General features: G+C 64.4%; 49 protein-coding genes. 25 read left to right on the top strand and 24 right to left on the bottom strand.

Annotated elements, in window-relative coordinates:
* Positions 1–82 precede the first annotated feature (82 nt).
* From CK230_RS30310 to CK230_RS30290, 5 genes are all read right to left on the bottom strand, one after another.
* Positions 83–937, bottom strand: a complete 855-nt coding sequence (locus tag CK230_RS30310) for a patatin-like phospholipase family protein (protein ID WP_095820454.1) — start codon at positions 935–937, stop codon at positions 83–85.
* Positions 934–2457, bottom strand: a complete 1524-nt coding sequence (locus CK230_RS30305; RefSeq protein ID WP_245430108.1) for a pitrilysin family protein — start codon at positions 2455–2457, stop codon at positions 934–936. The genes CK230_RS30310 and CK230_RS30305 overlap by 4 nt, the downstream gene beginning before the upstream one ends.
* A 2-nt stretch (positions 2458–2459) precedes the next feature.
* Positions 2460–3821 carry a pitrilysin family protein gene (locus tag CK230_RS30300; RefSeq protein ID WP_095820452.1) on the bottom strand — a complete coding sequence of 454 codons (1362 nt, stop codon included), beginning with the start codon at positions 3819–3821 and terminating at the stop codon, positions 2460–2462.
* Between the two features lie 94 nt (positions 3822–3915).
* The gene (gene rsmD / locus CK230_RS30295; RefSeq protein ID WP_095820451.1) at positions 3916–4470 is read right to left on the bottom strand and encodes a 16S rRNA (guanine(966)-N(2))-methyltransferase RsmD; all 555 of its coding nucleotides are present in this window, start codon (positions 4468–4470) and stop codon (positions 3916–3918) included.
* The gene (locus CK230_RS30290; RefSeq protein WP_095820450.1) at positions 4451–6439 is read right to left on the bottom strand and encodes a pseudouridine synthase; all 1989 of its coding nucleotides are present in this window, start codon (positions 6437–6439) and stop codon (positions 4451–4453) included. Before CK230_RS30290 ends, rsmD begins: the two co-directional genes overlap by 20 nt.
* A gap of 180 nt (positions 6440–6619) precedes the next feature.
* Here CK230_RS30290 and CK230_RS30285 point away from each other — a divergent pair, with 180 nt between their 5' ends.
* On the top strand, positions 6620–7078 hold the full coding sequence (locus CK230_RS30285) for a nucleoside deaminase (RefSeq protein ID WP_095820449.1): 459 nt from the start codon (positions 6620–6622) through the stop codon (positions 7076–7078).
* 81 nt (positions 7079–7159) lie between these two features.
* On the opposite strand, the gene CK230_RS30280 is transcribed toward CK230_RS30285, so the two are convergent.
* The 6 genes from CK230_RS30280 to CK230_RS30255 all read right to left on the bottom strand — a co-directional run bounded on the left by CK230_RS30280 (position 7160) and on the right by CK230_RS30255 (position 15370).
* Entirely contained in the window at positions 7160–7834 is a 675-nt protein-coding gene (locus CK230_RS30280) for a hypothetical protein (protein ID WP_095820448.1), read from the bottom strand.
* Between the two features lie 249 nt (positions 7835–8083).
* Positions 8084–11062, bottom strand: a complete 2979-nt coding sequence (gene ileS / locus CK230_RS30275) for an isoleucine--tRNA ligase (RefSeq protein WP_095820447.1) — start codon at positions 11060–11062, stop codon at positions 8084–8086.
* A 249-nt stretch (positions 11063–11311) separates the two neighbouring features.
* Positions 11312–12109, bottom strand: coding sequence for a MipA/OmpV family protein (locus tag CK230_RS30270; protein ID WP_095820446.1), 798 nt, complete (start codon positions 12107–12109; stop codon positions 11312–11314).
* Between the two features lie 132 nt (positions 12110–12241).
* On the bottom strand, positions 12242–12445 hold the full coding sequence (locus CK230_RS30265) for a hypothetical protein (protein ID WP_095820445.1): 204 nt from the start codon (positions 12443–12445) through the stop codon (positions 12242–12244).
* A 23-nt stretch (positions 12446–12468) separates the two neighbouring features.
* The gene (locus tag CK230_RS30260; RefSeq protein ID WP_095820444.1) at positions 12469–14013 is read right to left on the bottom strand and encodes an acid phosphatase; all 1545 of its coding nucleotides are present in this window, start codon (positions 14011–14013) and stop codon (positions 12469–12471) included.
* Positions 14014–14176: 163 nt separating this feature from the next.
* Entirely contained in the window at positions 14177–15370 is a 1194-nt protein-coding gene (locus CK230_RS30255) for a glycosyltransferase family 4 protein (protein ID WP_141246153.1), read from the bottom strand.
* 192 nt (positions 15371–15562) lie between these two features.
* Between CK230_RS30255 and CK230_RS30250 the strand changes: the two genes are divergently transcribed.
* The 4 genes from CK230_RS30250 (at position 15563) to CK230_RS30235 (ending at position 19793) form a co-directional block, all read left to right on the top strand.
* Positions 15563–16450, top strand: coding sequence for a hypothetical protein (locus CK230_RS30250; RefSeq protein ID WP_210201504.1), 888 nt, complete (start codon positions 15563–15565; stop codon positions 16448–16450).
* Between the two features lie 127 nt (positions 16451–16577).
* Entirely contained in the window at positions 16578–17543 is a 966-nt protein-coding gene (locus tag CK230_RS33890) for a glycosyltransferase (RefSeq protein WP_245430107.1), read from the top strand.
* Positions 17543–18994 carry a glycosyltransferase family 1 protein gene (locus tag CK230_RS34135; RefSeq protein WP_348629178.1) on the top strand — a complete coding sequence of 484 codons (1452 nt, stop codon included), beginning with the start codon at positions 17543–17545 and terminating at the stop codon, positions 18992–18994. Before CK230_RS33890 ends, CK230_RS34135 begins: the two co-directional genes overlap by 1 nt.
* A 244-nt stretch (positions 18995–19238) precedes the next feature.
* Positions 19239–19793: an HdeD family acid-resistance protein gene (locus tag CK230_RS30235; protein WP_095820440.1), complete on the top strand. Its 555-nt coding sequence runs from the start codon at positions 19239–19241 to the stop codon at positions 19791–19793.
* 18 nt (positions 19794–19811) lie between these two features.
* Here the strand turns inward: CK230_RS30235 and CK230_RS30230 are convergent, their stop codons facing one another.
* Both CK230_RS30230 and CK230_RS30225 read right to left on the bottom strand, forming a co-directional pair.
* Positions 19812–20795 carry a bifunctional riboflavin kinase/FAD synthetase gene (locus CK230_RS30230; RefSeq protein ID WP_095820439.1) on the bottom strand — a complete coding sequence of 328 codons (984 nt, stop codon included), beginning with the start codon at positions 20793–20795 and terminating at the stop codon, positions 19812–19814.
* A 32-nt stretch (positions 20796–20827) separates the two neighbouring features.
* Complete coding sequence (locus CK230_RS30225; protein ID WP_095820438.1) at positions 20828–21676, bottom strand: TIGR01459 family HAD-type hydrolase; 849 nt, start codon at positions 21674–21676, stop codon at positions 20828–20830.
* A 282-nt stretch (positions 21677–21958) separates the two neighbouring features.
* Between CK230_RS30225 and CK230_RS30220 the strand changes: the two genes are divergently transcribed.
* Positions 21959–23929 carry a pilus assembly protein TadG-related protein gene (locus CK230_RS30220; protein WP_095820437.1) on the top strand — a complete coding sequence of 657 codons (1971 nt, stop codon included), beginning with the start codon at positions 21959–21961 and terminating at the stop codon, positions 23927–23929.
* Positions 23930–23957: 28 nt separating this feature from the next.
* Entirely contained in the window at positions 23958–25931 is a 1974-nt protein-coding gene (locus CK230_RS30215; protein ID WP_095820436.1) for a pilus assembly protein, read from the top strand.
* 56 nt (positions 25932–25987) lie between these two features.
* Here CK230_RS30215 and CK230_RS30210 read toward each other — a convergent pair whose 3' ends face one another.
* Complete coding sequence (locus CK230_RS30210; protein ID WP_095820435.1) at positions 25988–26776, bottom strand: SDR family oxidoreductase; 789 nt, start codon at positions 26774–26776, stop codon at positions 25988–25990.
* A gap of 188 nt (positions 26777–26964) precedes the next feature.
* On the opposite strand from CK230_RS30210, the gene CK230_RS30205 reads away from it, so the two are divergent.
* Complete coding sequence (locus CK230_RS30205; RefSeq protein ID WP_095820434.1) at positions 26965–27597, top strand: LysE family translocator; 633 nt, start codon at positions 26965–26967, stop codon at positions 27595–27597.
* 27 nt (positions 27598–27624) lie between these two features.
* Here the strand turns inward: CK230_RS30205 and CK230_RS30200 are convergent, their stop codons facing one another.
* Positions 27625–28449, bottom strand: a complete 825-nt coding sequence (locus CK230_RS30200) for a DUF2189 domain-containing protein (RefSeq protein WP_095820433.1) — start codon at positions 28447–28449, stop codon at positions 27625–27627.
* Between the two features lie 168 nt (positions 28450–28617).
* Here CK230_RS30200 and CK230_RS30195 point away from each other — a divergent pair, with 168 nt between their 5' ends.
* Both CK230_RS30195 and CK230_RS30190 read left to right on the top strand, forming a co-directional pair.
* On the top strand, positions 28618–29118 hold the full coding sequence (locus CK230_RS30195; RefSeq protein WP_095820471.1) for a CAP domain-containing protein: 501 nt from the start codon (positions 28618–28620) through the stop codon (positions 29116–29118).
* Positions 29119–29255: 137 nt separating this feature from the next.
* Complete coding sequence (locus CK230_RS30190) at positions 29256–29684, top strand: hypothetical protein (protein WP_095820432.1); 429 nt, start codon at positions 29256–29258, stop codon at positions 29682–29684.
* Positions 29685–29850: 166 nt separating this feature from the next.
* Here the strand turns inward: CK230_RS30190 and CK230_RS30185 are convergent, their stop codons facing one another.
* The 3 genes from CK230_RS30185 to CK230_RS30175 all read right to left on the bottom strand — a co-directional run bounded on the left by CK230_RS30185 (position 29851) and on the right by CK230_RS30175 (position 33614).
* The gene (locus tag CK230_RS30185) at positions 29851–31383 is read right to left on the bottom strand and encodes a DHA2 family efflux MFS transporter permease subunit (protein WP_095820431.1); all 1533 of its coding nucleotides are present in this window, start codon (positions 31381–31383) and stop codon (positions 29851–29853) included.
* Between the two features lie 555 nt (positions 31384–31938).
* On the bottom strand, positions 31939–33138 hold the full coding sequence (locus tag CK230_RS30180) for an HlyD family secretion protein (RefSeq protein ID WP_095820430.1): 1200 nt from the start codon (positions 33136–33138) through the stop codon (positions 31939–31941).
* On the bottom strand, positions 33135–33614 hold the full coding sequence (locus CK230_RS30175; RefSeq protein ID WP_095820429.1) for a MarR family transcriptional regulator: 480 nt from the start codon (positions 33612–33614) through the stop codon (positions 33135–33137). Before CK230_RS30175 ends, CK230_RS30180 begins: the two co-directional genes overlap by 4 nt.
* A 257-nt stretch (positions 33615–33871) precedes the next feature.
* On the opposite strand from CK230_RS30175, the gene CK230_RS30170 reads away from it, so the two are divergent.
* The 11 genes from CK230_RS30170 (at position 33872) to CK230_RS30120 (ending at position 46665) form a co-directional block, all read left to right on the top strand.
* Entirely contained in the window at positions 33872–34480 is a 609-nt protein-coding gene (locus tag CK230_RS30170) for a CDP-alcohol phosphatidyltransferase family protein (RefSeq protein WP_095820428.1), read from the top strand.
* 36 nt (positions 34481–34516) lie between these two features.
* Positions 34517–36301 carry a bifunctional alpha/beta hydrolase/class I SAM-dependent methyltransferase gene (locus tag CK230_RS30165; protein WP_245430106.1) on the top strand — a complete coding sequence of 595 codons (1785 nt, stop codon included), beginning with the start codon at positions 34517–34519 and terminating at the stop codon, positions 36299–36301.
* Between the two features lie 13 nt (positions 36302–36314).
* The gene (locus tag CK230_RS30160; protein WP_095820426.1) at positions 36315–37646 is read left to right on the top strand and encodes a phosphatase PAP2/dual specificity phosphatase family protein; all 1332 of its coding nucleotides are present in this window, start codon (positions 36315–36317) and stop codon (positions 37644–37646) included.
* Positions 37643–38086, top strand: coding sequence for a hypothetical protein (locus CK230_RS30155; RefSeq protein ID WP_095820425.1), 444 nt, complete (start codon positions 37643–37645; stop codon positions 38084–38086). Before CK230_RS30160 ends, CK230_RS30155 begins: the two co-directional genes overlap by 4 nt.
* Entirely contained in the window at positions 38083–38742 is a 660-nt protein-coding gene (locus CK230_RS30150; protein ID WP_095820424.1) for a lysophospholipid acyltransferase family protein, read from the top strand. The genes CK230_RS30155 and CK230_RS30150 overlap by 4 nt, the downstream gene beginning before the upstream one ends.
* Entirely contained in the window at positions 38742–39677 is a 936-nt protein-coding gene (locus CK230_RS30145) for a phosphatidate cytidylyltransferase (RefSeq protein ID WP_095820423.1), read from the top strand. The genes CK230_RS30150 and CK230_RS30145 overlap by 1 nt, the downstream gene beginning before the upstream one ends.
* Positions 39678–39892: 215 nt before the next feature.
* On the top strand, positions 39893–41032 hold the full coding sequence (locus CK230_RS30140; RefSeq protein WP_095820422.1) for an efflux RND transporter periplasmic adaptor subunit: 1140 nt from the start codon (positions 39893–39895) through the stop codon (positions 41030–41032).
* Positions 41029–42603, top strand: a complete 1575-nt coding sequence (locus tag CK230_RS30135) for an FAD-dependent monooxygenase (protein WP_210201503.1) — start codon at positions 41029–41031, stop codon at positions 42601–42603. The genes CK230_RS30140 and CK230_RS30135 overlap by 4 nt, the downstream gene beginning before the upstream one ends.
* A gap of 111 nt (positions 42604–42714) precedes the next feature.
* Positions 42715–45819 (top strand): efflux RND transporter permease subunit, encoded by a 3105-nt coding sequence (locus CK230_RS30130; protein ID WP_095820421.1) that lies wholly within the window; start codon positions 42715–42717, stop codon positions 45817–45819.
* Between the two features lie 73 nt (positions 45820–45892).
* Positions 45893–46306: a hypothetical protein gene (locus tag CK230_RS30125; RefSeq protein ID WP_095820420.1), complete on the top strand. Its 414-nt coding sequence runs from the start codon at positions 45893–45895 to the stop codon at positions 46304–46306.
* A gap of 29 nt (positions 46307–46335) precedes the next feature.
* The gene (locus tag CK230_RS30120; RefSeq protein ID WP_245430105.1) at positions 46336–46665 is read left to right on the top strand and encodes a hypothetical protein; all 330 of its coding nucleotides are present in this window, start codon (positions 46336–46338) and stop codon (positions 46663–46665) included.
* Positions 46666–46729: 64 nt separating this feature from the next.
* On the opposite strand, the gene CK230_RS30115 is transcribed toward CK230_RS30120, so the two are convergent.
* On the bottom strand, positions 46730–48229 hold the full coding sequence (locus CK230_RS30115) for a winged helix-turn-helix domain-containing protein (protein WP_095820418.1): 1500 nt from the start codon (positions 48227–48229) through the stop codon (positions 46730–46732).
* 148 nt (positions 48230–48377) lie between these two features.
* On the opposite strand from CK230_RS30115, the gene CK230_RS30110 reads away from it, so the two are divergent.
* Positions 48378–49211, top strand: a complete 834-nt coding sequence (locus CK230_RS30110; RefSeq protein ID WP_095820417.1) for an AraC family transcriptional regulator — start codon at positions 48378–48380, stop codon at positions 49209–49211.
* Between the two features lie 154 nt (positions 49212–49365).
* On the opposite strand, the gene CK230_RS30105 is transcribed toward CK230_RS30110, so the two are convergent.
* The 4 genes from CK230_RS30105 to CK230_RS30090 form a co-directional block, all read right to left on the bottom strand.
* The gene (locus CK230_RS30105; protein WP_095820416.1) at positions 49366–50301 is read right to left on the bottom strand and encodes a bifunctional helix-turn-helix transcriptional regulator/GNAT family N-acetyltransferase; all 936 of its coding nucleotides are present in this window, start codon (positions 50299–50301) and stop codon (positions 49366–49368) included.
* A 283-nt stretch (positions 50302–50584) separates the two neighbouring features.
* Positions 50585–51721: an alanine racemase gene (locus CK230_RS30100; RefSeq protein ID WP_095820415.1), complete on the bottom strand. Its 1137-nt coding sequence runs from the start codon at positions 51719–51721 to the stop codon at positions 50585–50587.
* Positions 51718–53019 (bottom strand): D-arabinono-1,4-lactone oxidase, encoded by a 1302-nt coding sequence (locus tag CK230_RS30095; protein ID WP_095820414.1) that lies wholly within the window; start codon positions 53017–53019, stop codon positions 51718–51720. The genes CK230_RS30100 and CK230_RS30095 overlap by 4 nt, the downstream gene beginning before the upstream one ends.
* A gap of 11 nt (positions 53020–53030) precedes the next feature.
* On the bottom strand, positions 53031–54215 hold the full coding sequence (locus CK230_RS30090) for an MFS transporter (protein ID WP_095820413.1): 1185 nt from the start codon (positions 54213–54215) through the stop codon (positions 53031–53033).
* Positions 54216–54336: 121 nt separating this feature from the next.
* On the opposite strand from CK230_RS30090, the gene CK230_RS30085 reads away from it, so the two are divergent.
* Positions 54337–54963 carry a TetR/AcrR family transcriptional regulator gene (locus tag CK230_RS30085; RefSeq protein WP_176480285.1) on the top strand — a complete coding sequence of 209 codons (627 nt, stop codon included), beginning with the start codon at positions 54337–54339 and terminating at the stop codon, positions 54961–54963.
* Between the two features lie 122 nt (positions 54964–55085).
* On the opposite strand, the gene CK230_RS30080 is transcribed toward CK230_RS30085, so the two are convergent.
* Entirely contained in the window at positions 55086–55937 is an 852-nt protein-coding gene (locus tag CK230_RS30080; protein ID WP_095820412.1) for a hypothetical protein, read from the bottom strand.
* A gap of 66 nt (positions 55938–56003) precedes the next feature.
* Between CK230_RS30080 and CK230_RS30075 the strand changes: the two genes are divergently transcribed.
* Both CK230_RS30075 and CK230_RS30070 read left to right on the top strand, forming a co-directional pair.
* Positions 56004–56804, top strand: coding sequence for a methyltransferase type 11 (locus tag CK230_RS30075; RefSeq protein ID WP_095820411.1), 801 nt, complete (start codon positions 56004–56006; stop codon positions 56802–56804).
* Between the two features lie 229 nt (positions 56805–57033).
* The coding region (locus tag CK230_RS30070) for a co-chaperone GroES (RefSeq protein WP_095820468.1) at positions 57034–57290 on the top strand (257 nt) is incomplete at its 3' end.

Raw genomic sequence — 57290 nt, 5'->3', positions numbered from 1 at the left:
GTGAGCGCGGCGATCGAGCACGAGGAGCTACCAACAACGGAGGTTGGCTACGGGCAGCGTGAATCGGACGGAGCTGATTCGCTCAGATAGCCTTCTCGCCCTGTCTGCCGCCATGCGCCTTCAAGGCCTTCTCAACGGCGCGCTTCAATTCGTCCTTGATCTCCGCCGTCTCGGCCATCAGTGCGTCGATCTTCAGGAAATCGAGCACGCGATACTTCGAGACTTTCGGGCGGATCAGGATGTGGGGCTGAGACTGCTGCAGCTTGTTGGCGATGATCGACTGCATCATCAATTGCGAGGCGCCATACATCAGGTCGACCGTGGTCGGGTGCTTGCGCTCGGCATCGCTCGGCGCGCCGACCACGTCGATGGCGATTATGATGTCGGCATCCTTTTCGAGGAGATCGAAGGGGACGGGATTGTAGATGCCGCCGTCGATCAGCAGGCAGCCATTGCGCACCACCGGGCGGAACACCGCGGGGATGGCTGCCGAGGCCGCGAGCGCCGAATGCAGTTCACCCTCCGCGAACACCGCAAGCTTGTGGCCGAAATAGTCGGTCGCCGTCACCTTGAGCGGGATCTTCAGCGCGTCGAACGTCTGCGGGATCGCCTCGGGCAGAAAGGCCTTCAGGATGCGCTCGATGTTGAACTGGCCGACGCGGATGCCGCCCTGCATGGCCTCCGCGATCGTGCCCGGCCGCGAGCGCCACATGCGCGCCGCCATTTCGGCGCGGCTGCCGAGGATCGATCGGGCGTAGCCGTGGATCTCGGCGCCCGTCATGCCCGACGCCATGCCGGCTCCCATGATGGAGCCGATCGACGAGCCGGCGATCGCCACCGGCTTGATACCAAGCTCGTCGAGAGCCTCGATGATATGGATATGCGCGAGACCGCGCGCGCCGCCGCCGCCGAAAGCCACCCCGAAGGTTGGGCTCATCCCTTGCCGCCTCCCGCCACCTGCGCCAGTGGCGGGCCGATGACCATCACGGCGGGATCGGCCGACAGAAGCTTCTTCGCCGCCGCCTTGACGTCGGCCAGCGTCACCGCGTCGATGAGGGCTGCGCGGCGCTTGATATAGTCGATGCCGAGATTGTCGACCTGCAGCTCCACCAGCGTCGCGGCGATGGAGCTGGAGGAATCCAGATTGTTGATGGCGTAAGCGCCGATCATGTATTTCTTGATCGCCGCAAGCTCTTCCTCGGTGGGGCCGTTCTCGGCCATGTCCTTCACCACCTGGCGCACGATCGAAAGCGTTTCGGCGGCGCGGTCGGAGCGCGTCGCCGTCGTCACCAGCAGTGCGTGGGAGTGCTGGTTGTCGACGAGATCGGAGCTGACGCCATAGGCAAGGCCGCGCTTCTCACGCACCTCCGAAAAGAGGCGGGAGGTGAACGTCGAACCGCCCAGGATCTCGTTCATCAGGACCGTGGCAAAGAAATCGGGATCGCTGCGTTTCACGCCCGGCCAGGCGAGTTGCAGCGAAGTCTGCGGCAAGTCGTAATTCACCTCGAGCTGCTGCCCCAGCTTTGGCGCGACATCGGCCACCGGAGCCAGCGTCTGCTTTTCAGGAAGATCGCCGAAGACGTCGTCCAGCTTGTTGCTCAGTGTCGCGGCGTCGATGTCGCCGACCACCGCCACATGCAGGCCGTCGCGGGCGAAATTGGCCTTGTGGAACGCCCTGATGTCATCATCGGTGATGGTGGTCAGGCTCTCCTTCGTCCCCTGGTCGGAGCGCGAATAGGGATGCTCGCCATAAATGGCGCGCAGCCAACGCTGCTGCGCCACCGTGTTCGGATCGCGCTCATTGGCGAGGATGCCGGAGAGCACCTGGGCGCGGATACGGTCGATCGGCGCCTGGTCGAAACGCGGCCGGTTGACGGCAAGCTTCAGCAGGTCGAAAGCCTCGCTCTTTTCTTCCGACAACATGCGCATCGAGCCGTAGGTGCCGTCGCGCGCAGCCTGGAAGCTCATCTCGGCGCCGGCATCGTCGAGCTTCTGCTGGAAGGCGTCGCTGTCGAGGTCGCCGGCGCCTTCGTCGAACAAGCCGGTCATCAGATTGACCAGGCCCTCCTTGCCGGCCGGATCCTGGGCGCTGCCGCCATCGAAGACGAAGCGGATGGCGATCAGCGGGATCGAATGGTCCTCCACCAGCCAGGCGGTGATGCCCTTCTTCGACTTCACCTCCTGGATGTTCATCTCCGCGCGGGCGGCGAGCGCCGGCAGGAGCAGGAAGAACAGGGCAAAGCAAAGGGTGGCGACGGCGCGATAGAGCTTGCCTTCTCCCCTTGTGGGAGAAGGTGGATCGGCGCGCAGCGCCGAGACGGTTGAGGGGTGTTGGACGGATCGCCGTTCTTGCCAAGCTGGAACACCCCTCATCCGTCCGAGCTTCGCTCGGCCACCTTCTCCCACAAGGGGAGAAGGGAAGAATGTGCCGCGCATGCGCATCAGGCCAAAGCTCATCATCAATTCCCCGCCTGTTGCTGCGGCAAGAGATAGCCGGTGGTCGAATGATCGAGCACCAGGTACCGGGCAGCCACCGCCTTGACCTCATCGGCGGTGACCTTGCGGATACGGTCTGGCCATTCCTGAACGTCCTTGACGTTGCCGCCGGTGGCAAGCGTGGAGCCATACATGTTGGCCATGTCGTCCTGCTTGTCGCGAGCAAAGATCATGGAGCGCACATAGCGGGTCTTGGCCCGTTCCAGCTCATCGTCGCTCACGCCGTCCTTGACGATGCGGGTGATCTCGGCGTCGATCGCCACCTCGACATCGGCAAGCTTGGCGTCGCCGCGCGGCGCGCCATAGACGGTGAAGTTGGTGGCATCAAGCATCGTGCCCTGGAAATAGGCGGCCGCGTCGGAGGCGATCCCCTGCTTGACGACGAGTTCCTGGTACAGCCGGCTGCGGTTGCCGCCGCCGAGTATCTCGGCCAGCAGATCCAGCGCCTCCGCCTCGCCGGGCTTGGCCGTATGATAGGACGGCACGACCCATTGCGTCGAAAAGCTCGGCACCGAGACGCGCGCGTCGGTCAGCGTCACGGTGCGTTTGGTGTTCTGCTCCGGCTCGACCGGGCGGATGCGGGGCCGCAGATCCGGACCGCGGGCGACCTTGCCGTAGGTGCGCTCGGCCATCGCCTTGACGGCATCCGGCTCGACATCGCCCGCCACCACCAGCACCGCGTTGTTCGGCCGGTAGTAATTGTCGTAGAAGGCTTTCGCGTCCGGACGGTTCAGCTGCTCCATTTCCTGCATCCAGCCGATCACGGGAATGCGGTAGGGCTGGTTTTGCCAGAGCGTCGCATCGACCTCCTCATCCAGAACCGCCTGCGGATTGCTGTCGATGCGAGAGCGGCGCTCCTCCAGGATGACGTCGCGCTCGGTCTTGATGACGTCGTCGGTCAAGATCAGGTTGCGCATGCGATCGGCCTCGAAGCCCATCATCTGTTCGAGCGCCGAAGGCGGCACCGTCTCGTGGAAGGCGGTGTAGTCGTAAGAGGTGAAGGCGTTGTTCGAGCCGCCGATCTCGGACACGGCACGGTCGAACTCGCCGGCGGCGTGATTGGTCGTGGCCTTGAACATCAGATGCTCGAAGAAATGCGCGATGCCGGATTTGCCAGCGGGCTCGTCGGCGCTGCCGATCTTGTACCAGACCATGTGGGTGACGATCGGCGCGCGATGATCCGGGATGACGACCACTTCCATGCCGTTGTCGAGCAGGAAATCCTTGACGTCACCATCGTCGGCCGCGCGGGCCGGAGCCGACGCCGCCATCGCCAGCGTGCCGACAAGGAGCGCCGCGCGCAGCGCAATCCGCGTTGGTGTCATCAAGTTCTCCGGTCCCAGTTACGCGACGATAGGCAAGGTTCGCTGGCGAGGCAAAGTGAATTGTTCGGCATTTTCGAGGCGCGGCTGGAACAACCTAGCTGGCCTCGATGAACCGGATGACCGTTTCGCCGTAATTGCGCTCGTCCATCACCGAAAAACCGGCGCCCGGCTCGAACGGCGCCGACGCCGCCTCCTCCACGACGCAGAGCGCGCCGGGCAGAAGCCAGCCGCCGTCCTTGGCGGAGCGCAGAGCCCGTTCGCCAAGGCCTTTACCGTAGGGCGGATCGGCGAAGACCAGGCCGAAGGGCGAGATCGTGCCGGCTTCGCCGAGATGCGTGGCGTCGCGGCGGAAAATCTTGGTGCGACCGGTCAGGCCATAGGCTTCGACATTCTCGCGGATCAGGCCGCGTCCCTCGGTCGATTCCTCGATGAAGACGCAGTAGGAGGCGCCGCGCGACAAAGCCTCCAGCCCGAGCGCGCCCGTGCCGGCGAAGAGGTCGAGCACGCGGCCGCCCTCCAGCTTGTCGGCGTAGCGATGCGCCAGGACGTTGAACACCGCCTCGCGGGTGCGGTCGGTGGTGGGGCGGATGGCATTGCTTTTCGGCGTCGCCAGCGGACGTCCGCGGAACTCACCGCCGACGATCCGCATCGCCGCCCCTCTTCGGACCACGCGGCCTGTTGCCGCCATCGCCTTCGGGGCGCTCGCCGCGGGGCTTGCCGAACGGCTTTGCGCCCGGCTTGCCCTTGCCGCCCGGTTTGAACGACGCCTTGCGCGCCTTCGCCTCGGCGGCCCTCGCGGCGTCGGCTTCCGCCCTGCCCTTGCCGATGGGCCGGGCGCCCGGCGCCATCCAGACATTGGCCTTGCGCTGGCCCGGCGGCTCGATCGGCCGCTGCTCGCGCTCGGATTTCTTGCCGCGTGGCTTGTCGCCAAACCCGCCACGCGGCTTGTCGCCGAAGCCGCCGCGATCGGACTTCGCGCCGCGCTCGCCAAACGCCCTGTCCGGCTTGGTCGAAAGCTTGCTCAACGCCTCGTCGCGGCTGCCTTCGCGGCGCTTGCGCGCCTTGATCAGTCCACCCTCGCCGATCGGCCGGCGATCGCCGTCGCGCGTGAATTTCGGCCGGTCGGCCTCTGCGCGGCTCGGACCGCTTGCGCGCACCGGCTTGTTGGAGAAAGGCTTCTGGATTTCGGCATCGAAATTGGCGCCGGCTTCCTCGATCAACCGCTCGCCGAGCTGCTCGCGCAGCACCCGACCCTTGATCTCCAGCACGTGTCCCTCGGGCAGATCTTCCAGCTGGAAGGGGCCGTAGGAGATGCGGATCAGCCGCGTGACATCGAGGCCAAGCGCGCCAAGGATGTTCTTCACCTCACGGTTCTTGCCTTCGCGCAGGCCCAGCGTCAGCCATGCATTGGTGCCCTGCTCGCGATCGAGCGAAGCTTCGATCGACCCGTAGAAGACGCCGTCGACGGCGATGCCCTCACGCAAGCCGGCGAGCGCGCTCTCCTCGACCTTGCCATGGACGCGCGCGCGGTAGCGCCGCAGCCAGCCGGTGGCCGGCAGTTCGAGCACGCGCGACAGCCCGCCGTCATTGGTGAGCAGCAGCAGGCCTTCGGTGTTGATGTCGAGCCGGCCGATCGTCATCAGCCTGGGCAGGTCGGCCGGCAGCACGTCGAAGACGGTCTTGCGGCCTTCCGGATCTCGGTTGGTGGTGACGACTCCCGCCGGCTTGTGGAACAGGAACAGGCGCGTGCGCTCGATCGGCGGGATCTCGGTGCCGTCGAGATGGATGACGTCGTTGGCGCTAACGTTGAAGGCCGGCGAGTCCAGCACCTTGCCGTTGACCTTGACGCGGCCGGCCGCGATCAGTTCCTCGGCGTCGCGGCGCGAGGCGATGCCGGCACGCGCCAGCCGCTTGGCGATACGCTCGCCGGCCTCCGGCACGGCTTCCGAAGGACGCGGGCGCGGCTTGAAGCCGCCCTCGGACTTTCCCGCGCCGCGCGGACGATCGCTGAAATCACGCTTCGGCCGGTCGGCAAAGTCGCGTCCGGGGCGATCGCTGAACTCGCGCTTGGGGCGCTCGAAACGGCGTTCGCCACGCTCGCCCTCGGCGGCCATCGGCCTGTCACCGCGTGGCGTATAGGGCTTGCGGCCCTCGCGTTTGTCGAAGGGCTTGCCGTCGCGCGGCGGGCCTTTGCGGAACGGCCGGTCGCCGCGCTCCGCGCCTTCACCCGTGTCACGCGGCCCCATTTCGCGCGGCTTGTAGCTGCGTGTAAAATCGCGGGCCGGGCGCTCGCCTTCGGCGGCCGTCGGCCGGTCACCGCGTGGCGCAAAGGGCTTGCGGCCTTCGCGCTTCTCGAAGGGCTTGCCGTCACGCGGCGGACCTTTGCGAAACGGCCGGTCGCCGCGCTCCGCACCTTCACCCGTGTCACGCGGCCCCGTTTCACGCGGCTTGTAGCTGCGTTTAAAATCGCGGGCCGGGCGCTCGCCTTCGGCGGCCATCGGCCGCTCACGCTTTGCGAACGGCTTCTTGGCGCCGTAGGCCGGCTTGCCGTCTCGCCGGCCCGCCGGTTTCGAGCCGCCCTTGCGCGGCCCGCGTGGAGATTTCTTGTCGTCGTCCATTACTTTGCTCGTCTTTGCCTGCTACAGCGCCGCGCGCCCTTGCGGACGCCCAACGCAGGCAGTGTCATCTTGATTTTGCGCATCCGGCGGCGCGGCAAAAACCGATTCCGGTTTTCAGGGTCTCGCGCTAGATAACAGGATCATTCTCGGGTGGCGAGGAATAATCGGAATGGAAACCGCTTGAAACGACCGGATTTCATGGCCTTGGCGCTTGAAGAGGCCGAAGCGGCGGCCGGCCGCGGCGAAGTGCCGGTCGGCGCGGTGATTGTCAGCGGCAACACGGTGATCGCGAAAGCCGGCAACCGTACCCGCGAGCTTGCCGATCCGACGGCGCATGCTGAGATGCTGGCGATCCGCGAGGCCTGCCGGAAGCTCGCCAGCGAGCGTCTCACCGGCTACGATCTCTATGTGACGCTTGAGCCCTGCGCCATGTGTGCCGGCGCGATCTCCTTCGCCAGGCTGCGGCGGCTCTATTTCGGCGCCGCCGACGAGAAAGGCGGCGCGGTGATCAACGGCGTGCGCTTTTTCGCTTCGCCCACCTGCCATCACACGCCGGACATCTATCCGGGAATGGGCGAGAGCGACGCTGCCCTCATCCTCAAGGATTTTTTTCGCGAAAGACGGAATGATAGTGAGTAGTGAGTAGTGAGTAGTCAGTAGGGACTGGTAATGAGTGGTCAGTAGTGACCGGATCACCACTGACTACTGACTACTGACCATTCACAGCCCCAGCCAGTCGAACCAGCCGCCCTTCTTGCCTTCCGCCTGTGCCTTGAGGCGGCGCTCCTTCTTGTACTCGTCCTCGCCGAGTTCGTTCTGCGGCGCGGCATCGGAGGGCTGGCGATAGGCAAGCGGCGGCTCGCTCAGATATTTGCGAGTGGTCGGGTCGCCCTGCTTCTGCTCGGCAAGCCGGCGCTGGATCTCGGCGGTGCGCGTAGCGCTGGAATCATCGGGCGACCAGCGTGGCGGGTGACTGGAGGCCGAGTCGGCCATCGCCTTCTTCACCGACGCGGGATCGGTCTGCACATCCTCGACGGCTTCCGGCTGGTAATTCGGATCATTCTGATGCGCGGTGGCGTCGGCGCGGATGCGGGCGCGCCGCGCCTCGGGCGATTCGGGCCACTCGGTGCTCGCCGTCTGGATGCTCTCCTGCGGCGGCGGCAGGGTTTCCTTCTGCCCGGGGGCGGGCTTCACCAAATCGGGACGCGGCTTGTAGTCGATCGGATTGCGGTGCTTCGGCGTGATCGAGACCGCGCCGGAAACATCGTCGAAGAGCTGCGCGGCAGCCGTCTTGTCGGTTCCGTAGGTCGGCGAGCCCACGCAGCCCGACAAGGCGATGGCCGATACCACAAGCGGCGCCAGCAGCGCGGCGCGCGCGAACGTTCTGTCGGTCATGCCAAAAAGTCCCACTCTAAAACTGCCTTTCGGTCGCCACCGGCCAAGGGCACGGTCCCCTTCTTCCTCGCACTTGCGATGGAAATCCGGCGACAATTTGTCTGCCGGAGTGTCGCGTGTTTACCTCAACCACTTGTTAAGGGCAACGCACGGGCGGATATGGTCCGCCCGGCGTGGTACTTTTGCACTTATTTGACTTGGTGCATGTCGTTAGCCCAAAACCGCTTCACACTTTTGGGCGACATGCGACTAGAGCCGCCCAAGCGCCTTCAGCTCATGCAGCACGGCCGCGTCGCGGGCCGAGACATCCGGAAATTCCGAATCCTGCCCGACATCGGCGGTGTAGCGCCATGAGCGCGCGCATTTGACCAAGCCGCGATCCTCGGCTTTCTCCACCACCACCGCCACGCCCTTGACGTCGTCGAGCGTAAAGGCACCTTCCGGCGCCTTGCCATGCTTGATGACGAGGTCGCTGGTGATCGCCATCTCGGCCATGTCGACATCGGCGATGGCCGCTTCCAGCGCGGCGTCATCCAGCGTCACCACCGGAACCGCCTCGAGCGAAGAGCCGATCAGCTTCTCGGCGCGCGCGATCTCCAGCGCACCGGTGACGACACGGCGCACCTGCCTCACCTTGCGCCATTTCTCGGCCAGCGCCTCGTTGCGCCAGTTCTGCGGGATCGCCGGGAACTGGTCGAGATGCACCGAGACGGCTTCGGGATGGCGGTCGAGCCAGGCCTCCTCGGTGGTGAAGGGCAGCATCGGCGCCAGCCACTTCACCAGGCATTCGAAGAGGTGGCGCACCACCTGCACGGCCGCCCTGCGGCGCAGGCTCGACGGCCCGTCGCAGTAAAGCGCGTCCTTGCGGATGTCGAAGTAGAAGGCCGAGAGTTCGACCACCATGAAGTCCAGCAGCGCGCGGGTGATGCGCTTGAACTCGAAGGCGTCGTAACCCTGGCGCACCACCTCGTCCAGCTCAGACAGCCGGTGCAGCATCAGTCGCTCCAACTCCGGCATGGCCTCAACCGGCACATCCTGGCCGTCGTCATGGGCAAGCGTGCCCAGCATCCAGCGGATGGTGTTCCTCAGCTTGCGATAGGCGTCGATATTGGTCTGCAGCACGTTCTTGCCGAGCCGCTGGTCTTCCCAATAATCGGTCGTCACCACCCAGAGCCGCAGGATATCGGCGCCGGACTGCTTGATGACGTCCTGCGGCACCACTGTGTTGCCGAGCGACTTCGACATCTTGCGGCCTTCCTCATCCATGGTGAAGCCATGAGTGATGACCGCTTCGTAAGGCGCCCTGCCCCTCGTGCCGCAGCTTTCGAGCAGCGAGGAATGGAACCAGCCGCGATGCTGGTCGGAGCCCTCGAGATAGACGTCGGCCGGCCATTTGAGGTCAGGACGGTCCTCGAGCGTGAAGACATGGGTCGAGCCGGAATCGAACCAGACGTCCAGGATGTCCATCACCTGGTGCCACTTCGAGGCATCGTGATTACCGAGGAAACGCTCCTTGGCGCCGTCGGCGAACCAGGCGTCAGCGCCTTCCTTCTCGAAAGCATCCATGATGCGCTGGTTGACGGCCTCGTCCTTCAGCACATTGCCGTCCTCATCGGCGAAGACGGCAATCGGCACGCCCCAGGCGCGCTGGCGCGAAAGCACCCAGTCCGGGCGCTCCTCGATCATGGCGCGGATGCGGTTCTGGCCGGCAGCCGGCACGAAGCGGGTGTCGTCGATCGCCTTCAGCGCGCGGCTGCGCAGCGTCGTGCCGTCGCCGAGGTCCTTGTCCATATAGACGAACCATTGCGGCGTGTTGCGGAAGATGATCGGCTTCTTCGAGCGCCAGGAATGCGGGTAGCTGTGCTTCAGCCGGCCGCGCGCGAACAGCGCGTTGCGCTTGATGAGCTCGTCGATCACCGCCTGGTTGGCGTTGCCCTTCTTGCCATTGTCGTCGATGACGCGCGCGGCTCCACCTTCGCGATCCGGGCCGAAGCCCGGCGCGTCCCGGGTGAAGAAGCCGGCATCGTCGACCGGGAACGGGATTGCGGTGTCGACGCCGCGCTCGCGCAACTCCGAGGCCGCGTCCGTCCAGGCGTCGAAGTCCTCGCGGCCATGGCTGGGCGCCGTGTGGACGAAGCCGGTACCGGCATCGTCGGTGACATGCTCGCCGGCGATCATCGGCACGGGATATTCGTAACCGCCGCCAAGGCCCTTGAGGGGATGCGAAAGCGTAAGCTTCCCAAGCTGTTCGGCCGAGACGCTATGAAGTCGGTTCAAGATGACTTTCGCCTTGACCGCGCTTTCCTCGGCGAGCGCGTCGGCGAAGATCAGCTTCTCGCCAGGCTGCGGGCCGAAAGCGTTCTCGGCCGCCGTCACCTCATAGAGGCCATAGGCGACACGCGCCGAATAACTGACGGCGCGGTTGCCTGGAAGCGTCCATGGCGTGGTTGTCCAGATCACGACATGCGCCTCGACCAGATCGAGCGCGGCCTCATCCAGCGCCGGCGCGGCATCGGCGACCGGTTGGGCGAGGCTCGCGACCGGGAACTTCACCCAGATCGTGTCGCTCTCATAGTCCTGGTATTCGACCTCGGCCTCGGCGAGCGCGGTGCGCTCGACCACGCTCCACATCACCGGCTTCGAACCGCGGTAGAGCTGCCCCGACATCGCGAATTTTAGCAGCTCGCCGGCGATGCGCGACTCCGCGTGGTAGGCCATGGTCGTGTAGGGATTGTCGAAATCGCCGATGACGCCCAAGCGCTGGAACTCGCCACCCTGCACCTTTATCCAATGCGCGGCGAAATCGCGGCATTCCCTGCGGAACTCGTTGACCGGCACCTCGTCCTTGTTCTTGCCCTTGGCGCGATACTGCTCCTCGATCTTCCATTCGATCGGCAGGCCGTGACAGTCCCAGCCCGGCACGTAGTTGGCGTCGTAGCCGCGCATCTGGAAAGAGCGGTTGATGACGTCCTTGAGGATCTTGTTCAGCGCATGGCCGATATGGATGTTGCCATTGGCGTAGGGCGGACCGTCATGCAGCACGAATTTCTCGCGGCCGGCGGCCTCCTCGCGAAGCTTTCTGTAAAGGTCCATGTCCTGCCAGCGCTTCACAAGGGCGGGCTCCTTCTCGGGGAGGCCGGCGCGCATCGGGAAATCCGTCTGCGGCAAATAAAGCGTCTTGGAGTAGTCGATCGTCTCGGACGTATCGGTCGTAGGAGTATCGGTCATCGATCTGCCATCTCAAATTGCCCGGCGGCACAAAGCTCGGGCGATATGCGTTGATTTCTGAAGAAGGCGCGAGGGGGGCGCGCGAAAACTCCCGGCGGCTCCAGCGGCGCTCAGGCCGCCCGGAACACCGGGCCCGTAATTCGTATCGCGATCGCGAAAAGGCGCGAAAAGCTCGTCATGGCGTGGCTTTTAGCGGATGGCGCGGCAGGAATAAAGCATGGATTTCGAGGGCTCGCGCCGGTTTTGTACCTACATCGTGAAATTGAAGCGGTAGGTGGTCGACACGCCGAACATCCACTGGTTGCGGTCGCCGCGTTCCTTGACCAGGCTGGAATCGGCAGCCGGCCCCATCAGGCGCGAATATTCGGTGAAGACGCTGGCCGTCATCGGCTCGGTCACTTTCCAGGTGATCGCGCCGCCGAGGCCCGTCGACTTCACACCGCCGCCCGGATGGTATTCGCTGAGCCCCGAGGCGGCTGCCTCGGTGGCGTTGACGCCGTAATAGGCATCGAAATAGTTGGACGAGGCGAAGGTCACGCGCGGGCCGCCGGAGATGCGCACACTGGGCGTGATGTCGTAGAACGCGTCGGCCGCGATGTCGGCAACGAAGCCGTTGTGTGAGCGGATGCCATGCCGCAACTCGGCGCGGGCGCGCAGCCAATCCAACGGATAGAACTCAAAGAAGCCGCCAACTTCGCCGCCGAAGCGCACCGGGTCGAGACCCTGGAGTTCGTCCTTGCTGGTGCGATGGAACAGGAACTTGCCGGTCAGGCCGGCGCGCACGGAACCGTCGTCGATCAACGCCAGCGAGATGTTGTCGTTGCGCGAGGTGAACCGCGCTTCGGGACCGACCTTGCCCAGCGAGATGATCGGCTGGGCGCTCAACATGTATTTCTTGCCGCCCTCGAAATTCGGCGCGACCAGGCCTGTGGCGCCGAGCGTCAGGTACCAGTCGCCGGATATCCAACTGCCCTCGCCCGCCTGGGCGACAGAGGCAGTGAACAGGCCCGCGGCGACGGCCAGCGGAATCGTCCCGACAATACGCATCGTCACCCCTTACGCGAAACGCGCCGGCAACACCACCTGCCGGCGCCCAAGCCATGCCGTGCGTTCGGTAAAATTTGACTTAAAATCGGTAACATCGAACGGCAGCATGCGAAGATGAGAACGCCCGCCGGATCAGGCGTTGCGCGGAGGGTCCAGCAGCCTGGCCACGGCCTTGGTGCCTTTTCCGCCAATGCGCGCAGAGCCGTCGTCGCCCACTTCCACCGTGGCACCATTGGCGAAACTGAGTGACCAACCGTCGTCCGTGGCATTACGCCGGCGGTCGGTGAGCTCGATGCCGCCGGCGGTGACCAGCGCGACAATCTTGTCAGCGTCCATCTTCGTCCTCCGCTTACGCGCCCTCAATTCAGGTCGAGCCCGCCGGTAAGGTCACCGAGCGGCGGCTCGCCATGCGCGGCAACGGCTCGGTCGCGGACCACGATGCCGTGCAGCACCGGAAGTTCGAAACGCTCGGTGATGAGGCGCAGGATCGACGTCGTGTCATAGGGTGTGTGATCGACATAGCCGTGTTTGGCGAAAGGCGAAACGATGATCGCGGGGATGCGCGTGCCGGGTCCCCAGCGGTCGCCCTTGGGCGGCGCGACATGATCCCAGATGCCGCCATTCTCGTCATAGGTGACGACGACCAGCATATGCGGCCATTGCGGGCTTTTCTCCAGATGCGCCACGACATCGGCGATGTGTCGATCGCCGGCCTGGATGTCGGCATAGCCGGAATGCTCGTTGAGATTGCCCTGCGGCTTATAGAAGGAAACCTGCGGCAGCACGCCGTCGTCGATCGCCTGGATGAAGCTCACGCCACTCAGCCCGGCGTCGCGAAGATGTTCACGCCTGGCTTCGGTGCCCGGAGCGTAGTTGGCGTAGTAATTGAACGGCTGGTGATGGTACTGGAAATTCGGCGTTGGCGTATGGTTGCCGTGGTCAAGCGTGTATTGCCAGGCGCCAGAATACCAGGCCCAGGTGACGTGCTTTAGGCTGAGCATGTCGCCAATGGTCGGCTCGCTCTGCGGCGGCAATGTCGTGGGCTTGGCCGGATCCGCAAGCAGTGGGTCGCCACCGGCCGCCGGATCGTTGCCGCTCGGCTGGTAGGGTGGCTGCATGGTGTTTACGGCATAGAAATCCGGCGTCAGATTGCCGTCGGAGACGAACTTCGGGATGCCGTCGCGCGCCGATTTCGGCGAATTGTCCGCGATCTTCAGTGCCGTGCCGCTGTCGTCCGTCATCGAGATCGACGGCTTGGCCGGGTTCTTGTCGGCATCGGCGTAATAAGGCGCGCAGGCGCAGATCAGCCATTGGTGGTTGAAGAACGAGCCGCCGAAGCCGCCCATGAAGAAATGGTCGGCCAGCACGTATTTCTGCGCGACCGCCCACATGTCGCCCTTGGAGGTGTCCCAGTTGCTCATCGGCATGGCGCCTGAATCGCCCCAGGCGACGAACATGTCGTTCTTGCCGCCGTTGATCTGCATCTGGTTCTGGTAGTAGCGATGCCACAGATCGTGCGTGGTAACGCTGAGCGGGACGTTGAAACCCTTCGCGTCATTGACGGTGAACGGGCCGTTCGGAAGGTGCTCCGTCATCGCCTGCGTCACCGGCGGAGTGACGCCCTTGGCGGTCAGTCCGTCCCAGACCGGCGGCAGCTCCGACAGCACCGAACCGTCACGGTCACGCTGCTGCAGGCTTTCCTGGCTCGCTTTGTCGATGCCGTCCGCGCCGGGAAAATGGCCATAGAGATTGTCGAAGGCGCGGTTCTCCGCGAAGATGACGACCACCGTTTCTATCTTGGCCAAGCCGTCCGGCGGATCGCCGGGTTGGGCTGCGGAAGCCGAAGCGGCAGCACACAGAGCGAGAGCCGAGGAAAACAGGGCAAGCGAAGAGGAGCGCTTCATCACCGTACCTCACCAGTCGTGCAAAACGGGATGACACCAGCTTCGGCGAATCTTTGCAATAGCGGCGACTCCGGACGGCATTGGGACTACTATCCCTGACGACAGCATGTGCGAGGCACAGCGGCATCGCCCTTGGCGATTTGGGATCGCTTGTGTCGCCGCGCTACGCGGCGCGCCGATTGCGCCGCGACGCCTCGATCAGGTCGCAGGCCGCCTCCAGCCCGCCGGTAAGCGGGTTTGACGCGCCGTAGGCAAGGGCCGCCTCGTGCCATTGTGCCCGCACCACCGGGTCGCCTGCCTTCAGGACCGCCTGTCGCCAGATTTCGGGATCATCGTGATTGGCCACAACCAGTCCCGCCCCGCTGGCTTGGACATATTTTGCATATCCGCAAGCGGCCGACGCAATGACCGGCAGGCCATTTGCGAGCGCCTCGAGGATCACCGTGCCGGTATTTTCCAGGCGCGCCGGGTGCAGCATGAAATCGCTCGCAACCACAACCGCAGGGATGTCCTCCTGTATGCCCAAGAGGGTGACCCGGTTCGACATGCCGGACTTGGCAATCAGGCTGCGAAGCCGGATTTCCTCCTCGCTGTTTTTGCGAAGACCGGCCACCAGCCAGTGAATGTCCGGGAACGGCTGCAGGGCCTTCACCGCCCGGTCGAGACCCTTCACTTTCATTCTGTTGGCGATGCTCAAGGCGATGACGGCCTGGCGGGGAAGCCCGAAACGATCGCGGATTTCATTGCGGTCGCCAGCCAGCAACTCCGGCCGGCGGCGTTTCGGATCGAGCGTCGGTCCGACAACATGGATGCGCGATTCCTCGGTTCGCCAGAAGTCGCGGTAAAGTGCTGCCTGGTGTTCGCTGAGCGCAATGATCTGCACGGCGCTGCCGGGAGCAAAGATCATCGATTCGAGCTTTTGCTGGCGGATGAAGCGGGGCGAAAACGGCCGCCACCATCCGAGCTTCGAGACAAAATAGGGCGGGTCGCCGGCATAGTAGATGTCCAGGCCCGCCATCTTGTTGAAACCGACCACGCAGTCGAAATCCCGCCTGGCCGTCAGCAGGGTCTTTCCCAGCGCATATTCGGTGCCCGGATTGGAGATGACCCGGGCAGGCTGGACCTTTATCGTCGCCGAGCTGTCGACATGACCGACCTGGCGTGTCGTCAGGATCGTCACGCTATGGCCCAGCCTGATCAAGCGGTCGCTAATATTGAGACAATCCCTTTGCAGACCCCCATTCATGAACAGGGTAGAGATTGCGCAGCAAATTCTCATTGTATGTTCCGGAGAGCGCCATTTACCCAGGTCCGATCGGCGGAGAGCTGCGGGCGCGCCGTAGACTTCTTCCTTCAAACAAACAAAGCAGGGCGCTTAGTGTCAGTCGTGTTGAAAAGACGAATATGCTGTATATAGCGGGTTATCAAGAGACTTGGATGCTGTTGCGTTCGAGCTTTTCCAAAAAAAAAATCAACCGGATCCGATTATGAAGATTCCATGGATTAATTGTGGCTGCCAAGCCGGTTTCGCTTGAGAGTCGCCATACCCGTGCCAAAGGCCCTGCGTGAATACAACTGGCGGCAATGGCTGAGGCTGCAGCCGCTGACACATGCGGTCAAGACGGCCCGTTACCGGAAGATCGACCGGAGGTTCCTGAGCCTGCCGGCCAAGGCTGGCGACATCGCGGGGATTCGCTATGCCGCCCGGGGTCGCCATGTGCTGCTCACCACCGCCTTCGGCGATGCCCAATGCCTCGACCTGCAGGTGCGGCTGGTCAGGAGACTTGTCCGGAGCGACCTCCACATCGTGGCCGACAACAGCATCAGCGAAGCTGCAGCGGAAGAGAACAGGCAGGTATGCGTGGCCCGAGGCGTTCCCTATGTCAGGCTGCCGGCCAATCCATGGACCATCAAAAACCCGAGCCGGTCCCACGGCGCGGCGCTCAACTGGATGTGGCACAATGTTCTGAAACCCGCGGCACCGGCCGCGTTCGGATTTCTGGACCAGGATCTTTTCCCGACCCAGCCATGCGACCCGTTCGAGCCTCTCCAAGATGTGGCGTTCTACGGAGATCTCCGCCGAGCGGGCGCGCGTTGGTATTTGTGGGCGGGCTATTGTTTCTTCCGTTTCGACGCCGTCGCCCGCAAGCCTCTCGATTTCGGGCTCGACTGGTTCGCCGGTCTCGATACCGGCGGGGCCAACTGGGAGGTGCTTTATCGGGATGTGGACCCGAACGCGTTGCCGCAACGGCCGATAACGGCATTCGCGGCCTTGCCCGGGAATGACCTCAAGCAGGCCTATTGCGAATGGCGGGGAAGCTGGCTCCATGAAGTCGGCCTCGACGGCGACCTCTCGTTGAAGGCGAAAAAGCGCGAGGCGGTTTTACGCTTGCTGGAGCCCGCCCTTCAGGCCCTGCCCGGATCGGCGCGACAATGAGATTGGCAGTCGACACGGTGACCGAACTTTGCGATGGAACCTTGAATCCAGACCGCAAACATCCCGTACTCGAGCTGGCCGATTCAACGGTCGTTCGGTCAGGCCCGATTATCGCAAGGACGTTCTGTTGCCGACAGTAAGTGTGATCATTCCGGTGAGAGACGGCGCGCGCTACATCGGCGAAGCCTTGCAAAGCATTCTGGACCAGGATCTGGCTGATATCGAAGTCATCGTCATCGACGATGGCTCCTCGGATGACAGCGCCGCGATCGCGACTTCGCTCGTCGAGGGCGATGGCCGCGTCAAGGTTATCGCCAATCGCGGCAAAGGCATCGTCGACGCGCTCAATATGGGAATTGCGCTGGCGCAGGCCCCTCTTGTGGCGCGCATGGATGGCGACGACATCTCGCTGCCCGACAGGTTGCGCCTGCAGGCGGCGCGTTTCGACGCGGATGCCGATCTGCAGCTGCTCGGCACGGCGGGATTGCAGATCGACGGGGACGGAAAACCGTTGAGGCCAATGGAGGTTCCCATCGGCAACGAGCCGTTGCGGTCCGCGCTTGCCAGATACAATCCCATGCTTCATCCGACGGTCATGTTCCGGACCGAGGCCGTCCGGCGCGTGGGAGGCTACCGTCGCGCATTCACCTATGCGGAGGATTACGATCTGTGGCTGCGGCTTTCCGAGACCGGAAAGCTGGCCAATATGGATGCGCGGCTGGTCAAATTGCGCTCGCATCCAGGGCAGGTGTCGCGCGTCAAGGAGGATCAGCAAAAGGCGGCCGCGGCGCTGGCCAGGCAGTCGGCGCTGTTGCGCCGCTCCCGCGTCGAGCCGTTCGACACAAGCGGCCAACCCACAGAGGCCATCGGAGCCTTTCTGGCATGGCGCGCCGCCACGGGGGCCGGTGTATCGAGCCAGGAAAGACGCGACATCGAATTGCTGTTGCGAACGGCGGGCATACCCTTGGCCACGACCTGCAAGCTGCTGCTCCTCGCGGCTCTCGGCGCCCCCTCGTTCAGGACGCTCGCGCTCGGGCCTCGACTGGCCTGGCGCAGGATGATCGCGCGCCCTGCCAAGATGCGGCCCAGCTGATGCGGCCCCGGCAGATGCGGCTTGTCGTCGATCTCACCAGCATGGCGCGCTGGCTCGGCCCTCCGGTCGGCCTGGTCCGCGTGCAGCGGCATTACAGCGCCGCGGCGGCCGCGTTCACGGCCTCCGAGGTGGCGTTCACGGTGTTCGACCCGATCGACCGGGTCCTCAGGCAGGTTTCGCCGCGGATTGCCGCAGAAATCATCGCCGGCGACATCTCATGCGACATGACTTTCCATCCGGACCCGGCGCGCATCAAGATGCGGTTTTACGACCGCTGGCCGAACTGGGCGCGGCGGTCGCTGATGGCTATCATAAAAGCGCGCCGGATCCTGATAACGGAGATCGGCGCGTTCGCCCGGCACAATCCCGGCAGCGGTTTTCTTCCTTTCCTCGAGCGGATCGAAAACCGCCTGATGAAGGCGAACGAGCGACGGCTGACCGCTCGTGAGGACGGTTCAAAGGTGCGGATCGTGCCGCTGCGGACGGTGGCCGGCGACAAACACGACCTCACACCCGGCGACCATCTGCTGTTGATGAACAACGACTGGTCGCACACCGATATCGAGCTCATTTCGCGCGACGCCCGCTCGGCCGGCGCAAAGCTGATCGTGCTGCTGAACGACATCATCCCGATCCAGTTTCCCGAATGGTACAAACCGCATGACGTCACGAGATTCACGGATTACGTGAATCTGGCGATCGGGCTGGCGGACCGCTTCATCCTGACGTCGAAGCGTGTCACCGCCGATATGGAGGAGCACGCCGCCGGGCTCGGCCTTCGCCTGCCGGAACTGAAACTGGTCCCGCTCGGCTGCGACAGCGCGCGCAAATCGAAGGCGGACGGCCCCCTGCCGGACGGACTTGAGACAGGTCGCTACATCCTGTTCGTTTCCACCATCGAACCGCGCAAGAACCATTCGTTGCTCATGGACGTCTGGCGGCGCCTCGTTCAGGACGGAACGGTCGCGCATGGCGGCATGAAGCTGGTTTTCGTTGGCCGCAGCGGCTGGATGGTCGATGCGGTCCTGGCGAAGCTTCACAGCCATCCCGACTACGGCCAGAGCCTTGTCCATCTCGACAACGTCGATGACGGAACGTTGTCCCTGCTCTACCAAAACAGTGCGTTCTGCGTGTACCCGTCGCTCTATGAGGGATATGGACTGCCGCCCGTCGAGGCGCTGGCCTACGGAAAGGCGCTGATCGCCTCGACAGGCGGAGCCATCCCCGAGGTGGTGGGTCCGTTCGGACTCTGCCTTGATCCACTCGATGTCGAAGGATGGGAAAAGGCCATGCGGGAATGGATCACCTCGCCCGAGGTCCGGACTTCCTATGAGGCGAAGGCCAGCGAATTCACGGCGCGAAGCTGGGAGCAGGCTGGCCGGGAGACACTGGAGGCGACGCTTGCGCCGTTCCCGGATGAAGTCACGCCGGCGCGAGAACGAGCGCCTTAGAGCGTTTCACCGTTTCACGGAAACGGCGAACCGCTCTATCTCCTTGTTTTCACGCAATTCCCGGCGGAAGGCTACGGCGAACGCGCCGAACCTAACTGCTCACACTTTTCCTGGAATTGCTCCAAGGCTGGGGCACAGCCCGGCCGCCCGTGGGTTCCGCTCGTGTTGCTGGACGGACAATGCCATTCAGTCTAGCTTCCTTTCACCGCAGGACCGGTGGTGAATTTTCGAGGGAGATGAAACCATGACTTTGCCAAGCGACGCTCTCAGAGACGCAATCGGCCAGACGCGGGACAAATGGGGATGGTTCGTGGCGCTCGGCGTGCTGCTGCTGATCTTCGGCGGCATCGCCTTCGGCAATCTGTTCATCGCCACCGTCGCCTCGGTCTATGTCGTCGGCTGGCTGATGCTGATGGCTGGCATCATCGAGATCATCCACGCCTTCGGGGTCAAGACCTGGGGACGGTTCTTCTACTGGCTGCTGAGCGGCCTGCTCTACGCCGTCGCCGGCTTTTTCGCCTTCGACAACCCGCTGCTCGCCTCGGCGGTGCTGACGCTGCTGCTGGCCATCGCGCTCATCGCCTCGGGACTTTTGCGGTCCTGGGTGGCCTTCAACCACCGACCGGAGCAAGGCTGGGGATGGCTGCTCGCGGCAGGCATCATCACCATTCTGCTCGGCCTGATGATCGCCATGGGCTGGCCGGTGAACAGCCTTTGGGTGCTTGGCATCTTCCTGGCGATAGACCTGGTCTTCCAGGGCTGGAGCTTCATCGCCATCGGGCTGGCGCTGAAGCGGTAGAAGCACCCGACGAGATAGCTAGAAAGCGATTTCGCTATCCAATTGCGAGAGCGGGCGCACGCCCGCCAGCAGCGCCCTCGCCTCGGCCTCGTCCTTCTTCATCTGCGCCACCAGCGCGTCGAGGCCGTCGAATTTGAGCTCCGGGCGCAGGAAGCCGAAGAACGACACCTCGCAGGTCTCGCCATAGAGATCGCCGGAAAAGTCGAAGACATAGGTTTCGAGCAGCGGCGCGCCATTATCGTCGACGGTCGGGCGGCGGCCGAAGCTGGCGACACCGTCGTGAAGCGTGCCGTCGGCACGGCGAAAGCGGACGGCGTAGATCCCTTCCCTCAGGGCGGCTTCGGGCGAAAGCCGCATATTGGCGGTCGGGAAACCGAGCGTGCGGCCAAGCTGCTGGCCGCCGATCACTTCGGCCTCGACGGTGAAACGGTAGCCGAGCAGGCCGGCGGCCTCCTCCACCTTGCCTTCGGCGAGCAGTCCGCGGATGCGGCTCGACGAGACCACTTCGGCGCCTTCATCGCGGAAGGCATCGACAAGCGTCACGCCGAAGCCATGCCGTTCTCCCGCCGCCATCAGGAAAGCCGGGCCGCCCTGGCGATCCTTGCCGAAATGAAAGTCGAAGCCGGTAACGGCATGGTGGATGCCGAGATTCTTCTCCAGCACATCGGTCACGAAAGCCTCGGCGGAGAGCGAGGCGAAATCACGCGTGAACGGCTGCTCGACCAAGGCGGCAAAGCCAAGTCCGGCGAGCAGCCGTGCCTTCATCGGCGGCGGCGTCAGCACGAAGAGCGGCACCTCCGGGCGGAACACCTTGCGCGGATGCGGCTCGAAGGTGAGCACCAAGGCGGGCACGCCATTGCGGCGGGCCTCAGCCAGCGCGCGCTCCAGGACGGCCTGGTGGCCGCGGTGGACGCCGTCGAAATTGCCGATCGCCACGACGCCGCCGCGCAAATGCGCAGGCAGCGGCGTGGCCGTGGAAAGACGTTCGAAGGTTTGCGTCATGTAGAGGCGCCCGTCATGGCCAGACTATCAACCTATTGCAGGCGCGGAATGACGGCGACCGGCCGGTAGCCGTGCTTTTCGAGAAAGGCCGCCAGCCTTGCGGGATCGTCGCCATGCTCACGCGCATGGATACCGCCCGAGACATAGAGCACGTCAAAGCCGTTGTCGGCCGCGCCCTTGACATCGGTCATCATGCCGTCGCCGATGGCGAGAACTTCGCTTCGTTCGACGACGCGGCCGAGCAATCCGGCGAGTTCCTTCATGGCGACATGGTAGATCGGCGCGAAAGGCTTGCCGGCAATCAGCGTACGGCCGCCCAATTGCGCGTAATCCCGCGCGAGCGCGCCGGCGCACCAGATGGTCCGCTCGCCGCGCTCCACCAGGATATCCGGATTGGCGCAAATGAAAGGCAGGTTGCGGGCGCGCAGCCGCTGCAGCAATTCGGCATAGTCGGCGGGCTTCTCGACCTCGTCGTCATAGAGACCGGTGCAGACGACACCCGAGGCCTCGAATTCCTCGACAAGATCGACATCGAGCCCGTCATAGAGCGTGAAATCGCGCTCCGGCCCGATATGGAAGATCCGCCTTGGGCCGTCGGCGATCAAGTCGCGCGTCACGTCGCCGGAGGTAACGACCCGGTCACAGGCGTCGGCGGGAACACCGATGACCTTCATCTGGGCAACGACGTCGGCGCTGCGGCGTGGCGAATTGGTGATCAGCACGACAGGCACGTTGGCCGCGCGTGCCCGGGCAAGCGCAGCGGCGGCCGCCGGAAAATGCCATTCGCCATTGTGCACGACGCCCCATACGTCGCACAGTATGGCCGCGTAGCGCCCCGCAAGATCGTCGAGCGAGGTGATGATGTCAGGCGAATCCGCCATGCCGTGTCCCTGATTTTGATTCCTGGCAGCGGCAACAGACTGTCGGCCACGGACGGTCCCGCATAACCGAAGCGTTTGATCCTGTCACGAGCTTTCCCGATCACCACATGCCGGGCCTCGATCTCGCTCGCCCGGACGCACAGGGTTAACGCGCGGTCAAAAAGGCGGTGTGTTCTTGATAGTTTCGCGCAAGCTGAAATTTATCGATTTATGACCATGGTACGACGGCAACTGCGACCATGGTCGTATATCGGCATGGATCCTTGGCGGGGGTAAAATGCAATGATCCGCGATTTTTTTCGCGACAGGCGGGGTAACTACGCCTTGATGACGGTTATCACGATGATACCGCTGATGGGCGCCGTGGCGATCGCCGTCGACTACACCGAGTTGATCAGGCAGAAGCAGGAAACGCTGAACGCGCTCGACGCGGCGGGTATCGCCACAGCGCAGCAGATCGTCGCCGGCGCCAGCGACGACCAGGTAAGGGCCTTCGCCAAACAATTCTTCGAAGCAAATCTCTCGCATGTCGCCGCGGCAAACACGGCCCTGACAGTTACCTTGCCAAACAACAATAGCGGCGGCGGCACGCTGATCCTCCAGGCCTCGCTCAAATACAAGCCCTATTTCCTGCCAGTGGCCATCATGCTGCTCAACGGCGGCACCGCCGGAGAAACCAATGTAAGCGTGAGTGCCAGATCGGAAGTCCGACTCAAGAACACGTTGGAAGTGGCGCTGGTGCTCGACAATTCCGGCTCGATGGGCCTCAACGGTTCGGGCACCGGCCAGAAACGCATCGACCTCCTCAAGCAGGCGGCGAAACAGCTGGTCGACACGCTCGCGCTGCAAGCCCAACAAATGAAACAGATCTCAAAGCCGGTGCAGTTCTCGCTGGTCCCGTTCTCGGCCTCCGTCAACGTCGGCCCAACGCACGACCAGGATCCGTGGATGGATCTGAACGGCGTCTCGCCGATCCACCACGAGGATTTCGACTGGTCGACAATGAGTTCGGCCAACGACCCCAACAAGTACGCGCAGAAGGTCGGCAGCATATGGTACAAGCGCGGCGACGGCTGGGGAGACACCAAGGATCAGCCGCTCACCCGCTTCAGCCTCTATTCCGACATGACCGTCGAGTCCGACCGCGAAACGGTGCAGCCTCCGAAGCAGTATGTCTGCGACGTCACCAAGAAAGACGGCACCTGCAGCAAAGGCCACTGGGTCACGCCGTCCCCAACCTATGTCTACACCACCAGCCGCTATGCAAGCTGGCAGGGTTGCGTGGAGGCCAGGCCGTACCCCTACAATGACGACGACACCACGCCGAACAGCGCCAATCCGGCCACGCTGTTCGTGCCGATGTTCGCCCCCGACGAGGCCGGCACGCTTTGGCGCGATTTTGATCGCGACGGCATCAATGACGTCAGCAGCGTCGGCTACGGCTACGGGAACAACTGGTGGGCGGACTGGCCCTATTCGCCCAGCCCGACGGCGTCGCAGCGCCAGTCCGACATGCGCAAATACTTCCTGGTCAAGCCATATGGTTCGGCGTCCGCGAGCTACGGTGACGGTCCCAATGCGGCTTGCACGACCAGTCCGATCACGCCGCTCAAGGATGTCAGCGTGGCGGCTGAGAAACAGGAACTGGATGACGCCATCGACGAAATGGCGCCGACCGGCAACACCAACGTGCCGGAAGGCCTTGCCTGGGGCTGGCGAACCGTGTCCAGCAACGCGCCGTTCACTGAGGGCCGGCCGAACAGCGAGAAAGGAAACGACAAGGTGGTCATCGTCCTGACCGACGGCGCCAATACGTACAGCGCCGTCGGCGACTCCGGCTACGCCAACAACCGGTCCACCTACGCCGCTTACGGATATACCGGGCTGACCTACCCGGGCTCAGGCAGCGTCACTCGGATGTTCATGAACACGAGCAGCGCCGTGCCGAAGACCACCTACACCGACAGCAACTATACCGCCGCGCTCGACGAGAACATGCAGACGCTTTGCACCAATGCGAAAGCTGCCGGGGTCATCGTGATGACCGTCTCGCTCGACCTGGTCGATACCAAGACCGACGAAAAGAAGGCCATGGCCGCCCTCAAGGCCTGCGCATCCGACTCACGTTTCCGCAGGGATCCAACCGACCCGAGCAAGCCTGCGAAGCTGTTCTGGAACTCGACCGGCGCCACGCTTTCGGACGACTTCAAGGCCATCGGCAGTGAATTATCGAACCTGCGCATCGTCAGTTGAGCACAACAACCGGGGGCCGCTCGAGCAAATGCGCAGATTCTGGCATCAATTCTGCCGTGACCGCCGCGGCAACTATGCCCTCGTGACGGCAGTCGCCATGGTCCCGCTGATGGGGGCCTTGGCGGTGGGCGTCGACTTCACCGAGCTCAATCGCGAGAAGCAGATGGTGCTCAACGCGCTCGACTCGGCCAATTTCGCCTCCGCGGTGCGCCTCTCTCAGGGCGCGTCGGACGACGAGATCAAGGCCTATGCGGCTAACTTCCTGAATTCCAATCTCAACGCCGTCGATCCCGCCAACATTGCGCTCAATGTCACGCTGCCGAGCAGCCAGACCGGCGGCGGCTTGATGAAGCTTTGCGCGACGCTCACCTATCATCCCTATTTCCATCCGGCGGCGGCGCTGCTCAGCGGTGCGTCGGACGGCGACGCGCATAAGCCGATCCAGGTCGAGATGTGTTCCCAGGTGCGGCTGAAGAACACGCTGGAAGTGGCGATGGTACTCGACAATTCGGGCTCCATGACAACGCCAGGCACCGGCTCGGGACAAAAGCGCATCGACCTGCTCAAGCAGGCCGCCAAGCAGCTTGTCGACACGCTGGCGCTGCAGGCGGCACAGATCAAGCAGATCGACAAGCCGGTGCAATTCAGCCTCGTGCCGTTCGCGGCCTCGGTCAATGTGGGGCCGGACAACGACAACGCCTCCTGGATGGACGTTTATGGCCTGTCGCCGATCGCCAATGAGAATTTCGACTGGTCGACACTGAATGCTCCCGACAAATACGCGCAGAAGAGCAACGGCATCTGGTACAAGAAGGGCACCGGCTGGGGCGAGACGGAAAACCAGGTGCTGAGCCGCTTCTCGCTCTATCGCGACATGCAGGTGGTGACCAGCCATGAGCGCATCGCCGGCAGCAAGCGTGTCGTATGCGACGAATATCGCTACGACAACACATGCAAGCGCAGCCACAACGAATATGACTACACCGACACCTATGGCCCATTCGCCAGCTGGCAGGGCTGCGTCGAGGTGCGGCCCTATCCTTACAATGTCGACGATACCCCGGCTTCCGGCGGCCCGAACAATACCGGCATCGGCATCGGCGACCCGGCGACGATGTTCGTGCCGATGTTCGCGCCGGACGAACCTGGCAACCACTGGAAGCTGACGCAGGATCCGGACGAGCCGAACCCGGTCACCTACGGCGCCGCCAACAGTTGGTGGAACGACGACCCGTCGAGCACCACCGGCAAGACCAGGCAGTCGAACATGGCCAAGTATTTCATGCCGCGGCCGATCAATGCGCCAACACTGAGCACCGGCGCCGGCCCGAATTACAGCTGCACGACGACGCCGATCACGCCGCTCACTGATGTTACCCAGACGGATGGGCTGGCCGCCATCAAGGCGGCGATCGACCTGATGCAGCCCAACGGCAACACCAATGTGCCGGAAGGCATGGCTTGGGGCTGGCGCACCGTGTCGAGCGCCCCGCCCTTCACCGAGGGGCGGCCGGAAACCGAGCGCGGCAACGACAAGGTGGTCATCGTGCTGACCGACGGCGAAAACACCTATTCGACGGTCAACTCGGACCCGGCCGGCAACAAGTCGACCTACGCGGCCTATGGCTATACCGGCGTCGGCTATAACGGTACCTCGGTCACCCGTTTGTTCGGCGGCACGTCAAGCGCGATCGGCCAGTTCAACTATTCGTCGAGCAACTATACCGCCGCGATGAACGAGCAAATGGCGAAGTTGTGCGACAACGCCAAGGCCGGCAACATCATGGTAATGACGGTGGCGCTCGACATGTCCTCGACCAGCTCGAGCGACCAGAAGGCCATGGCAGCGCTGAAAGCATGTTCTTCCGACTCCCGTTTCCGCAAGGATCCGACGGATCCAAGCAAGCCGGCCAAGCTGTTCTGGAACGCCACCGGCGCAACGCTCTCCGACAATTTCAAGGAGATCGCCAACGAATTGTCAAACCTGCGGGTGGTGGGGTGAGGCCGGAAACCAGAAATGGGCGTTGAATGTCAGGGTCCAGGCCCTGAAAGCACGATTCAGGATGCGGGCAATGTCGCTGAAGGGCCAGTCTTTGACGCCAGCAATTGGCCGCCGTCGACCGCGATCGTTTGCCCCGTAATCCAACTTCCCATTTCGCTCGCCAGGAACAGAGCAACTTTCGCAATCTCCTCCGGCGTGCCAAATCGCCCCCAAGGTATGCTGTCGAGCGTGCGCTGATACAGTTGGGGATCGGACGTCCTGCGGTGGTCCCACACGCCGCCTGGAAATTCGATCGAACCGGGCGCGATGCCGTTTACCCGAATGCGTTTTGGCGCGAGCGCCAACCCCTGACCCATTGTGTAGTTGACGAGCGCCGCCTTGATCGCGGCGTAAGGCAAAGTGCGCGGCACCGCCCTGAAACCGGAAATCGACGCGATGTTGATGACGACACCACCCCCCGCTCTTTCCATGAACGGGATCGCTGCCTGGGTGGCGCGCACCGTCGCCATCAGGTCGACGTCGATGCCGGCTCGCCAGCCGCTCTCGTCATCCTTCATGCCGACGCCCGACGCGTTGTTGACCAGAATGTCGATACCATCGAGCGCGCTGACGGCTTCTGCCACAAAGCTTGCGGGCGCAGATGCCTCTGCGAGATCGCATGGCATTGCGAAAACGGTCCCTCCATGCCGCTTCAGCTCGACCTCAGCCGCTTCGAGACCCGGCGCACCGCGGGCGCAGATCGCGACATCGGCGCCTTCCGCCGCAAATGCCAGAGCGATTGATCGGCCGATGCCGCGACTGGCGCCCGTTACGATAACCTTCTTGCCCTTGAAGGAGATTTGCATTGCGTCGCCCCGTGCAAAGCTGACTCTCGAATTTCCAGGTGAATGGAAATGTATTGGATTATCACCTCCTGGTCGAGAAACGGCCGGATCTGGCGGCGTCGAGGCTGGCGCAACGGCCGGCGCCTTGAAGCCCTTGTGCCGTTCTGCGAGGCAGGGCACATCTCAGGCGCGCTTTCCAGGAGACGCCTGTGCCCGACGCCGCCAATCATCTCACTTTCGCGCTGATCTGCCTCGGCATGGTGCTGACGCCGGGGCCGAACATGATCTACCTGATCTCGCGCTCGCTGTCGCAAGGGCCGAAAGCCGGGCTGATCTCGCTCGGCGGCGTGGCGCTGGGCTTCCTGTTCTATGTGGTCTCGGCAGCCTTCGGCATCACCGCGCTCATCTTCGCCGTGCCTTATGCCTATGACGCGCTTCGCTTCGCCGGCGCGCTCTATCTGCTGTGGCTTGCCTGGCAGGCGCTCAGGCCCGGCGGGCGCTCGCCCTTCCAGGTCCGCGAGCTGCCCAGGGACAGGCCGCGCAAGCTTTTCGTCATGGGGCTGATGACCAACCTGCTCAATCCGAAGGTGGCCGTGCTCTATCTGTCGCTCTTGCCGCAGTTCATCAATCCGGCCAAGGGCCATGTTTTGTCACAGCTTCTGGTGCTCGGCGTGACGCAGATCACGATCAGCCTGACGGTCAACGCCATCATCGCGGTGACCGCCGGCTCGATCGCGAACTTCCTCGCCGGGCGGCCGTTCTGGCTGGTCGTCCAGCGCTGGATGATGGGCACGGTTCTGACCGCGCTGGCGCTGAAGATGGCGACCGAGGCGCAGAGATAGCCGTCAATCCAAGGAGGCGGCCGTCTCCTACATCGGCCGGCGTACAGGCCGGATCTGCTCCGGCTCGACCACCTTGCGATAGAGGTGCCAGGTCGCGTGGCCGAGGATCGGCATGACGACGGCAAGCCCGGCAAACAGCGGGATCGAGCCGACCACCAGCAGCACCGCGACCGTCAGGCCCCAGAGCGCCATCGTCAGCGGGTTTGCCATCACCGCGCGGGCCGAGGTTTCGATCGCCGAGACGGCGCCGACATCGCGGTCGAGCAGCAGCGGGAAGGCAATGACAGTGGTGGCCAGAACGACGACGGCGAAGACGAAACCGACGGCGTTGCCGACGAGGATCAACGTCCAGCCCTTGCCGGTCGTCAGCACGTCACGCACGAAGGCGCCGACCGAAGCGGGTGGCTCGGCGCCGAACAGGCTGGTGTAGAGCGACTGCGCGGTGAACAGCCACAACAGGAACAGCGCGAAGAGCAGGATGCCGATGACCGCGATTGACGGCAGCGCCGGCGAATGGCGCACGTCCAGCGCATGGTGCCAGCGGCTGCTCATGCCAAGCTCGCGCCGGCGGCTGATCTCGTAGAGGCCGATGGCCGCAAACGGACCGATAAGGGCGAAACCTGACATCAGCGGATAGACGAGCTGGATGGCGTTCGAGCCCGAGCTCCATTGGGTCAGGATCAGGCCGACGACCGGATAGATCAGGCACAGGAACACGTAATGGGAAGGCTTGGCCCAGAAATCCTTGGCGCCGAGCTTCAGCGCGTCCCAAAGGTCCGCGGTCGAGATGTGGCGCACCGTGGGCTGAACATGCGCGCCGTACGCGTCCGTCATGACATGAAAACCGGCCATAACCGTCCTCCGTTTTTGTCGGGAGGCGGTCACCGCCAGGGTGGCCGCCCATGGCTGCCACTTTCAAGAACGCGCGGATGATAACCGATCTTCCGGGAAAAGTCGCCGCTTCATGCGATTTTCATCGGTTGCCCGGCAAAAGCCATGATCGCTGGTATCAGAGGCCGGATGAGCATCTCGACCACCGCCCTCCTCAACCGCCGCACATTGTTCAAGGCCGCAGGCCTGGCAGCACTTGCCGGCATCGCCGCCTGCAGCACCGTCACGGTGCCGACCGGCGAAGGTGCCGGCGTTTCGTCTTCCGCCACGAGCACCTTGAGCACGATCCGCGCCTCGGCCGGGCTGCCGGCGCTGGCTCCCGACACGCAGCTCGAACAGGCGGCGCTGCAGCAGGCCGGCTACATGGCCTCGCGCGAGCGCATGAGCCACACCACCGGCTGGGGCAAGGATTTCGCCTCGCGCATGAAGGACAATGGCGTACGGGGCGCAACTGCTGAAAACATCGCCGAGGGCCGTTTCGACCAGCAAAAACTGTTCGACATCTGGATGCATTCGGACGGACACCGCCGCAACATGCTCGATCCGGATTTCAGCCGTTTCGGGCTCGCCTATGTGCGCGACGGCCGCGATCCTGCCTTGCGCTACTGGGCGCTGGTGCTCGGCCGTTGAAAGCGGCGGGCCGCCAGCGGGCGGCTCCCCAACGGGTCGGTGTGCGAACGCAGCCGGCGGTAGCGCTGTTTTCCATCTGCGCCCATTGGGCTAAGGTGACACGGACGCGAAATCGAGACTGCCGGGGGGAATGCGATATGCGGACCAGCTGCATAGTCCTGATCGGGCTTCTATCGATCGCCCCCGCAGCCGCGGAGGATGTCCAGTGTCCGAAAGGCAGTCAATTGCCCCAGGAAGTAGACACCACACCCGATTGCCTGGCGGCCCACAAGTTACATCAGGCTTGCGCCTGGGGATCGAGCGGCGACGAATTCATGTCGGAAGCCGTGATCGACAAGTGCAAGGCCGGGTTTTTCGATCGACTGAGCCACAGGCAAATGCGCCTGTATGAAAGGCGCCTCGAAGCATGCGGTGAACGCTACCCCGTCACCGAGGATGGCGGGTCAATCCAGATATACCTGTCATCGATGTGCGCCGAGGATCTCGCTGCGACTTATTTCAAGGCCGCAAAGGGTGGGCGAATTGCGGCGACGCCACGCTGGAGCGTGCCCAATATAGCTGAGTGAACGAACCACTCGCCCGTATCAGTTCCTTGCATACGGACTAAAGCGCGTCGCGAATCTTTCAGATTCGCTCCATGCGCTTTAGTTTTGATTTTACGCATGTCTTTATCCCGAAACCGGTTCCCACTTTCGGGAGACATGCCTTTAAGCTGGCCGCCAAAAGACCGCTTCAATCCATATGCGCCGCCGGCGCACCGCCCGTCGGCGCGGCCCTCGGCTTGCGCAGCAGGACGACGAACGGGATCGCGATCAGCGTCATCACCATCAGGATTTTGAAGTCGTTGATGTAGGAGATCATCATCGCCTGGGCATTCACCGCACGGTCGACCTGCGACAGCGCCGCGGCGTTGCCGCCGGCGGCCGCCGGCGAGGCAGCCCATAGGTTCGGGTTATAGGGGTTGATGAAGGCCGAAAGCTCGGTGTGGTTGATCTGGGTGTTGCGCACCATCAGCGCGGCGACCACCGACACGCCGATCGAGGAGCCCAGATTGCGCACCAGGCTGAACAGCGCGGTGGCATCGGTGCGGTAGCGCGCGTCGAGCGTGGCGAAGGCCACCGTCGACAGCGGCACGAACACCATGCCCATGCCGAGACCCTGGATGACACCCGAGGTGAGGATCAGCCAATTGTCCATCTGCGGCGTGAAGCTTGCCATGGTGTAGAGCGACTGCGCGGTTAGCAGGAAGCCGATGGCGACGAGGATCCTCGCGTCAAACCTGTGCATGATGCGGCCGACCACCAGCATCGAGATCATCGTGCCGATGCCGCGCGGACCCAGCACGACGCCGATCGTCACGGTCGGGTAGCCGAAAATGTTAGCCAGCATCGGCGGCAAAAGCGACATCGAGGCCAGGATCAGCACGCCCATGACGAAGATGAAGCCTAGCCCGGTCACGAAATTCTGGTCGAGGAAGATCTTTGGATCGATGAAGGGGTGCTCGGCCGTCACCGTGTGGATGGTGAACACCCAGAAGCCGGTGAGCGACAGAGCGAGCTCGATCCAGATCTCGGCCGAGTTGAACCAGTCGACCTCGCCGCCGCGATCGAGCAGGAGCTGCAGCGCGCCGACGCCGAGCGACAGCATGGCGAAGCCGAAGAAGTCGAAGCCGCGCAGTCGCTTTGGGATGACTGGCAGATAGGCGGCCATGCCGAGAAAGGCCAAAATGCCGACCGGCAGGTTGATGAAGAACACCCAGCGCCAGTTGAAGTTTTCCGTCAGCCAGCCGCCCAGCGTCGGGCCCAGGATCGGCCCGAGCATGATGCCGGCACCCCAGATCGCCATCGCCTGGCCATGGCGTTCCTTCGGATTGATATCGAGCAGGAAGGTCTGTGACAGCGGCACGATGGCCGCGCCGAACACGCCCTGCAGTAGGCGGAAGAGCACGATCGTCTCGAGGCTCCAGGCAAGGCCGCAGAGCATGGAAAAGATGGTGAAGCCGACGACGGAGGCGAGGAACAGCTCCTTGCGGCCGAGCCGGTCGGCGAGCCAGCCGGTGACCGGCGTCATGATCGCCGCCGCCACGATATAGGAGGTCAGCACCCAGTTGATGTTGTCGGGCGAGGCGCCGAGGTCGCCGGTCATGGTCGGCAGAGCGACATTGGCGATCGTGGTGTCGAGCGCCTGCATGATCGTCGCCAGCATCAGCGCGACGGTGATCAGCCCGCGATGCGGCACTTCCTTGAAGGGTTCGGGCGTGCTCATGATGCTAGGTCGTGTGGTCAGTTATGGTTTGGAGCTGGATGAGGTCAAAAATGGTTAGATGTGAGGAGCGAGCGCCGCCAAGACTTGCGTCTTGGCAAGCGAAGCGACGCTGCAGATGACCATTTTTCACCTCACCGCCTCCGGCGGCGGCGCTTTTGACCGATGAGCGCGTCGGCTATCGTAGCAAGCCGCAAGGCTTGTGTCCTCACCCTCCTTCTCCTCGGTCAAAATCGCTCCCGTCCAGCCCAAAACCATAACTGACCACACGACCTAAACTTCCAGCAGGTCACAAAAAAATGTACACTGGGCTTCCGGGCGGCAATGCCTTCCGTTGAGAGACCCTCATCGCGGTGGGACGCGACTATCGATGTGGGGGTTACATCGACTGAAAGTCTCTATTGGAGCGGATGCCTGCCGCCCGGAAACCTGAGGACCGACGGGTCCGTGACGAAGGTTTCGGTTTCGATCGCGCCGCCAGGCGGCTGATCTTAAACGCTTATCCTTCCCACTCCTCCCATCAGACCAATCCCTGCTCCGCCTCCACGGGGCGTATCGTTACTGCGCGTGCTCTCCTGCCGTGGCATGGCCGAAGATCGACGGCAGGCCGCGCGCCACGCCGGTGTCGACGGTGACGGTGGCGCTCATGCCGGTGCGCAGCGCCATTCTGGCGTCGGGATCAGTCAGTTCCAGGCGCACCGGAATGCGCTGCGTGACCTTGACCCAGTTGCCGGTGGCGTTCTGCGCGGGCAGCAGCGAGAACTCCGCGCCCGTGCCGGCGCCGATCGCCTTGACGGTCGCCTCGAAGGTGCGGCCCGGATAGGTGTCGACGACGATCTCGGCCTTCTGGCCCGGCTTCATGTTGGTGAGCTGGGTCTCCTTGAAATTGGCGTTAATCCAGGTGTCGCCGGTCTCGACCAGCGCAAACAGCGGCGTGCCGACGGACACATACTGGCCGACCTTGAACGAGGCGGCCTGGTAGATGATGCCGTCGGCAGGCGCCTCCACCGTCGTCTGCGCCAGGTCATAGGCCGCCTTATCGCGCGCGGCCAAAGCGGCCATCACGGTCGGATGCTTGTCGGTTTCGATGTCCGGGTTGCCGCCGAGCGCCGCCTTGGCGCTGACGATGCCTTGCTGCGCGACGGCCAGCTGCTGCTTGGCCTTGTCGAGATCGTTGCGTGCCTGGTCGAGCGAGGACTTGGCGTTGATGCCCTTTTGGGCGAGATCGGCGGCGCGGTCATATTGCGACTGCGCGTAGTCGACCTCGCTGCCGGCGGACTTTTCCTGCGCCATCGCCTGGCTGTAGGCGGCGCGCAGCTGCTCGACATTGAGGCGCGCAGCGGCAACGGCGGCGTCGGCCTGGGCAAGCGCTATTGTGTAGGGTTCCGGATCGATGACGAAGAGAAGATCGCCCTGCTTGACCAGCTGGTTGTCGGCGATGCCGACCTGGACGATGCGGCCGGCCGTGTCGGAGGCGACCGAAATCCTGGCCTGCTGCAAATTGGCGTTCTCGGTCTCCTGGTAGCGGCCGCCGGTCACCCAGACGTACGAACCGCCGGCAAGCAGCGCCAGCGGCAGGGCGACCATCAACAGGAAGCGGCCGATACGGCTCTTCTTCTTCGGCGCCGCCGGAGCAGGCTGAGGCTCAGGCGCCGCCGTGACCGGAGCGACCGCCGGCTGCGCCGGGGCTTCAGCGATCGGCTGCGCCGACGCAAGCTTGGTTACGTTGTCGTCTTCCCGCTTGGCTGCTGCGTTCATGCCGCGGTCCCTTCCCTGCTCTTGATCTTTTCGAGGGACAATGCCTCGCCGTCCGCCAGGTTCTGGACGATCGTGTCCAGAACCCGGATCAGGACGCGCCGGTCTTCCGGCGAAACACCGGTCAAGGACTCCTCATAGACCTCGCCGGCAAGGCTTTTGACATCTGCGTAGGCAGCGCTCGCCTTCTCGGTCGGGAAGATCATGCGCACGCGCCGGTCGGTGGCGTCCTGGCGGCGTTCGATCCAGCCGCCCTCCTCCATGCGGTCGACGAGGCGCGAGACACTGATCGGCTCGATTTCGAGCAGTTCGGCCAGCCGCGCCTGCGTGATGCCCTCTTCCTTGGCGACGCGCACCATCAGTCGCCATTGCGCCGAGGAAAGCCCCAACCCGCTGGCGCGCGCCTCGAAGCGCTTGCGCATGAGACGCTGCACGTCGTGGATCAAAAATCCCAATCTGTCGATGCCATCTGAAACCATGAGCGATAGATATAATAAGCGTGCTTACTATTCAAGAGGAAGCTTTGCGCCAGAAGCCGGCAAATCGGCATATCAGGCATTTGATACATTCATGGTTAGCGGTTCGTGAACGGCTACCCGGGCCAAAGCTGCGGTTTCAGGCGATGCATTCACAGCGCGGCGTCAACCGTCTGAAAATTCACTGTGTTTCTGTCGCACGCTAGCGCCTCCATGCTCGCTCATGGTAAAGCTTGAGCCGTGGATCGGGGGATCACGCAATGCCGACGCTCTACGCGCTGAAGCCGGCCTTCCAGGACAGGCTGCGGCCGCTTGTCGGCCGGCTGGCGGCCATGGGGGTGTCAGCCAACGGTATTACCATACTGGCCGCTGGTCTCTCGATTGCGGCCGGAGCGGCGATCGCGGCGGCGCCCGGTTCGCGCCTGCTTCTGCTGCTCATTCCCCTAGTGCTGTTCGTGCGCATGGCGCTCAACGCCATGGATGGCATGCTGGCGCGGGAACATGGCCAGGCTTCTACGCTTGGCATGTATCTCAACGAAATCTGCGACGTCGTCTCCGATCTGGCGCTCATCCTGCCCTTCGCCGCCTTCCCGCAGTTTGGCGTCTGGGGCGTCATCGCCTTTGCCATTGCGGCGATGCTCACCGAGTTCGCCGGCGTGCTCGGCGTTCCCGCCGGGATCGGGCGCAACTATGCCGGGCCGTTCGGCAAGAGCGACAGGGCGCTGGCGCTCGGTGTGGTGGCGGCCCTATGCGCCGTCGGGCTGTGGCCGGCGGCGATCGCGCCCTTTGTGTTTCCGGCCATGGCTACGCTTTCGCTGCTGACCGCCATAAACCGGATACGCGTCGGCCTTACTGGCAACACCGGCTAAGCATTAAGGCTCGCGATGCCGTCCGAGGGGAACAGCATGCTTCACGAACAGATCGCCACCGCACCGGCGGAAAGCCTCGCGCGGCAAGCGCAGGAACGCAGCTTCCACAGTCATGACGGCACGGAGATTTTCTACCGTTTCTGGCCGACGGTTGGGGAGGCCAAGGGCGCGGTCGTGCTCTTCCATCGCGGCCACGAGCATGGCGGCCGCATGGCGCATCTGGTCGACGAACTCAGCATGCCGGACTATGCCTTCTACGCCTGGGATGCGCGCGGCAACGGCCGCTCCGCCGGCGAGCGCGGTTATGCCCCGTCCTTTGCCGCACTGGTGCGCGACATCGACTGTTTTATGCGCGAGATCGCCGCCAAGGACGGCTTTGGCGCACAGGATATCGCGCTGATCGCGCAATCCTTCGGCGCCGTGCTCGCCGCCGCCTGGGTGCATGACTATGCGCCGAAACTGCGCGCCGTGGTGCTGGCGTCGCCCGCTTTCTCGGTCAAGCTCTATGTGCCTTTCGCCAAGGAAGGCATCGCGCTTTGGCAGAAGATCAAGGGGCGCTTCTTCGTCAATTCCTATGTCAAGGCGAGCCTGCTCACCCATGACCCGGTGCGCATCGCCTCCTTCGAGAACGATCCGCTGATCACGCGTCCGATCGCTTCCAACATCCTGGTCGAGCTCTACCAGCACGCGGCGCGCATCGTCGCCGACGCCCGCGCCATCACCGTGCCGACGCAGCTTCTGCTGTCCGGCAGCGACTGGGTGGTGCGGCATGGCCCGCAGCACGAGTTCTTCGTCAATCTAGGCAGCCGCATCAAGGAACGGCATGTGCTGCCGGGGTTCTTCCACGACACGCTCGGCGAGCGCGACCGCGCCAAGGCGCTCGCCCTGATCCGACCGTTCATCGAAGGGCGGTTTGCTGCGCCGGCCGAAACTGTCGACCTGAAGCAGGCAGACATTGCCGGCTACACGCGCGACGAGGCCGACAGGCTCGCCTCGCCGCTCGATCTCCTGTCGCCCAAGGGCCTCTACTGGGCGATGAGCCGCGCCTCCATCCGCATCGGCAGCTGGTTCTCGCGCGGCATGAAGATCGGCGTCGGCACCGGCTTCGATTCCGGCTCGACGCTGGACTATGTCTACGAGAATGACGCGCGGGGATTGGGGCCGATCGGCCGCATGGTCGACAGGACTTTTCTCGACGCCATCGGCTGGCGCGGCATCCGCCAGCGCAAGCTCAACCTCGAGGAACTGATCGGCCAGGCTTTGGCTACGCTGAAAGCAGCCGGACGGCCAGGCCATATCCTCGACATCGCCGCCGGCCACGGCCGCTACGTGCTCGACGCCATCGCCCAGAGTGCCGAGCAGCCGGCCAGCGTGCGCCTGCAGGATTATTCCGACCTCAATGTCGAGCTCGGCCGCAAGCTGATCGCCGACCGGCAATTGCCGATGAGCGTCTCGTTCCGCCGCGCCGACGCTTTCGATGGCGATGGGCTCGCCGCGCTGAACCCGGCGCCGGACCTCGCCATCGTCTCCGGCCTCTACGAGCTGTTCGCGGACAATGCGCCGATCACGCGCTCGCTCGGCGGTCTCGCCCGCGCCATGCAGCCTGGCAGCCTGCTGATCTACACCAACCAGCCCTGGCACCCGCAGCTCGAAATGATCGCGCGCAGCCTGACCTCGCATCGCGGCGGCCAGGCCTGGGTCATGCGACGACGTACGCAAGCCGAGATGGACCAGTTGGTCGAGGCGGCAGGCTTCGAGAAGCTCGACCATCGCATCGACCAATGGGGCATCTTCACCGTCTCGCTGGCAAGGCGGGTTTAGGAACCGCCCACGCATGCCTGCCAGCGCCGAGCCCCAGCCACTGTCACCCATCGCCGAGCCCTATAGTCGCGTCGTCCTGCGGGCGGCGCTGTGGCTCGCGTTCCTGGCGCCGTTCTTCTATTCGACCTACGGCTTCGCCAATTGGCTGGCCTCGACACGCAATCAAGTCGGCAGCATCGTCTTCTCTTGGGAACACCATGTCCCGTTCCTCGCCTGGACGATCGTGCCCTACTGGTCGATCAACCTGTTCTACGGCCTGTCGCTGCTGCTCAATGACAGCCGGCAGGGCGTCGACCGGCTGGCCGGCCGCTACCTCACCGCGCAGATCGTCGCCGTTTCCTGCTTCATCCTGTTTCCGCTGACCGCCACCTTCGTGCGGCCGGCAACCACCGGCCTGCCCGGCTTCCTGTTCGCGGTGCTCGGCGGCTTCGACAAGCCGTTCAACCAGGCGCCTTCCCTGCATATCGCGCTTCTGGTGATCATCTGGGACCATTGGCGCCAGCGCCTTTCCGGCCCCCTGCTCACGCTCTGGCACTTTTGGTGTTTGCTGATCGGCGCCTCGGTGTTGACGACGTGGCAGCACCATTTCATCGACATCCCGACCGGCGCGCTGCTCGGCTTCTTCGCGCTATGGCTGTCTCCGGCCCGGGACGAGCTGCCCTTCTCCGGCTTCCGTCTGACCGCAGACGGCAAGGCGCGGCGCCTTTCGCTCTACTACTCGCTGGGCGCCGCGCTGGCGCTCGCCGGCGCGTCCATCGGCGCCTTCTTGTCGGCTGTCGCGCTTGTGCTTTTGTGGCCTTCGCTGGCACTGGCCATCGTCGCTTTCGGCTATTCCGGCGCCGGGCCAAAAGTGTTCCAGAAGACGGCGGACGGCCGCGTGTCGCTGGCAAGCCGCGTCCTGCTCTGGCCATACCGGCTGGGCGCCAGGGTCAACGTCTGGGCCTGGACGCGCAAGCTGCCGCCGGTGGTTGCCGTCATCGACGGCGTCTTTCTCGGGCGCTTTCCCGACGCTGCCGAAGCACACGCCTTCGGCACGGTAATCGATCTTGCCGCTGAGTTGGAGCGGCCGCGCGACGCGCCGGGCCGCTGGATCAGCTTTCCCACGCTCGATCTCCTGCCGCCGCGCGCGGACACGCTCGACGAGGCGGTGGCGGCAATCGAGCCGGCGCGTCGTCAGGGCACGGTGCTGATCTGCTGCGCGCTGGGCTTCCAGCGCAGCGCCACGGTCGTCGCCCTCTGGTTGGTCGCTAGCGGCCGTTCGCACACGCCGGCGCAGGCGCGCAAGCATCTCGCCGCCTCCGGTCGACCGGTGCATCTTCAGGTCGGATTGGACGAGCCGGCATGAGCGACGACGCCTATCAGCGCAAGACCGCCGCCTTCGCCGCGATACTCGCCAAGCAGGCGGCATGGCCGGCCGCGATCGTGATCGCCGGCGACAGCATCGCGCCGCTGGTCGCCTCGGCGCGCGGCGCGCTCCATGCGCCGCTTGCGGTGCTGGCGTTGCTGGTGGCGGCGGCCAGTGCCATCGTGGTGCTCGGGCTCTCGGCGCTTCTCGCCTTCGATGCGCTGCTGTTCCGGCTGATGGCGACGCATGGCGACGAGATGTCCGGAGGCGCCGCGGTCGACGACATGCTGGCGCGCATGCGGCTGAAGCCCGCCCCGGCCACGCCGCGCCCGCTCGACGATCGCATCGCCGGAACACGCCGCCTGCTGGCCCGGCAGCGGATCGCCTTCGCGGTCTTCGTCGTCGCGTTCCTCACCGCCGGATTCTGGATGCCGAGATGAGCAAGCTTTCGCTGCGCACCTACACGCTGTTGCAGACAGTGACCTCGGTCGGCCTTTCGGCGATCGCCTGGGCGGTCACCGGCGTGCGGCCGATCTGGAGCGGCAGCGAGCCGTCGGACCGGCAGCGCATCTATTTCGCCAACCACACCAGCCATGGCGATTTCATCCTTCTTTCGGCCTGCCTCAGCGAGGCGGAGCGCGCGAAGACGCATGCGATCGCCGCGGCCGAATATTGGGGCAAGTCGCGGCTGCGCCGCTTCATTGCCGAGGACATGCTGTCCTCCGTGCTGATCAGCCGGCAATGGACGAACGAGGCGGAGCACCCGATCTCGATCATGCTTTCCGTTCTCGACCAAGGTCATTCGCTGATTATCTTCCCCGAAGGCACCCGCAACACCAGCGACGAGCTGCTGCCTTTTCGTTCCGGGCTTTACAATCTGTCGATGGCGCGGCCCGACGTCGAGCTGATCCCCTGCTGGATCGAGAACATGTCGCGCGTGCTGCCCAAGGGGCAGTTCCTGCCGGTGCCGCTGCTTTGCCGCGTCGTCTTCGGCGCCCCCGTCGCGGTGGCGCCGGGCGAAGAGCGGCGCGCCTTCCTCCAGCGCGCCCGCGCCGAGCTTCTGGCGCTCGATCCGCGCCCCGACCGAGACGATTGATGCGCCACGAAATCAGCATTCTCATCATCGGCCTCTTCGTGGTGCTGAGCACCGCCAGCGTCACCGCCGCCATCCTGTCGGCGCGCGCGCCGAAGCCGCTCAGTTCGACGCTGGTCAACCTGACGCAGCGCATCAACGCCTGGTGGGTGATGGTGGCGCTGATGACGGTCGCCTTCTTCTTCGGCCGTTACGGCATGACTATCCTGTTCGCGCTGATCTCGTTCGCGGCGCTGCGCGAATTCGTGACGCTGACGCATAGCCGCCGCAGCGACCACTGGGTATTGCTCGGCATGTTCGGCATCGTCATCCCCTTTCAGTATTGGCTGGTGTGGACTGCCTGGTACGGCCTCTTCGTCATCTTCATCCCGGTCTACTGCTTCCTGCTGATGCCGGCGATCACGGCGCTGCACGGCGATACCGAACGTTTTCTGGAGCGTGTCTCGGCGCAGCAATGGGCGATCATGATCTCGGTCTATTGCGTCAGCCACGTGCCCGCTTTGCTGACGCTCAACGTGCCTGGTTTCGAAGACCGCAACCTTCTGCTCATCGCCTTCCTGATTATCGTCGTGCAAGGCAGCGATGTGCTGCAATACATCTTCGGCAAGCTGTTCGGAAAGCATCGCTTCTCGCCGAACGTGTCGCCGTCGAAAACCTGGGAGGGGGTGATCGGCGGGCTGGTCGCGTCGAGCTTCCTTGGCGCGCTGCTCGCCTTCATCACGCCGTTCTCGCCGCTGCAGGCCTCGGCCGTCGCGTTCATTGCCTGCACGATGGGCTTCCTCGGCGGCCTTGTCGCCTCGGCGATCAAGCGCGACCAGGGCGTCAAGGACTGGGGGCATCTGATCGAAGGCCATGGCGGCATGCTCGACCGCACCGACAGCCTGGTCTTCGCGGCGCCGATCTTCTTCCATCTTGTGCGCTATTTCTGGACGGTGTGAGCGTCGGCATCGGCGTCTTTCCGAGTCGTTCCGAGGCCACCTCACCCAAACATCGGAAAATTTTCAGAAACCGTTCGGGATTTCGCGCCGCCGAAATCGCAAAACGTTCTGGCCGGCACAAGTCAGCCGAAACACCGGTTTGCCTCGCAGCCAGCACGATTTTCAGCCTGCCGCGTCCTCCCAAGCGCGGCCGCAAATCTGGGCATGGAGACAACATGATTGCCGCATTGCATCACAACAAGCCGCTCAGGCGCCGCCTCGTCGCTGGCTCGATAGTCGCCCTCGCCTGCGGCGCCGCAACAGTCTGGCACGGCGCCACAAGCGAAGCTTCGAACGCCGCACCTGCCACGCCCGAGACCAAGCTGGTCAAGGCAGTTTCGGTCTCGCCGGCACCCGCCGTGGATAACCGCGTCGCCGTCGGCGAGATCAAGCCGCGGCTGGAGAGCGACCTCGGTTTTCGCGTCTCGGGCAAGCTCATCCAGCGTACCGCCGAGATCGGCGCCACTGTGAAGAAGGGCGAGGTTCTCGCCCGCGTCGACGACCAGGATTATCGCAACCGGCTCGCCAGCGCCGAGGCAGACGTGGCGGCGGCCGAGGCCGTTGTGGTCGAAGCCAGCGCCGCCGAAGCACGCATCAGCGCCCTGCTCGTGAAGGGTTTCACGACACGCGCCAACCATGACGCGACGCTGAAGAATCTTCGCTCGGCCGAAGCGAAGCTGAAATCGGCCAACATCGCCTTCGCGATGGCCAAGGACCAGCTCGGCTATACCGAGCTGCATGCGGAGTTCGACGGCATCGTCACCGCCACCGGCGCCGAAGCCGGCCAGTCGGTCAATGTCGGGCAGATGGTGGTGCGCGTCGCCGATCCGAAGAGCCGTGACGCGGTGTTCTCCATCGCGGAAGCCGCCTTTGCCAGCGACCAGCGCGGCAAACAGATCCCCGCCGTCACCGTCTCGTTGCTCAGCAATCCCGCGATCTCGGCCATCGGCACGGTCAGCGAGATCGCGCCGATGGCCGATGCCGCCACCCGCACCTTTCAGGTGAAGGTCTCGCTCGAGAATGCGCCTGACGAGATGCGTTTCGGCGCGAGTGTCGCCGGCCGCGTCGAGATAGCGGGTGCGCCGGTCGTGCAACTGCCCGGCAGCGCGCTGTTCGACAAGGACGGCCAGCCCGCCGTGTGGGTGGTCGACTCCAATTCGGCGGTGGAGCTGAAGCCCGTCGCCATTGCCCGCTACGAGACCGACCGCGTCGTCGTCAGCGACGGGCTCGCCAAGGGCGACCGGGTCGTTACCGCCGGCGTAAACCGGCTGCGGGAACACGAAAAAGTTCGTATCGTTGAGGGAGAAGGAAAATGACCATGTCAAAGACCAAGGTCCTCGTCGCCGGCGCCGGCCCGACCGGGCTGACGCTCGCGCTTTGGCTGACCAGGCTTGGCGTGCCGGTGCGCATCTTCGACAAGGCCATCGCTCCCGGCGAGACCTCTCGTGCGCTGGCCGTCCAGGCGCGCACGCTGGAATTCCACCGCCAGATCGGTATCGTCGACGACGTGCTGGCGGCAGGGGTGAAAATCGAACAGCTTACTGTGCACACACCGGCGGGTGTCGCGGCAAGGCTGCCGCTGGGCGATTTCGGCCGCGGCATCAGCCCCTATTCCTTCGCCTTTGCGCTACCGCAGGATATCCACGAGCGCGTGCTGATCACGCATCTGGCGCGAGCCGGCGTCGAGGTCGAGCGAGGTACCGAGTTGGTCGCGTTCCAGGACAAGGGTCATGCGGTCATCGCAACGCTGAGCAAGGAAGGCCAGACGGAGACCGTCGTTGCCGACTACCTTGCCGGTTGCGACGGCGCGCACAGCACGGTGCGCCACGGGCTGAATATCGGTTTCCCCGGCGGCGCCTACGAGCAATCCTTCTATGTCGCCGACGTGAAAGGCCGAGGCGACATCACCCGAAACGGCATGGACACCACCATCAGCACCTACGGCTTCGCCATCGTCATGCCGGTCCGGCAGTCGGGCTCGATCCGGCTGATCGGCATCGTGCCGAAGGCGCATGAGGCGGATGAGACGATCAGCTTCGAGGCGATCCGCGCCGATGTCGAACGCGACACGGGCGTAACGGTCGACGAGGTCAACTGGTTCTCGACCTACCGCGTCCATCACCGCGTCGCCGAGAATTTTCGCGTCGGCCGCGTATTCCTCTGCGGCGATGCGGGCCACATCCACAGCCCGGCTGGCGGCCAGGGCATGAACACCGGCATGGGGGATGCGGTGAACCTTGCCTGGAAACTCGCCGCCGTGGTGCAGGGCCGCGCCGATCCGCGTCTGCTCGACAGCTACGAGCCCGAGCGCATCGCGTTTGCCCGCAAGCTGATCGAGAGCACCGACCAGGCCTTCCGCATCGCCACCAGCCGCTCCAGGCTCGTCGGTCTGTTCCGGCGCTACCTGATGCCGAAGATCCTGAACATCGCGCTGCACACGTCCTATGGTTCGCGCGCCTTCTTCGGTGTCATCTCGCAGGCGGCGATCCAGTACCGCGCCAGCCCGATCAGCTCAGGCACGGCCGGCAAAGTGAGCGGCGGCGACCGCCTTCCCTACGTGCCGATGCCAGGCAGCGACAATTTCGAGCTGCTGCGCTCACTCGACTGGCAGGTCCATGTCTATGGCGAGGTCAATGCCGAGTTCCGGGCGATGCTGGCCTCGACCGGCATTCCGGTCCACGCCTTCGCCTGGTCGGAGGCCGCCGCTAAAGCCGGCCTGCAGTGCGACGCCGCCTATCTGGTGAGGCCGGACGGCCATGTCGCGCTTGCTTCGCCGGTGCAGGAGGCCGCAAGCTTCCAGCGCTATCTCGCCGGGCTCGCCATCAGGCCAAGGGCGGCAGAGCGCGCACCCTACCGTGTGCCGGGCACCATGCACAGCCTGGCCTGAACAGTGCCCGCCAAATAGCGGGCGCTGACCGAAACCCAATCATCACTTGTTTTCGCCAGCCGGCAGAAGCCGGCGGAACGCGCCTTCGCGCGCGCTGAGAGGGATTTTGTCATGAGCAGCTTCAATCTTTCCGAATGGGCGCTGCGCCACCGCAGCTTCATCGTCTACCTGATGATCGCGGCCGCGCTCGCCGGGCTTTACGCCTATCGCGGCCTCGGCCGCGAGGAGGACCCGCCCTTCACCATCAAGACCATGGTGGTGAAGACGATGTGGCCGGGCGCCAGCACCAGCGAGACGGTCGAGCAGATCACCGACCGCGTCGAGAAGAAGCTCGAGGAGCTGCCCGATCTCGACTACGTCAAGAGCTACACCAAGCCCGGCGAATCCGTCGTCTTCGTCAACCTGAAGGATACCGTCGCCGGCGACCAGGTGCAGCCGCTCTGGTACCAGGTCCGCAAGAAGCTCAACGACATCAAGCCGACGCTGCCGTCCGGCGTGCAGGGTCCGTTCTTCAACGACGAGTTCGGCGATACCTATTCGCTGATCTACGCGCTCACGTCCGACAGCCTCAGCCATCGCGAGCTGAAGGATATGGCGACCAGCCTGCGCGCCGGGCTGCTTACCGTGAAGGACGTCGCCAAGGTCGACCTGATCGGCCAGCAGGACGAGAAGATCTATCTCGAATTCTCGACGCAGAAGGTGGCGGCGCTCGGCCTCGATGTCGGCACGCTGACGCAGGCGCTGCAGGCGCAGAACGCGCTGACGCCGAGCGGCACGGTCGATTCCGGCCCCGAGCGGATATCCATCCGTGTTTCGGGCAGCTTCACCTCGGAACAGAGCCTGAAGGCGATCAACTTCTACGCCAACGGCCATTACTTCCGCCTGGGCGATGTCGCCGAGGTCAAGCGCGCCTATTCCGACCCGCCGCAGCCGATGTTCCGCTTCAACGGCAAGCCCGCCGTTGGGATCGCCGTGTCGATGACGGCCGGCGGCGACGCACTGGCGCTCGGCGAGAACGTCAAGGAGAAGATGCACGAGATGGAGGCCGAGCTGCCGCTCGGCGCCGAGCTCGGCCTGGTCGCCGACCAGTCGCATGTGGTGGAAGAATCCGTCGGCGAGTTCACCAAGAGCCTCGGCGAGGCGATCGCCATCGTGCTTGCCGTGTCGCTGCTGGCGCTCGGCTGGCGGCCTGGCGTCGTGGTGGCCGTCGCCATCCCGCTGGTGCTGGCGATCACCTTCGTGACCATGGAGTATTTCGGCATCTCGCTGCAGCGCATCTCGCTCGGCGCGCTGATCATCGCACTCGGCCTTTTGGTCGACGATGCCATGATCGCGGTCGAGATGATGATCGCCCGCATGGAGGAAGGCTACGACAAGATCTCGGCCGCCACCTACGCCTATACCTCGACCGCCTTCCCGATGCTGACCGGCACGGTGGTGACGATCGCCGGTTTCGTGCCGGTGGGCTTCGCCAAGAGCGGCGCCGGCGAGTACTGCTTTTCGCTGTTCGCGGTCGTGGCGATCGCGCTCGTCGTCTCCTGGGTGGTGGCGGTGCTGTTCACGCCGCTCACCGGCGTCTTCCTGCTGCCCGATCGCATCAAGGGCCATGGCGGCAGCCATCAGCCGTCGCGCATCGCCCGCGGCTTCCAGGCGCTGCTCGAAGCCGCGATGCGAGCGAAGTGGCTGGTGCTGTCGGCGACCGCCGGGCTGTTCGCGCTCTCAGTCGTGGCCATGGGCTTCGTCGGCCAGGAGTTCTTCCCGAAGTCCGACCGGCCCGAGGTCATGCTCGACCTCACCTTGCCGCGCACAGCCTCGATCAAGGCGACGGACGCCGTCGTTGAGCGTGTCGAGAAGCTGCTCGCTTCGGATCCGGATATCGACCACTGGAGCTTCTATGTCGGCCAGGGCGCCGTGCGCTTCTACCTGCCGCTCGACGCGCAGCTCGCCAACGACTTCTTCGGTCAAGCCGTCGTGGTCACCAAGGGCCACGCCGTGCGCCAGGCGGTCATAGACCGGCTGGAGAAGGAGCTGTCGACCGGCTTCGACGACGTCATGGCCCGCGTCACGCCGCTGGAGCTTGGCCCGCCGGTCGGCTGGCCGCTGAAGTTCCGTGTCTCGGGTCCGGACCCGGACAAGACGCGGAGCCTCGCGCAGCAGTTCGCGCAAGTGCTCGGCAGCGACGCAGCGGTGCGCAACATCAACTACGACTGGAACGAGCCGGCCAAGGTCATCAGGGTCGAGGTCGATCAGGACCGGGCGCGCGCGCTGGGCATCTCCTCGCAGCAACTGTCGGAGACGATCAACGCGATCCTGTCCGGCTCGAAGATCACGCAAATGCGCGACGACATCTATCTCGTCGACATCGTCGCCCGCGCCGTGGATTCGGAACGCGCCAGCATCGATACGCTGCGCGGCCTGACGATCAGCGCGTCGGGCGGACGGCGGGTGCCGCTCGAACAGGTGGCGAAGCTCAGCTACCAGACCGAGCCGCCGCTGATCTGGCGCCGCGGCCGCCTGCCGACCGTGACCGTCCAGGCCGACGTCGCGGCGGGCGAGAACGCCACGGTTGTCTCGAAGCGGCTGGAGAAGGCTATCGCCGCGTTCAAGGCGGAGCTGCCGGCGCGTTACAGCGTCGAACAGGGCGGCGTGATCGAGGACAGCGCCAAGGCGCAGGCCAGCATCTTCGTGGTCTTCCCCCTGATGCTGTTCATCATGGCGACGGTGCTGATGATCCAGTTGATGAGTTTTCAGCGCCTGGTGCTGGTGCTGCTCACCGCTCCGCTCGCCATCATCGGCGTTGCCGGCGCGCTGCTCATCTCCGGCGCACCGATGGGCTTCGTCGCGATCCTCGGCGTGATGTCGCTGATCGGCATGGTGATCCGCAACTCGGTCATCCTGATCGCGCAGATCGACCAGCACATTGCCGCCGGGGAAGAACCGTGGGCCGCGGTGATCAGCGCCACCACGCACCGGCTGCGGCCGATCCTTCTCACGGCCGCGGCCGCCATCCTCGGCATGATTCCGATCGCGCCGACGGTGTTCTGGGGACCGATGGCTTACGCCGTGATGGGCGGGCTGATGGTAGCGACGGTGCTGACGCTGGTCTTCCTGCCGACGCTCTACGTCACCTGGTTCGGCATCAAGGCGCCGGCCGGGACCATCGCTGCGGCCGACCAGGCGACAGTCGCCGCCGAACCGCAAGCCATAGCGGCCTGAGCCTACTACCCAACCCGACCGGTCACGGCGGCAGCACCGCCGTGACAACTCCCAACCTCGAAAGGAAACGACCATGCCTCCCTTCTACGGCAATCTCCTTGTCCGCGTGAACGCCGGCTTCCTGATGCTGGCCTCGAGCGGCGGGCTCTTCACCGACATTGCCGGCTCCTTCTTCGGGCGCGGCCCGGAAGCGATCCTGCTTGGCGATGCGCCGGGCACCGGCATCGGCTTCATCGAGGCGCATGGGCTTGCCCTGATTATCGGCGTGACGCTCTGGCGCATCGCCTACTCCCGCAATTGGCACGCCGTCCTGGCTGCCGTGCACATGCTGCTCGGAACGGCAAACCTCTTGTTCTGGCAGTTCTTCATCTCCGCCGACGTGCTCGTCGTCGGCTACGTCACAACCGCGGCGCACTTTCTGTTCGTGGTTGCTCACCTGGCGGCACTGACCGGCTCGACCCGGCTTGCCGCTCAATCCTCCCGCTAGACTTCAACCCAACATCTGGAGAAACGAACATGCATATGAAATCGCTCAAGAAATACCGTTCGGCGGCAGCGCTCGCCCTCGCCCTTACAGCTGTCGAGATGGTGGGCAACGCTGTGCCAGCCCTGTCGCCCGTGAGCACCGCCGAGGCCCGCATCGGCGCGCCTTGGACGCCGCGCAGCGCCGCCGGCGTCGCTCGCCGCACAACCACCTGGCGCGTGCTGCGGCACACCACAGCCTGGGTCGCCACGCTGCCTGTCGGCTGCGTGCGCACCAAGGTCAATGGCTTCGACGTCTGGCGCTGCGGCGGCACCTACTACCGTGCCTATCAGGGCCGCTACATCGTGGTTGTCGCCGATTGATCGGGCTTTTAGTTTTGGACGCAATTCCGGACGGAAAACCGCCTACACTTTTCCTGGAATTGCCTTAGGTCTCGCCGAGGGCAAGTCTGACGCCTTCGGCGAGATGCTCGGCATCGGCCCGGTTCTCGAACGGCACGCCGCGCAACGCATAATCGAGCGGCGAGAACGGATCACCCTCCTCGATCAGGGCAATCTGCCGCTTCGCTTTCTCCATGTCCCCCATCTGGGCATAGCAGGCCGCCAGCCGCGTGCGAATCCAAGGCGCCGGGCGCGTCGCCAGTTCCAGCGCGTCGGCCGCCTGCCGGTATTCCCCCATCATATAGAGCGCCAGCGCGCGGTCGAACTGGTACCAATGCGGGTGCAGAGGATCGATGCGGATGCCGCGCGCCAGCCAGGTCAGCGCCTCCAGCGGCCGCCCGCGCATGGTGAGCAGCATCCCCATCTGCTCGATGCTATCGGCATCGTAAGGATTCAGCTGCAGCGCGATGCGCATGTGATGCTCGGCCGCCTCATGGTCGCGCATATAGAGGCGGATCAGCGACTGCACGCGATGCCCGGTCGGCTGGTCCGGCGACAGCGCCAGGCCCTTGTCGGCAAGGTCGCGCGCATTTTCCAGAACCGCGTCGCTGGCGCGCCCGAATTCCCCGTCCAATGCCCGCACTAGACCGAGATAGGTGTAAGCAAGGCCGTAGTTCGGATCCTTGGCGATCGCGGCCTCGAACAGGGCTTCGGCGCTGCGCTGGTCGGTCTGGGCGGGATCGCGCAGCATCGCGAAGCCGCGCAGCAGAAGCTCATAGGCGGCAAGGCTGGTGACCGGCTTGCGCGACGCCTGCTCCAGCCCGGCGTTGGCGACACGCGTGACCAGCCGGCTGACGATCTGCTCGACGATTTCGCGCTCGATCGCGAACAGCCCTTCGCCATGCGATTGGAAGCGGTCGCCCCAGAGCTGGCTGCCGGTGGCGATGTCGACGAGGCTGACCGCGACCACGACATGCTCGCCCTGCCGGCGCAGCGATCCTTCGACCAGATAGTCGGCACCGATGCGGGCGCGGATCTGCGGCCACTCGGCGCGGCCGAACGATGTGAAGGAGAAGCTGGAATTGCGTGCCAGCACCGTGACCGTGCCGAAGCGCGCGACGCCGTTGATCAGGTCCTCGGCGAAGCCGTCGACCATCGCCTCGTCGGCGGGGTCGCCGCTTTCATTGCGGAAGCGCACCACGGCCACGATGGGCTGGGTGCTGATCTCGGGCGCCGCCTCGGCCTCCGCGGCCAGCATATAGCCGCGCTTGGAGACGGTACGCACCATGTCGTCGCCCAGAACCTTGCGGATTTCACGCACCGACTGGGTCAACGAATCCTCCGTGACGTAGACGCCCGGCCAGACGACGTCCATCAGTTCTGATTTGGGCACGACGCGGCCCATGTTGCGCGCGAGATGCGAAAGCAGCGCATAGGCTTTCGGTCGCAGGAACAGCGGCTCGTTGACGCCGCGCAGCGTTCCCATGGCAAGGTCGAGCGTGAAGCTGCCGAACCGGAAGATCTGATCGGCCGTCGCCGTCGTCATCGGGACACCCCTTCCCGCCTATCCGCATTTGCCGTGTCGATTCCACTTCGAGGCGGCATGCATGAGCGCATTATTGCCCAAGGCGCAATTTCGATCAAACTGGCCGGCGGCGCGGCGGCTAGGATCGCCCCGCCAAATGCGAGGAGCCATGAACCCGACCGAGAAAGCGCTGTGGTTTGTCGAGAGCCATCTGCCGGACGCCGTCAGTCTCGACGATGTCGCGGCAAGCAGCGGCGTGTCGCGTTTCCATGTGACGCGCGCCTTCGGGGCCGCCACCGGGCGGTCGGTCATGGGTTATTTGCGGGCGCGCCGCCTGAGCGAAGCTGCGCGCAAGCTGGCCGGCGGCGCGCCCGACATTCTCCAGGTCGCGCTCGACGCCGGCTACGGTTCGCATGAGGCGTTCACGCGGGCTTTTCGCGATGCGTTCGGCTCCACGCCGGAGCTGGTGCGCGCGCAAGGCTCAACCGACAACCTCGATCTCGTGGAGCCTATCCTGATGGACAGCACCCTTCTCACCACGCTCGAGCCGCCGCGCTTCGAGACCAGCCGCCCCTTCCTCATCGCCGGACTCGGCGAGCGTTACAGCTGCGAAACCAGCGCCGGCATACCGATGCTGTGGCAGCGCTTCGCGCCCTATATTGGCAACATTCCCGGCGAGGTCCCCGGCGTCTTTTACGGCGTTTGCACCAATGGCGACGATGCCGGCAATTTCGATTACATCGCCGGCGTCGAGGTGAAGGATTTCTCCGACCTGCCCAAGGATTTCTACCGCGTTCGGGTGCCGGCGCAGAAATATGCGGTGTTCTCGCATCGCGAGCACATCTCGACCATCCGCCGCACCGTCAACACGATCTGGAACAGCTGGCTGCCGGCCTCGGGACACGAGATCGCCGACGCACCGGAATTCGAGCGCTACGGGCCCGAATTCGACGCGCACACCGGCAATGGCGGATTGGAGATCTGGGTGCCGGTGAAGGGGTGAGAAAGGCTCCCCTTCTCCCCTTGCTGCGGGAGAAGCTGTCGCCGAAGGCGACAGATGAGGGGTGCTCCAGCGGAGTGAGACGTCGGCTTTCCCTGGAGCACCCCTCATCCGCCGCCTCGCGGCCACCTTCTCCCGCAAGGGAGAAGGGAAGAGGCTAAAGCTCCAGATCCCACGTCTGCCCGACCAAATCCTTGCCGAAGGAATGATGGCGCTCCTCATCGACCAGCTTGAAACCCGCGGCCTGGTAGATGCGGCGGGCCGAGCCCAGTATGTCGTTCGTCCACAGCGTCAGCGTCTTGTAGCCCTTGGCGCGGGCGAAGGCGATGCACTCGTCGACCAGCCGCCGGCCGATGCCAAGGCCCCGCGCCGAAGGCTCGACATAGAGCAGCCTGAGCTTCGCGACTTCGGGCGACTTGCGCACGACGAAGACCGAACCGACCACCTCGCCTTCGCGCTCGGCGATCCAGGCACGCTCCCACTTTGGATCGAATTTCTTGACGAACTCGGCGAGGATCTCGGCGACCAGCGCCTCGTAGGTTCCGTCCCAGCCATACTCCTCGGTGTAGAGCATGCCCTGACGGCGCGTGATCCAGCCGATGTCGCCTACCTGCAGCGGCCGCAGGATGTAGGGCACCTTGGGTTCGGGCCTGTCGCCAAGCAGGTCCTGCACGGTGCGCATCGCCTTGACCAGCCGCTCCTGGTCAGCGGGCGCCAGACGATCGAGCAGCGCGCGCACCTGGTCGTGCGAATCCTGGTTGAGCGGCGCGAAGGCTTGCCTGCCCGCCGGCGTCAGCGCGATCGATGATCGGCGCGCGTCCGCCTCGCTGGCCTCGCGCTCGACCAGGCCGCGCTCCTCGAATTTCTTCAAGAGGCGGCTGACATAGCCCGGGTCGAGGCCAAGGTCGCGCACCAGGTCGCTGGCGACGAGCCCGTCGCGATGGGCAAGCTCATAAAGCACCCGCGCCTCGGTCAGCGAGAACGGGCTCTTCAGAAGGCCCTCGTCGAGCAGGCCGATCTGGCGGGTGTAGAAGCGGTTGAACGCGCGCACCGTGTCGATGCGCTCCTTGCCGGGGTGATCGTGGATGGTCATGGGATGTCCTCCTGCCTTGGACAGGATCAATCATTTAGTTGACTGCGTCAATAAAATGGTTGCGGCGGCACTTTTGTTAGCTGGCGGGAAAGCGCCCCCCTCTGTCCTGCCGGACATCTCCCCCACTTGGGGGGAGATCGGACGTCACGCCAGCCTTCGCCAATCTTCAACGATGCAGAAATGGCGAACCGCCGAAGCTGCTGATCTATCGTGGGGGAGATGTCCGGCAGGACAGAGAGGGGCGCGAAGGAATGCGACCGAACGCATTTTTGGGCGGACGAATTCATCCCATCGGCAGCACCGGCCAGAACTCGACGATCCGCCCGCCGGCAAAAACCGCGATCGCCCCGAAATGCTGCAGCACGGTCTCGCTTTGCGTCGGCCGCAGGAAGGCGTAGTCGCCGGGCTTCACGTCCGCGCTCGCCGGCAGGCCCATGAATTGTTGATTGGAGGAAAGGCCGATCAGACCATTCGGCTTCATGCCTTCGGGGAACACCGGTTCGGCCATCCATTTGCCGCCATAGAGATAGCAGCCCTTCTTCGGGAAGAGGCCGAGCGCCTGCAGCGCCCGGGAAACCGACGGCGGACCGGGCAGCATCGGGTCGAGCGCCTTGAGGATCGGCGTCGCGATGAAGGCGGCCGGCTGGAGACCGTCGAGGCCAGGGGTGTCGAAGTCGCTCGGCAGCACGAAGGCCGAGCCGATCGACACTTCGTTGGCGACGCGGCCGCCATGCAGCAGCGCCGTCTTCGAGCCGCCGATGTTCAGGATGCGGCGCTGGTCCGGATCGAGGGCAGCGGCGAATTCCGCCGCCTTAGCCGAAGCCTGCTTCAGCGCCCTGGCCGCGCCGCCGAACAGGCCCGGTATCTCCGGCGCATGCGCCTCATAAGCCATGATGCCTTCGCAGCGCAGGCGCTCCGGTATCGTCAGCGCCTTAATCTCGGCTGGACTGGAAAAACCGCCGCGATGCAGGCCGACATCGACCTCGAAGGCGAAGCGCAGGTCGGCGTCGAGCGCGGCGGCCAAAGCGCCGTAGTCGGCCAGCCGTTCCGGCGTGTCGATCAGCCAGCAGACGCGCGACCACCAGCCGGCGCCGCCTCTAGTCAGCGCGGCCCTGCCGGCGCCCACCGGCATCGGCTTGCCGTAAAGCAGATCGCCCTCGGGAAAGGCGTCGAGCACGGCCTGCGTCACCGGCGGATGGAAGGACATGAAGCGGTTGGTTTCGAGGGCTCGCGCGATATGCGACAGCAGCGGCATGCAAGGCAGCGATTTGTCGACCAGCCGCACGGCAAGGCCGGGCGCCAGCCGTTCCTTCACCAGCGCGATGTTGCCGTCCAGCCGGTCGCGGTCGAGCACCAGGCAGGGCCGGAAGATCTCGGCTGCCTTCAGCGCCTCGGACAGGGCAGCGAAATAGGCGCTCATTTTTCGATGCCAACAGGACTGGGTTCAATGCCAAACAGGGCGGCCATATAGGGCGAGACGAAACGGTTGTTGGGATCGATGTCGCGCCGCACGGCAAGCGCGTCGTCCCAGCGCGGATAGATCTTCTTGAAATCCGCCGCCTTCAGGCTGTGCATCTTGCCCCAATGCGGCCTGCCGCCATATTTGCGGAAGATGGGCTCGGCGGCCCGCATGAAGGGCAGCGGGTCGTTCGCCGCATCGTGGTGGATGGCGATCGAGCAGGTCAGCCTTTTATAGAAGGGCGAAAGCCAGAATTCGTCAGGCGCCACCGAACGCACCTCCATCGGGAAATAGACTTCCGGAAAGTGCTTCTCCGTCAGCGCGATGATTTCGGCCAACGCCTTGCGACCTTCCTCGAATGGCAGGTGGTATTCCATCTCGTTGAATCTGGTGCGACGGTCGCTGACATAGACGTTGAGCCAGTCCTGCACGTAGTCCTCGGCCGGCACCTTCTTCACCGCGCCCTTGATCAGCGCGCGGCGCAGCGACGGCAGCCGGCGCAGCACGGTGCACAGCTTGCGCAATGTCGCCAGGCCCTCCTCGTCGTCCTCGGTCGGCCGCTGCGTCGGCTGCGCATCGCTCAGGTCGCTGGCAATGAACTGCGCACAGCCGGAAAATGGGATGTAGTAGAATTCGGCCGAACGATGCGCGGCCATCATCTTTTCGAAATCGCGCAGCATGTCGCCGATCGGCAGCACCCATTTGCAGCGGCGCAGGCGGTAGGCCGCGATGTTGTTCATCGTTACTTCGGTGAGGATGCCGAAGGCGCCAAGCGCGACACCGGTGGCGTGGATCATGTCCATGTCATTTGCCCGGCTGTATTCGCGCAGCTTGCCCCGCCCATCGACGAGTTGCATCGCCTCCAGCTGCGTGTGATAGGCGCCGAGCGTCGGGCCGGAGCCATGCGTTGCCGTGCCGAGCGCACCGCCGATCGCCTGCTTGTCGATGTCGCCCATATTGGGCAGGGCTTGGCCGATGCCTTGCAGGATATGCATCAGCGCGCCCAGCCTTGTCCCCGCTCCCACCCGCGCCCTGGTGGCCGCCGGTTCATGCGAGACCAGCCCTTCGATCCTTTCCAGCGAGACGATGGTGCCTTCGGACTGCACCAGCGGCGTGAAGGAATGGCCGGCGCCGGCGACGCGCAGCGGTCCGGGCGCGGAGCGCACCAGCTCGGCCAGCTCGCCGGCGTTGGCCGGCGTCGCGATCGATTTCGGGGAAGCCGTGACGAAGCCCGACCAGTTGCTCCAGGCGTTTGCCATCCTAATCCTCCTCAGCCCTTGCCATGGCGGCGCGCGACGAGAACGAAGACGCCGAGCAAAAGCACGCTGGCCAAAGCGGTCGCCGTGGCGAATTCGGGCACCGGGCGGAAATTCCCGGCATCGATCAAAAGCGAGGCGGCGATCGGGCCGATGGCGAGGCCGAAGAGCTGCGCCGCCGGAACCAGGAGCACTGCCGTCCGCGTCTCGTCGGCGGTGATTGCCATGCGGATCTGATAGGGCACGATGAAGAGCAGGATGAAGCCCATCACCAGCGCCACCGCCCAGAACACTGAAAGACCCGGGCCGGACGCAAGCAGGACCGAGCTGATCGCCGCGACGATGCCGATGATCGTGATGGCAAAACGGTAGTCGATGCGCGCCTCGAAGACCGTCGCGGTCATGGCGCCGATCACCTGGGCGGCGAGGCTCGCCGACACCATCAGGCCGACGGTGCGGCCGTCGATGCCGAACTGCGCGCCGATGGGCTCCAGGAAGGCCCAGACGGCACCGAAGAACATGAAATAGCAGAAGATCGACAAGAGCGCGGTGATTGCCGGCACTGTCGCGACGTTGGCAAACTGCTCTTCCTTGGGCAGGTCGGCATAGTCGTCCGGCACCATCCAGGCGACGGCCAGCGACAGCAGGCAGACGATGCCGAGCGCGATGAAGCCGCCGGCCGAGCCGGCGGCGGGCACGGCATAGAGCGCTAGGATCAGCGCCAGCGCGCATTGGGCCAAGGTCTGCAACGTGACGAAATAGCCGCCGATGCGCTCGGCCCGGCGCGAGCGGGCGATCAATTCGGTGGCGACGGCGACCAGCCCACCCTCCGCCAGGCCGGCCAGTATGCGCGCGCCGATCAGCCCATTGGGGCTGCCGGCATAAGCGGTCCAGAAATTGGCTAACGCGAGCAGGACGAGCAGAACCGCGCTCTTCCAGCGCATGTTCCTGGCGGGCAGCAGCATGGCCACGATCGCAGACCCGATGCCGATGGCGAGCATCTCGGCGGTGGCGACCAGCGCCAGCTCGTCGCCGGTGACGTGACCCTCCGTGTAGAGCGCGCCGAGCAGCACCGGCTGCAGGCCAAGGATGAGCAGGCCGACCGATCCGATCCACAGCGCCGAGGCAAGCTGCGATCCCGTCGGATTGCCGACAAGCCAATCGCCATCTTCCGCCTGCGCGGTTTGCGATGCAGTCACGAGATGCCTCCCTTGCAGCCCGGTGGAAAAACTGACAAGTTGTCAGCATTTAACGAAACTGATACTTGATCATGTTTCTTGTCAACCGTGAATTCGCACTTTTCCGGGAAAGATGCGGGCCATGACGGATGCGAAGCGAATAGCGACGGAACCCAGGCGCAGGCCGAAGCAGGAGCGCAGCCGCGAGCGCATCGACGCGATCCTCGCCACGACCATGCGGCTGATCGGTGAAAAGGGCATCGACGCGGTGACTATGAAGGAAGTCGGCGCGCTGGCCGGCGGACCGATCGCGACCGTCTACCACTACTTTCCGAGCAAATCGGCGATCCTGGCTATGCTCTACGAGCGATTTTCCGAAGAAAGCCGGGCGCGCTTCGGCGCGATCATCGCCGGGATAAACGGGCTGGGCGACGTGACGGCGGCGGCCGACCGCATGCTCGACGACTATTATGCCCGCGTCGCGGCGGACCCGGCGATCCAGGACCTGCAGAACGCTATCCAGGCCGACAAGGCGCTGCAGCATCTCGACATTGCCGAGACGAGGCACCAGGCGAAGATATTCTGCGACCATGTCGCGCCCATGCTTCAAGCCGGGCAGCGCGAGGCGTTCGGGAGGGTCGTGTTCCTGATCTTTCAGCTTGCCGGCGGCGTCGTGCGGCTGGCGCTGACGCAGGATAAGGAAGAAGGCCGGCGCACGATCGACGACTATCGCTCGATCATCCACACGCAGTTGCGGGTGTTTTTGTAGGCGCCTGCCGCTTGGAGCATGATGCCGAAAAGTGTGAAGCGGTTTTCGGACGACATCATGCTCTACCTCTTTGATTTAGAGACGGATGATTTCAGGTCGATTCGGCCTGAAATCATCCGTCTCTAGGCGTGTTGACGGATCAGCCCTTCGAAGCCGTCGGCAAGATTGGCATTGCCGGCGGCGATGAAGCTTGACAGGTTGCGGGCGCGGCCGGGCGTCTTGTTTGCATCGAGCAGCACCGCTTTGCCCTCATGCATGACGAAGTCGAACTTGCCATAGTCGAAGCCGAGCTTGCGGCGCAGCGCGCGAAGCTCGTCCGGCACCGGCACCGCCTCGCGACGGATAGTGTCGTCGCCCTTCACGAGGCTCTGCGGCGAGACGTGGCGGGTGCAGCGCTCGCGCTCGCCGCAGAACAGCCAGAACCGAGCGCCGAAGCCGTCCGGCTCCGGTTCTGGAATGAACTTTTCAACGACCAGGTCCTGGCGCTCGAACACCTCCACCGGAACCTCGGCGACCGAGGCATGCACCTGGTATTTGTCGAAAGGCTCGACGCCGGGAAACGGCTCCGGCTTGCCGGCGCGCCGCGCACGCCGATTCAGTTGCTCCTCCGGCGTTCCCAAATGATTGAGGCTGCTCTTGACGATGACCTGCCCCTGCCAGGGATCGTCCGGCCCAATCGCGGCGCCGCTGACGCGGCGTTTCGAAATGTCGGCGGCGCCGAGGTTGAGGCAGAAGGGAAAACGGCGCGCATAGTCGACATAGTCGGGTGGCGTCACGGTCACATCGAGATGCAGCACCGCGACGTCGGCGGCCGGTTTCGCCGACGTGCCTTTCAAGATCTGCACCGAATGGCCGCGGCGCCTCAGCTCTTCCAGCAAGTCGAAGAGCATGTACGGGCTGTCGCGGCGCAGCAGCAGGCCGCGCCGGCTCTGAAAGCGGTCGAACTCATGTGTGATAACTGCGATACGCGCCATGTGCCCCCTTGGTTTCCACGTGACTGTCGAGTAATCGACGGGTCGCGAGGAACCGGGGGGTTTTGCATGACTGAACATTGGAATGCAATTCGCAGGCACTGGCAGTTACTCGGCTCGCCGCTCAGGCCGCCACCCGAAGTCGTCCAGGCCTATGACCGCGAGCTCGAGCTTGGCCGATCGCACGTCGTGATGCTCGGCGTGACGCCGGAACTCGCCGGGCTTGGCGCCGCAATGACGTCGGTCGACGAGTCCGCCGATATGATCGCCGGCATCTGGCCGGGCGATACCGACACGCGCAAGGCGGTGCGAGGCGACTGGTTCGATCTGCGGTTCGGCGAGGCAAGCGTCGAGGCCCTGATTGGCGACGGATGCCTCTCGGTCATCGGTGCCGCCGACCTCAGGCGCAGACTGTTTGCGTCGATCGCACGTGTGCTCAGCGCAGACGGGCGCGCCGCCGTCAGGCTTTACGCCTCTCCCGAAACCCGCGACGAACCGCAGGACGTCCGCGTCCTGGCGCTGGCCGGCGGCGTTTCGACCTTCCACGAGCTCAAATGGCGTGTGGCGATGACCGCGATCGGCGGCGCGCCGGACTACACGATACCGGTCATAAGCATCCTGGAACAATTCGACAGGATGTTTCCAGACCGCGGGGAGCTATCCGCTCGAACCGGATGGGAACTGCCGGTCATCGGAACCATCGACGTCTACCGGAACTCGTCCGTCGTCTACAGTTTTGCCCCCGCGGCAGCACTCATCGAGGAAGCCAAGACCTTCTTCGATGATGTCCGGCTGGCCTCGACCGGCACATATGGTCTGGCCGAACGCTGCCCGCTGCTGGTGATGCGGTCGCCAAGGCGGCGGTTCTAGCAGGCGAAATTGCTCGTCCGCGGCTCGCGGCAGCCGTCGCATTTTCGCCCGGGGTTCCGCGCAAGAAAAATTTCGCGTCGTCGCCCCCTTGCGCGCGCCTTGACTCTGGCAACCCACCGGCCTATTTCAGCGCCACGTTAGCACTCGCCTTTGGTGAGTGCTAACTCATATCCGGCGGCCTCGCCGGATGGAGGAACAGTTCTCACCGTTCTCATTCGAGGAAGACAACATGGCAAAGTCCAAGTTCCGCCCGCTTCATGACCGCGTGGTCGTTCGCCGGGTCGAATCCGAATCCAAGACCGCCGGCGGGATCATCATCCCGGATACGGCGAAGGAAAAGCCGCAGGAAGGCGAGATCATCGCCGTCGGCTCCGGCGCCCGCGACGAGAGCGGCAAGCTCGTGCCCCTGGACGTCAAGGCCGGCGACCGCATCCTGTTCGGCAAGTGGTCGGGCACTGAAGTCAAGCTCAATGGCGAAGACCTTCT

The organism is Mesorhizobium sp. WSM3859, from assembly GCF_002295065.1.
GTDB lineage: Bacteria > Pseudomonadota > Alphaproteobacteria > Rhizobiales > Rhizobiaceae > Mesorhizobium.
The sequence above is the reverse complement of the archived record's forward strand: the minus strand, read 5'-3'. Positions and strand labels throughout refer to the sequence as shown.

Excerpts from the sequence above, each read along its gene's own strand:
- CK230_RS30310 (WP_095820454.1), bottom strand. The coding sequence starts at position 937 with ATGAGCCCAACCTTCGGGGTGGCTTTCGGCGGCGGCGGCGCGCGCGGT.
- CK230_RS30305 (WP_245430108.1), bottom strand. The coding sequence starts at position 2,457 with ATGAGCTTTGGCCTGATGCGCATGCGCGGCACATTCTTCCCTTCTCCC.
- CK230_RS30300 (WP_095820452.1), bottom strand. The coding sequence starts at position 3,821 with ATGACACCAACGCGGATTGCGCTGCGCGCGGCGCTCCTTGTCGGCACG.
- rsmD (WP_095820451.1), bottom strand. The coding sequence starts at position 4,470 with ATGCGGATCGTCGGCGGTGAGTTCCGCGGACGTCCGCTGGCGACGCCG.
- CK230_RS30290 (WP_095820450.1), bottom strand. The coding sequence starts at position 6,439 with ATGGACGACGACAAGAAATCTCCACGCGGGCCGCGCAAGGGCGGCTCG.
- CK230_RS30280 (WP_095820448.1), bottom strand. The coding sequence starts at position 7,834 with ATGACCGACAGAACGTTCGCGCGCGCCGCGCTGCTGGCGCCGCTTGTG.
- ileS (WP_095820447.1), bottom strand. The coding sequence starts at position 11,062 with ATGACCGATACTCCTACGACCGATACGTCCGAGACGATCGACTACTCC.
- CK230_RS30270 (WP_095820446.1), bottom strand. The coding sequence starts at position 12,109 with ATGCGTATTGTCGGGACGATTCCGCTGGCCGTCGCCGCGGGCCTGTTC.
- CK230_RS30265 (WP_095820445.1), bottom strand. The coding sequence starts at position 12,445 with ATGGACGCTGACAAGATTGTCGCGCTGGTCACCGCCGGCGGCATCGAG.
- CK230_RS30260 (WP_095820444.1), bottom strand. The coding sequence starts at position 14,013 with ATGAAGCGCTCCTCTTCGCTTGCCCTGTTTTCCTCGGCTCTCGCTCTG.
- CK230_RS34135 (WP_348629178.1), top strand. The coding sequence starts at position 17,543 with ATGCGGCCCCGGCAGATGCGGCTTGTCGTCGATCTCACCAGCATGGCG.
- CK230_RS30235 (WP_095820440.1), top strand. The coding sequence starts at position 19,239 with ATGACTTTGCCAAGCGACGCTCTCAGAGACGCAATCGGCCAGACGCGG.
- CK230_RS30230 (WP_095820439.1), bottom strand. The coding sequence starts at position 20,795 with ATGACGCAAACCTTCGAACGTCTTTCCACGGCCACGCCGCTGCCTGCG.
- CK230_RS30225 (WP_095820438.1), bottom strand. The coding sequence starts at position 21,676 with ATGGCGGATTCGCCTGACATCATCACCTCGCTCGACGATCTTGCGGGG.
- CK230_RS30220 (WP_095820437.1), top strand. The coding sequence starts at position 21,959 with ATGATCCGCGATTTTTTTCGCGACAGGCGGGGTAACTACGCCTTGATG.
- CK230_RS30215 (WP_095820436.1), top strand. The coding sequence starts at position 23,958 with ATGCGCAGATTCTGGCATCAATTCTGCCGTGACCGCCGCGGCAACTAT.
- CK230_RS30210 (WP_095820435.1), bottom strand. The coding sequence starts at position 26,776 with ATGCAAATCTCCTTCAAGGGCAAGAAGGTTATCGTAACGGGCGCCAGT.
- CK230_RS30200 (WP_095820433.1), bottom strand. The coding sequence starts at position 28,449 with ATGGCCGGTTTTCATGTCATGACGGACGCGTACGGCGCGCATGTTCAG.
- CK230_RS30195 (WP_095820471.1), top strand. The coding sequence starts at position 28,618 with ATGAGCATCTCGACCACCGCCCTCCTCAACCGCCGCACATTGTTCAAG.
- CK230_RS30190 (WP_095820432.1), top strand. The coding sequence starts at position 29,256 with ATGCGGACCAGCTGCATAGTCCTGATCGGGCTTCTATCGATCGCCCCC.
- CK230_RS30185 (WP_095820431.1), bottom strand. The coding sequence starts at position 31,383 with ATGAGCACGCCCGAACCCTTCAAGGAAGTGCCGCATCGCGGGCTGATC.
- CK230_RS30180 (WP_095820430.1), bottom strand. The coding sequence starts at position 33,138 with ATGAACGCAGCAGCCAAGCGGGAAGACGACAACGTAACCAAGCTTGCG.
- CK230_RS30175 (WP_095820429.1), bottom strand. The coding sequence starts at position 33,614 with ATGGTTTCAGATGGCATCGACAGATTGGGATTTTTGATCCACGACGTG.
- CK230_RS30170 (WP_095820428.1), top strand. The coding sequence starts at position 33,872 with ATGCCGACGCTCTACGCGCTGAAGCCGGCCTTCCAGGACAGGCTGCGG.
- CK230_RS30165 (WP_245430106.1), top strand. The coding sequence starts at position 34,517 with ATGCTTCACGAACAGATCGCCACCGCACCGGCGGAAAGCCTCGCGCGG.
- CK230_RS30160 (WP_095820426.1), top strand. The coding sequence starts at position 36,315 with ATGCCTGCCAGCGCCGAGCCCCAGCCACTGTCACCCATCGCCGAGCCC.
- CK230_RS30155 (WP_095820425.1), top strand. The coding sequence starts at position 37,643 with ATGAGCGACGACGCCTATCAGCGCAAGACCGCCGCCTTCGCCGCGATA.
- CK230_RS30150 (WP_095820424.1), top strand. The coding sequence starts at position 38,083 with ATGAGCAAGCTTTCGCTGCGCACCTACACGCTGTTGCAGACAGTGACC.
- CK230_RS30145 (WP_095820423.1), top strand. The coding sequence starts at position 38,742 with ATGCGCCACGAAATCAGCATTCTCATCATCGGCCTCTTCGTGGTGCTG.
- CK230_RS30140 (WP_095820422.1), top strand. The coding sequence starts at position 39,893 with ATGATTGCCGCATTGCATCACAACAAGCCGCTCAGGCGCCGCCTCGTC.
- CK230_RS30135 (WP_210201503.1), top strand. The coding sequence starts at position 41,029 with ATGACCATGTCAAAGACCAAGGTCCTCGTCGCCGGCGCCGGCCCGACC.
- CK230_RS30130 (WP_095820421.1), top strand. The coding sequence starts at position 42,715 with ATGAGCAGCTTCAATCTTTCCGAATGGGCGCTGCGCCACCGCAGCTTC.
- CK230_RS30125 (WP_095820420.1), top strand. The coding sequence starts at position 45,893 with ATGCCTCCCTTCTACGGCAATCTCCTTGTCCGCGTGAACGCCGGCTTC.
- CK230_RS30120 (WP_245430105.1), top strand. The coding sequence starts at position 46,336 with ATGCATATGAAATCGCTCAAGAAATACCGTTCGGCGGCAGCGCTCGCC.
- CK230_RS30115 (WP_095820418.1), bottom strand. The coding sequence starts at position 48,229 with ATGACGACGGCGACGGCCGATCAGATCTTCCGGTTCGGCAGCTTCACG.
- CK230_RS30110 (WP_095820417.1), top strand. The coding sequence starts at position 48,378 with ATGAACCCGACCGAGAAAGCGCTGTGGTTTGTCGAGAGCCATCTGCCG.
- CK230_RS30105 (WP_095820416.1), bottom strand. The coding sequence starts at position 50,301 with ATGACCATCCACGATCACCCCGGCAAGGAGCGCATCGACACGGTGCGC.
- CK230_RS30100 (WP_095820415.1), bottom strand. The coding sequence starts at position 51,721 with ATGAGCGCCTATTTCGCTGCCCTGTCCGAGGCGCTGAAGGCAGCCGAG.
- CK230_RS30095 (WP_095820414.1), bottom strand. The coding sequence starts at position 53,019 with ATGGCAAACGCCTGGAGCAACTGGTCGGGCTTCGTCACGGCTTCCCCG.
- CK230_RS30085 (WP_176480285.1), top strand. The coding sequence starts at position 54,337 with ATGACGGATGCGAAGCGAATAGCGACGGAACCCAGGCGCAGGCCGAAG.
- CK230_RS30080 (WP_095820412.1), bottom strand. The coding sequence starts at position 55,937 with ATGGCGCGTATCGCAGTTATCACACATGAGTTCGACCGCTTTCAGAGC.
- CK230_RS30075 (WP_095820411.1), top strand. The coding sequence starts at position 56,004 with ATGACTGAACATTGGAATGCAATTCGCAGGCACTGGCAGTTACTCGGC.